39 protein-coding genes and 1 pseudogene (1 of these 40 cut by a window edge) are annotated in these 42097 nt (G+C 72.6%); 17 read left to right on the top strand and 23 right to left on the bottom strand.

Going from position 1 to position 42097, the window contains the following annotated elements; genetic code table 11:
• Positions 1–51: 51 nt before the first annotated feature.
• Positions 52–1317 (bottom strand): aminotransferase class V-fold PLP-dependent enzyme, encoded by a 1266-nt coding sequence (locus FDA94_RS29720; protein ID WP_246060220.1) that lies wholly within the window; start codon positions 1315–1317, stop codon positions 52–54.
• Positions 1318–1429: 112 nt separating this feature from the next.
• Here FDA94_RS29720 and FDA94_RS29715 point away from each other — a divergent pair, with 112 nt between their 5' ends.
• From FDA94_RS29715 to FDA94_RS29700, 4 genes are read left to right on the top strand one after another with little or no spacing between them, the layout of a single operon-like run.
• Positions 1430–2443, top strand: coding sequence for a PLP-dependent cysteine synthase family protein (locus FDA94_RS29715; protein WP_137250374.1), 1014 nt, complete (start codon positions 1430–1432; stop codon positions 2441–2443).
• The gene (locus FDA94_RS29710; RefSeq protein ID WP_246060219.1) at positions 2440–3612 is read left to right on the top strand and encodes an MFS transporter; all 1173 of its coding nucleotides are present in this window, start codon (positions 2440–2442) and stop codon (positions 3610–3612) included. Before FDA94_RS29715 ends, FDA94_RS29710 begins: the two co-directional genes overlap by 4 nt.
• Entirely contained in the window at positions 3605–4447 is an 843-nt protein-coding gene (locus tag FDA94_RS29705) for a class I SAM-dependent methyltransferase (RefSeq protein WP_137250373.1), read from the top strand. Before FDA94_RS29710 ends, FDA94_RS29705 begins: the two co-directional genes overlap by 8 nt.
• Positions 4437–4985, top strand: coding sequence for an EXLDI protein (locus tag FDA94_RS29700; protein ID WP_137250372.1), 549 nt, complete (start codon positions 4437–4439; stop codon positions 4983–4985). The genes FDA94_RS29705 and FDA94_RS29700 overlap by 11 nt, the downstream gene beginning before the upstream one ends.
• A gap of 4 nt (positions 4986–4989) precedes the next feature.
• On the opposite strand, the gene FDA94_RS29695 is transcribed toward FDA94_RS29700, so the two are convergent.
• The 3 genes from FDA94_RS29695 to FDA94_RS29685 form a co-directional block, all read right to left on the bottom strand.
• Entirely contained in the window at positions 4990–7245 is a 2256-nt protein-coding gene (locus FDA94_RS29695; RefSeq protein WP_281286649.1) for a catalase, read from the bottom strand.
• Between the two features lie 116 nt (positions 7246–7361).
• Positions 7362–8687: a PEP/pyruvate-binding domain-containing protein gene (locus tag FDA94_RS29690; protein WP_137250371.1), complete on the bottom strand. Its 1326-nt coding sequence runs from the start codon at positions 8685–8687 to the stop codon at positions 7362–7364.
• Positions 8684–9229: a transcriptional regulator gene (locus FDA94_RS29685; RefSeq protein ID WP_137250370.1), complete on the bottom strand. Its 546-nt coding sequence runs from the start codon at positions 9227–9229 to the stop codon at positions 8684–8686. Before FDA94_RS29685 ends, FDA94_RS29690 begins: the two co-directional genes overlap by 4 nt.
• Before the next feature lie 68 nt (positions 9230–9297).
• On the opposite strand from FDA94_RS29685, the gene FDA94_RS29680 reads away from it, so the two are divergent.
• From FDA94_RS29680 to FDA94_RS29660, 5 genes are all read left to right on the top strand, one after another.
• On the top strand, positions 9298–10158 hold the full coding sequence (locus FDA94_RS29680) for a hypothetical protein (RefSeq protein ID WP_137250369.1): 861 nt from the start codon (positions 9298–9300) through the stop codon (positions 10156–10158).
• Between the two features lie 3 nt (positions 10159–10161).
• Complete coding sequence (locus FDA94_RS29675; RefSeq protein ID WP_137250368.1) at positions 10162–10740, top strand: HD domain-containing protein; 579 nt, start codon at positions 10162–10164, stop codon at positions 10738–10740.
• Positions 10741–10801: 61 nt separating this feature from the next.
• Positions 10802–11533, top strand: a complete 732-nt coding sequence (locus tag FDA94_RS29670; protein ID WP_137250367.1) for an ABC transporter ATP-binding protein — start codon at positions 10802–10804, stop codon at positions 11531–11533.
• Positions 11530–12351, top strand: coding sequence for an ABC transporter permease (locus FDA94_RS29665; RefSeq protein ID WP_137250366.1), 822 nt, complete (start codon positions 11530–11532; stop codon positions 12349–12351). Before FDA94_RS29670 ends, FDA94_RS29665 begins: the two co-directional genes overlap by 4 nt.
• A 24-nt stretch (positions 12352–12375) precedes the next feature.
• Entirely contained in the window at positions 12376–13962 is a 1587-nt protein-coding gene (locus FDA94_RS29660; protein ID WP_137250365.1) for a serine/threonine-protein kinase, read from the top strand.
• On the opposite strand, the gene FDA94_RS29655 is transcribed toward FDA94_RS29660, so the two are convergent.
• Positions 13956–14366, bottom strand: a complete 411-nt coding sequence (locus FDA94_RS29655) for a hypothetical protein (RefSeq protein ID WP_137250364.1) — start codon at positions 14364–14366, stop codon at positions 13956–13958. The genes FDA94_RS29660 and FDA94_RS29655 overlap by 7 nt on opposite strands.
• Before the next feature lie 75 nt (positions 14367–14441).
• On the opposite strand from FDA94_RS29655, the gene FDA94_RS29650 reads away from it, so the two are divergent.
• Complete coding sequence (locus FDA94_RS29650) at positions 14442–17519, top strand: AfsR/SARP family transcriptional regulator (RefSeq protein ID WP_137250363.1); 3078 nt, start codon at positions 14442–14444, stop codon at positions 17517–17519.
• On the opposite strand, the gene FDA94_RS29645 is transcribed toward FDA94_RS29650, so the two are convergent.
• The 6 genes from FDA94_RS29645 to FDA94_RS29620 all read right to left on the bottom strand — a co-directional run bounded on the left by FDA94_RS29645 (position 17503) and on the right by FDA94_RS29620 (position 25416).
• On the bottom strand, positions 17503–18252 hold the full coding sequence (locus FDA94_RS29645; protein WP_137250362.1) for an ABC transporter permease: 750 nt from the start codon (positions 18250–18252) through the stop codon (positions 17503–17505). The genes FDA94_RS29650 and FDA94_RS29645 overlap by 17 nt on opposite strands.
• Positions 18249–19175: an ATP-binding cassette domain-containing protein gene (locus FDA94_RS29640; protein WP_137250361.1), complete on the bottom strand. Its 927-nt coding sequence runs from the start codon at positions 19173–19175 to the stop codon at positions 18249–18251. Before FDA94_RS29640 ends, FDA94_RS29645 begins: the two co-directional genes overlap by 4 nt.
• A gap of 62 nt (positions 19176–19237) precedes the next feature.
• On the bottom strand, positions 19238–20650 hold the full coding sequence (locus FDA94_RS29635) for a WS/DGAT/MGAT family O-acyltransferase (RefSeq protein WP_137250360.1): 1413 nt from the start codon (positions 20648–20650) through the stop codon (positions 19238–19240).
• A 50-nt stretch (positions 20651–20700) separates the two neighbouring features.
• Positions 20701–21228 carry a DUF7158 domain-containing protein gene (locus tag FDA94_RS29630; RefSeq protein WP_137250359.1) on the bottom strand — a complete coding sequence of 176 codons (528 nt, stop codon included), beginning with the start codon at positions 21226–21228 and terminating at the stop codon, positions 20701–20703.
• On the bottom strand, positions 21225–24977 hold the full coding sequence (locus tag FDA94_RS29625) for a glycoside hydrolase family 38 N-terminal domain-containing protein (RefSeq protein ID WP_137250358.1): 3753 nt from the start codon (positions 24975–24977) through the stop codon (positions 21225–21227). The genes FDA94_RS29630 and FDA94_RS29625 overlap by 4 nt, the downstream gene beginning before the upstream one ends.
• Before the next feature lie 31 nt (positions 24978–25008).
• Positions 25009–25416 (bottom strand): PH domain-containing protein, encoded by a 408-nt coding sequence (locus FDA94_RS29620; protein WP_137250357.1) that lies wholly within the window; start codon positions 25414–25416, stop codon positions 25009–25011.
• A gap of 127 nt (positions 25417–25543) precedes the next feature.
• On the opposite strand from FDA94_RS29620, the gene FDA94_RS41220 reads away from it, so the two are divergent.
• Both FDA94_RS41220 and FDA94_RS29615 read left to right on the top strand, forming a co-directional pair.
• The gene (locus FDA94_RS41220) at positions 25544–25675 is read left to right on the top strand and encodes a hypothetical protein (protein WP_281286648.1); all 132 of its coding nucleotides are present in this window, start codon (positions 25544–25546) and stop codon (positions 25673–25675) included.
• A gap of 220 nt (positions 25676–25895) precedes the next feature.
• The gene (locus FDA94_RS29615) at positions 25896–26780 is read left to right on the top strand and encodes a helix-turn-helix domain-containing protein (RefSeq protein WP_137250356.1); all 885 of its coding nucleotides are present in this window, start codon (positions 25896–25898) and stop codon (positions 26778–26780) included.
• A gap of 106 nt (positions 26781–26886) precedes the next feature.
• On the opposite strand, the gene FDA94_RS29610 is transcribed toward FDA94_RS29615, so the two are convergent.
• Complete coding sequence (locus tag FDA94_RS29610) at positions 26887–27291, bottom strand: hypothetical protein (RefSeq protein ID WP_137250355.1); 405 nt, start codon at positions 27289–27291, stop codon at positions 26887–26889.
• Between the two features lie 5 nt (positions 27292–27296).
• On the opposite strand from FDA94_RS29610, the pseudogene FDA94_RS41605 reads away from it, so the two are divergent.
• Positions 27297–27517 (top strand): annotated as a pseudogene (locus tag FDA94_RS41605) (hypothetical protein); the annotation flags it as partial.
• Positions 27518–27925: 408 nt separating this feature from the next.
• Here the strand turns inward: FDA94_RS41605 and FDA94_RS29605 are convergent.
• The 4 genes from FDA94_RS29605 to FDA94_RS29590 all read right to left on the bottom strand — a co-directional run bounded on the left by FDA94_RS29605 (position 27926) and on the right by FDA94_RS29590 (position 31170).
• Positions 27926–28237 carry a hypothetical protein gene (locus tag FDA94_RS29605; protein ID WP_137250354.1) on the bottom strand — a complete coding sequence of 104 codons (312 nt, stop codon included), beginning with the start codon at positions 28235–28237 and terminating at the stop codon, positions 27926–27928.
• Positions 28238–28605: 368 nt separating this feature from the next.
• The gene (locus FDA94_RS29600) at positions 28606–29397 is read right to left on the bottom strand and encodes an SAM-dependent methyltransferase (protein WP_281286647.1); all 792 of its coding nucleotides are present in this window, start codon (positions 29395–29397) and stop codon (positions 28606–28608) included.
• 255 nt (positions 29398–29652) lie between these two features.
• A complete protein-coding gene (locus FDA94_RS29595; RefSeq protein WP_137250353.1) occupies positions 29653–30597 on the bottom strand; it encodes a Ppx/GppA family phosphatase in 945 nt (314 codons plus the stop codon).
• 66 nt (positions 30598–30663) lie between these two features.
• Positions 30664–31170 (bottom strand): CGNR zinc finger domain-containing protein, encoded by a 507-nt coding sequence (locus FDA94_RS29590; protein ID WP_246060218.1) that lies wholly within the window; start codon positions 31168–31170, stop codon positions 30664–30666.
• Between the two features lie 107 nt (positions 31171–31277).
• Here FDA94_RS29590 and FDA94_RS29585 point away from each other — a divergent pair, with 107 nt between their 5' ends.
• Entirely contained in the window at positions 31278–32042 is a 765-nt protein-coding gene (locus FDA94_RS29585; protein ID WP_137250351.1) for a class I SAM-dependent methyltransferase, read from the top strand.
• Between the two features lie 27 nt (positions 32043–32069).
• Here the strand turns inward: FDA94_RS29585 and FDA94_RS29580 are convergent, their stop codons facing one another.
• The 7 genes from FDA94_RS29580 to FDA94_RS29550 are packed head-to-tail and all read right to left on the bottom strand — an operon-like array spanning position 32070 to position 38424.
• The gene (locus FDA94_RS29580; RefSeq protein ID WP_137250350.1) at positions 32070–33221 is read right to left on the bottom strand and encodes a 4-hydroxybenzoate 3-monooxygenase; all 1152 of its coding nucleotides are present in this window, start codon (positions 33219–33221) and stop codon (positions 32070–32072) included.
• A complete protein-coding gene (gene pcaDC, locus FDA94_RS29575) occupies positions 33218–34318 on the bottom strand; it encodes a bifunctional 3-oxoadipate enol-lactonase/4-carboxymuconolactone decarboxylase PcaDC (protein ID WP_137250349.1) in 1101 nt (366 codons plus the stop codon). The genes FDA94_RS29580 and pcaDC overlap by 4 nt, the downstream gene beginning before the upstream one ends.
• Positions 34299–35564 (bottom strand): lyase family protein, encoded by a 1266-nt coding sequence (locus tag FDA94_RS29570; RefSeq protein ID WP_137250348.1) that lies wholly within the window; start codon positions 35562–35564, stop codon positions 34299–34301. The genes pcaDC and FDA94_RS29570 overlap by 20 nt, the downstream gene beginning before the upstream one ends.
• Before the next feature lie 14 nt (positions 35565–35578).
• Complete coding sequence (gene pcaG, locus FDA94_RS29565) at positions 35579–36124, bottom strand: protocatechuate 3,4-dioxygenase subunit alpha (RefSeq protein WP_212735563.1); 546 nt, start codon at positions 36122–36124, stop codon at positions 35579–35581.
• On the bottom strand, positions 36121–36864 hold the full coding sequence (gene pcaH / locus FDA94_RS29560) for a protocatechuate 3,4-dioxygenase subunit beta (RefSeq protein ID WP_137250346.1): 744 nt from the start codon (positions 36862–36864) through the stop codon (positions 36121–36123). The genes pcaG and pcaH overlap by 4 nt, the downstream gene beginning before the upstream one ends.
• On the bottom strand, positions 36857–37615 hold the full coding sequence (locus FDA94_RS29555) for a CoA-transferase subunit beta (protein ID WP_137250345.1): 759 nt from the start codon (positions 37613–37615) through the stop codon (positions 36857–36859). Before FDA94_RS29555 ends, pcaH begins: the two co-directional genes overlap by 8 nt.
• Positions 37612–38424: a CoA transferase subunit A gene (locus FDA94_RS29550; protein ID WP_137250344.1), complete on the bottom strand. Its 813-nt coding sequence runs from the start codon at positions 38422–38424 to the stop codon at positions 37612–37614. Before FDA94_RS29550 ends, FDA94_RS29555 begins: the two co-directional genes overlap by 4 nt.
• A 95-nt stretch (positions 38425–38519) precedes the next feature.
• On the opposite strand from FDA94_RS29550, the gene FDA94_RS29545 reads away from it, so the two are divergent.
• The 3 genes in view from FDA94_RS29545 to FDA94_RS29535 are tightly spaced (at most 40 nt apart) and all read left to right on the top strand, a layout consistent with a single transcriptional unit that may run on beyond the window.
• On the top strand, positions 38520–40025 hold the full coding sequence (locus FDA94_RS29545; RefSeq protein ID WP_137250343.1) for an IclR family transcriptional regulator domain-containing protein: 1506 nt from the start codon (positions 38520–38522) through the stop codon (positions 40023–40025).
• Between the two features lie 30 nt (positions 40026–40055).
• Positions 40056–41657: a RecQ family ATP-dependent DNA helicase gene (locus FDA94_RS29540; RefSeq protein WP_137250342.1), complete on the top strand. Its 1602-nt coding sequence runs from the start codon at positions 40056–40058 to the stop codon at positions 41655–41657.
• Between the two features lie 40 nt (positions 41658–41697).
• On the top strand, positions 41698–42097 hold the 5' portion of the coding sequence (locus FDA94_RS29535) for an SDR family NAD(P)-dependent oxidoreductase (protein ID WP_137250341.1). The gene runs 377 nt beyond the window's last position; the window shows 400 of its 777 coding nt (coding positions 1–400); its start codon is at positions 41698–41700; its stop codon lies beyond the right edge, outside the window.

Raw genomic sequence — 42097 nt, 5'->3', positions numbered from 1 at the left:
CGGCCCCGCCGCCGGCCGCACCCCCGGCCGCGCCCGCGGCGGCCTGACCCGTCAGCGCCCGGCGAGCTCCCGCAGGGCGGCGGCGAGGCGGTCGACGTCGTCGGCCGAGGTGAACAGGGCCGGCGTCACGCGGACGCAGTCCCCCTTCGTGACGCCGTCGCGGTGGACGGTGAAGATCCGGTGCCGGGTGTAGAGGTGGTCGACGACGGCGGTGTTGTCGGCCTTGGAGGTGCGGCCCGCGAGGCGGAAGGCGGTCATGCCGCCGTACATGGCCGGGTCGTCGGGGGTGAGGATCTCGACGGGCAGGTCGCGGACCTGGTGGACCCAGCGGTCGCGCAGGTAGCGCAGGCGGGCCTCCTTCACCGGAGCGCCGAGGGTCTCGTGGAAGTCGAGGGCGGCGCCGACGCTGAGGATGGGGGCGACGTCCATGGTGCCCGAGTGGACCCTCGACCGGATGTCGGCCACCTGCGACTCGTCGCCGAAGACGGGGGCGACGTCGGCCAGGCGCTCCTTGCGGATGTAGAGGAAGCCGCTGCCCAGGGGCGCGCCCATCCACTTGTGCAGCGAGAAGACGCCGAAGTCGGCCTTCAGCCGCGGCAGGGTGAAATCGAGGTGGCCCCACGAGTGGGCGGCGTCGACGATCACGTCGACGCCCTTCTCACGGGCCAGGTCGACGATCTCGGCCACCGGCACGACCAGGCCGGTGCGGTTGTTCATGTGGCTGAGCAGCAGCAGCCGCAGGCGCGGGGTCGTCTCCAGGGCGGCGGCGTAGGCGTCCAGGACGGCCCGGCGGGTGGCCGGTTCGGGGATCACCAGGCGTTCGACGCGGGCGCCGTGCCGGTCGGCCAGCCACTTCAGGGCCGACTGGCCGGTGTGGAAGTCGAGGTCGGCGTACATGACGGCGTCGCCGGGGGCGAGCCGCCGGTAGCCGGTGATCAGGTTCTGCAGGGCCTCGGTGCCGCCCCGGGTGAAGGCGATCTCCTCCTTCGTCACGCCGAGCAGGCCCGCGACGCGCGCGGCGGCCTCCTCGGCCTTCTCCCTGTACGCCATCCGCAGCAGCCGGCTGTTCTCCGCGTTCAGCCGGTCGGAGTGCGCGTGGTAGGCCAGCCTGACGGGTTCGGGCATGCTGCCGAAGTAGCCGTTCTCCAGGTTCACGAAGCCCGGGTCGACCCGGAACGCCGCCCCCACCGACCGCCAGTACGGCTCGTTCCGCGCGATCTCCCCGGGGGCGCCCGAGGGCCTCGCCACCGCGGTCGCGGGTCGGGCCACGAACGACAGCGGCAGGCCGGTGAGCATCGCGCGGCGTGACAGGGTCACGTCTCCCCCTTCGGTACGGCAGGGGGGCTGATCGATTATCCGCCGCCCCACCGGCCGGGACCGGCGGGGCACCACCAAACGCGCGGAAAGTTCGGTTACTTTGCGTGACGACATGTCTTCTCATCTGGTGGGTGGCACCCCGGTACGCCTGATCACCGAGCCCTTCGCCCCCGCCGGGCGTGGCTTCTGGGCCAAGCTGGAGGCGGTCAACCCCGGCGGCCTCAAAGACCGGGCCGCCCTGCACATCGTCGAGCGGGCCAGGGAGCGCGGCGAGCTCGCCCCCGGCGCGATGATCGTGGAGTCGACGTCGGGCACGTTCGGCCTGGGGCTGGCCCTCGCCGGGATCGTGTACGGCCATCCGGTCACCGTCGTCACCGACCCCGGCATGGAGACCCTGGTCCACCGGCTGCTCACCGCCTACGGCGTGCGGGTCGTGACGGTGGACCGGCCGCATCCGGCCGGGGGGTGGCAGCGGGCCCGGCTCGACCGGGTGGCCGAGCTGCTGGCGGAGCATCCCGGGGCCTACTGCCCCGACCAGTACGCCAACCCCGACAACGTCGGCGCGTACGCCGGCCTGGCGGGCGAGCTGGCCGAGCAGCTCGGGCGGGTCGACGTGCTGGTGTGCAGCGTCGGGACCGGCGGCCACTCGGCCGGGGTGACGAAGGCGCTGCGGCGGCGCCACCGGCGGGTCAGCCTCGTGGGCGTCGACGCGGTCGGATCGACGATCTTCGGACAGCCGGCGCGGCCCCGGCTGATGCGCGGCCTGGGCAGCAGCATCCACCCGCGCAACGTCGCGCACGAGGAGTTCGACGAGGTCCACTGGGTCGCCGCCCACGAGGCGGTCTGGGCCTGCCGGACCCTCGCCGCGACCCACTACACGACCGGCGGGTGGAGCGTCGGCGCGGTCACCGTCGTCGCGTCGTGGCTGGCCCGGACCCTGCCGCCGGACACCCGGATCGCCGCCGTCTTCCCCGACGGCCCGGCCCGCTACGGCTCGACGATTTACGACGACGCCTACTGCGCCGCCCACGGCCTGCTGCACCGGCCGCCAGCCGCCGAACCCGACGAGATCAAGACGGCCGACGAGGCCGAGGTGACCCGCTGGACGCGGATGGTGATCCGGTGAGGGCCTGGCGCTCGTTCGACGCGACGGCCCGGCTGCTGATGGTCAACCAGTTCACCATCAACGTGGCGTTCTACCTGCTGATGCCGTTCCTGGCCGGGCACCTGTCCGGCGGGCTGGGGCTGGCGGGCTGGACGGTCGGGCTGGTGCTCGGGGTGCGCAACCTCAGCCAGCAGGGCCTGTTCCTGCTCGGCGGCACCCTCGCCGACCGGCTCGGCTACCGGCCGGTCATCATCGCCGGGTGCCTGCTGCGGACCCTCGGGTTCGCGCTGCTCGGGTTCGCGACCACGCTGCCGGTGCTGCTCGCCGCCTCGGCGATGACCGGCTTCGCGGGGGCGCTGTTCAATCCGGCCGTACGGGCCTATCTCGCGCATACGGCCGGTGAGCGGCGGGTCGAGGCGTTCGCCCTGTTCAACGTCTTCTACCAGGCCGGGATCCTGGTCGGGCCGGGGATCGGGCTGGCCCTGATGGCGGCCGACTTCCGGCTGGTGTGCGCGGTGGCGGCCGGGCTGTTCGCGGCGCTGACGGCCGTGCAGGTGCTCGCGCTGCCGCCCGGCCCCGGGTCGCGGGCCGCGCCGGAGGGGGTGCTGGCCGACTGGCGGACCGTGCTGGCCAACCGGCCCTTCGTGCTGTTCGCGGGGGTGATGACGGGGTCGTACGTGCTGTCGTTCCAGGTCTACCTGGCGCTGCCGCTGGCCCTCGGCGACCCGGGCGCGGTGACGCTGCTGTTCGTGGTGTCGGGCGGGATCGCGGTGCTCGGGCAGCTGCGGATCACCGCGTGGGCCCGCGCGCGGTGGACGCCGGCGCAGGCCATGACGTGGGGTCTCGCGTCGATGGGCGCGGCGTTCGCGCCGCTGACGCTGACGACGTGGCCGGGCGCGGTGCTGCTGTGCGCGGCGCTGCTGGGGGTGGGCACGGCGCTGACGTACCCGTTCGAGATGGACACCGTCGTGGCCCTGTCGGGCGGGCGGCTCGTCGCCACGCACTACGGCCTGTACAACTCGATCGCCGGGATCGGGATCACCGCGGGCAACCTGGCCGTGGGGGCGCTGCTCGACCGGGCGGTCCTGCTGTGGGTGGTGCTGGCCTGCCTGGGGGCGGGGTGCGCGGCGGGCGTCCACCTCCTCGGCCGCTCGGGCCTCACCCGGCCGCTACCGTGGTCGCATGGCTGACGGATGGCGCTGGGACGAGACCCTGTTCGAGGGCGCCGCGGCCCACTACGCGCGCGGCCGGCTCCCCTACGCCCCCGGCTACGCCGAGACGCTGGCCACCGCCCTCGGCCTCGACCAACGGAGCCGGCTGCTCGACGTCGGCTGCGGCCCGGGGACCGTCACCCTCCCGATGGCCCCCTTCGTCGGCGAGGCGATCGGCCTGGACCCCGACCCCGGCATGCTGGCCGAGGCCCGGCGGCAGGCCGGCCTCCGGGGGGTGACCAACGTCCGCTGGGTGGCCGGGAGGGCCGAAGACCTGCCCGGCGGCCTGGGCGCGTTCCAGGCCGTGGTGTTCGCCCAGTCGTTCCACTGGACCGACCGCGACCGCGTCGCCGCGACCGTCTTTCGGATGCTGGCGCCCGGTGGGGCGTTCGTGCAGATCGGCGATGTGCGGGGCCCGGCCGCTCCTCCGTACGCGAAGATCGGCGACCTGGTCCGCCGGTATCTCGGCCCGGTGCGCCGCGCGGGGCAAGGCGTGCTCGTGAACGGGACGCCGGGGCGGGAGGACCTCGTCCTGGCGCGGGCCGGGTTCGGCGCGGCCGAACGCGTCGTCGTCCCGGCGGGTGAGATGATCACCCGCACGGCCGACGACCTCGTGGCATGGACGTTCTCCCGGTCCGACTCCGCGCCGCACCTGTTCGGCGACCGGCTCGCCGACTTCGAACGCGACCTGCGGGCGCTGCTCGGCGAGGGCCCGTTCCCCGAGCGCCTCCCGGCGACGGAGATCAGGCTCTGGCGCCCCGCGCAACATACGTATACTTATGCGCATACGGAGGAGGCCGACGATGCCCAATAAGACGATCTACGTCTCGGATGACGACCTGCCGCTCTTCCAGCGGGCCACCGAGCTCGCCGGCGGCAAGCTCTCGGCCGCGATCAGCACCGCCCTGCGGCGCTACGTCGAGGTGGAGGAGGGCCGGGAGGAAGGCTACGAAGAGGTCATCGTGAAGGTCGGGCAGGGCGCGGCGGTGCGCAAGCAGCGCTTCTCCGGGGTGCTGCTCGGCGAGTGGAGCCGCATGGTGGGCCAGCGGACCGAGACGTTCCGGGTCTACCGTTCGCGCAAGGGCAAGTACGTCCTGCACCTCGAACGGTCGCCCGAGTGGACCGACAGCATGACCCGCGACTCCGACAACTGGCTGTCGGGGCTGTTCTCCCGTGAGGCGTTGCGCACCTACCTCGGCCTGGCCGACTCCGACTGGGGGTTCATCCAGGGCGAGGCCACCATCGAGGTCCTCGACACGTTCGAGGACCTCCGGGGCAGGGTCCCCGACGAGTTCTACGCCATGATCACCGATCTCGGCCGGCGGCCCGTCGTCGAGGACCTCGACATCTAGCCCTTCAGGCGTTCGGGCCCAGAGAGGCCGGGAAACGCGCCCAGACGCGGTGGCCGCCCAGCAGGGTGACGACCTCGCCCAGCACCGCCGGGCCCGCCTCGCCGACGACCACGCCGGGCGCGCCGGGCGGGATGCCCGCCGAGGCGAACGCCTCGGCCGCGCCGTCCCAGCCGCCCAGCGGCTTGCCGTGCCGGTAGGCCTCGTTCAGCATCAGCGAGACGCGCGGGTCGACGGGCCCGCTCAGGCCGGCCTTGGCGTCACGGGCCCCGATGGCGTCGGTGCCGGGTGCGGGGGCGCCCGCGACGACGATGGCGTCGAACTCCACCGACCGGGCGGCGGCGAAGGTCCGCTGGACCGAGACCGGGTCACCCGGGCCGGGCAGCACGCCGCCGGTGGGGGCGATGACCAGCGGCACCATGCCGCCGTCGAGGACCGTCTGGCGGACCGTCCGCAGGGCCTCCAGGTCGCCGCCCGCCACGATGCCGATGATCCGGCCCTTGGTCGGCCACGTCTTGCCGACCTGTGACAGGGCGGGGCTGGGCTCGACGTACACCTCGGGCTTGCCCTCCGGGACCGGCAGGCCGAGGCCGAGGGCGACCTGCTCGCACAGGTAGGGGTCGATCCGCGCCAGGACCTGGAGCTGCCGCTCTCTGATGGTCTGCTCGAACACCTTGCTCAGCTCGAAGGTGTAGGCGGCGATGATGTGGGCCTGCTCCACCGGCGACATGCTCAGCCAGAACAGGCGCGGCTGGCTGAAGTGGTCGTCGAAGGAGGCCGGCGCCACCCGTCCGCGGGCCGCCGCCTCGACCGGGTACGGCACCTCGACGTAGCCGCCCGGCGCCTGGAAGGGGCACCCGCCGTCGAGGGAGTTGGGCCGGTAGGGCGCGACCCCGGTGTGCACGGCGGTCTGGTGCATGCCGTCGCGCAGCATGTCGTTGACCGGGGCGTGGGTGCGGTTGATCGGCAGCTGGTCGAAGTTCGGGCCGCCCAGGCGGCTGATCTGCGTGTCGAGATAGGAGAACAGCCGGCCCGCCATCAGCGGGTCGTCGGTCACGTCGATGCCGGGCACCACGTGACCCACGTGGAAGGCGACCTGCTCGGTCTCGGCGAAGAAGTTGGCCGGGTTGGCGTTCAGCGTGAGCAGGCCGATCGGCTGGACCGGCGCGAGCTCCTCGGGCACGATCTTCGTCGGGTCGAGCAGGTCGATGCCCTCGAACGTCTGCTCGCCGGTGTCGGGGAGGATCTGGATGCCGAACTCCCACTCGGGGTAGGCCCCCGCCTCGATGGCGTCGGCCAGGTCGCGGCGGTGGAAGTCGGGGTCGACCCCGTTGACGATCTGGGCCTCCTCCCACACCAGGGAGTGGACGCCCGCCTTCGGCTTCCAGTGGAACTTCACCAGCGTCGTCGCACCGTCCTCGGCGACCAGCCGGAAGGTGTGGACCCCGAAGCCCTCCATCATCCGGTACGACCGGGGGATCCCCCGGTCGGACATGTTCCACAGCGTGTGGTGGGTCGCCTCGGTGTGCAGCGAGACGAAGTCCCAGAAGGTGTCGTGGGCGCTCTGCGCCTGCGGGATCTCGCGGTCGGGGTGGGGCTTGCCGGCGTGGATGATGTCCGGGAACTTGATCGCGTCCTGGATGAAGAAGACCGGGATGTTGTTGCCGACCAGGTCGAAGATGCCCTCGGAGGTGTAGAACTTCGTCGCGAATCCCCGGGTGTCGCGGACGGCGTCGGCCGAGCCGCGCGAGCCGAGCACGGTGGAGAAGCGCACGAAGACGGGGGTCTCCACGTCCTTGGCCAGGAAGGCCGCCTTGGTCACGTTGGCGGCGGTGCCGTAGGCGCGGAAGACGCCGTGGGCGGCGGCGCCGCGGGCGTGCACGACCCGCTCGGGGATGCGCTCGTGGTCGAAGTGGGTGATCTTCTCGCGCAGGTGGTGGTCGCGCAGCAGCACCGGGCCGCGCGGGCCCGCCTTGAGCGAGTGGTCGGTGTCCGGCAGTCGCGTGCCGGTCGCGGTCGTCAGGTAGGCGCCGCCCTGCGCCCGTGTCTCGGTGGTGTCTCCCGACGGCTGACCGGTCGGCGTGAACGGGTCGGGGCCGCGCTGGTCGGGCTTGGGCTTCAGCGGTCCGCGCGGCTCGACCGGTTCGGCCAGGCTCGGCGGCATGCTGCCCGGCCGTCCCGGGATCTCCTCCCCGCCGTGGTCGGAGATCGCGTCGATGACCTTGTCGACGGCCTTGGCGACCGGGTTTTCCTTCTTGTTCACGGTGTCCCCTCAGAGGCGGCGCCTGTTTCTCCGGGCACCGTCGAGGGGTCGGACCCTCCGGAGATCTGCCCGTCCACCGGAGCGGGCACGCGACACAAGGGACGAAAATGACCGATTCACTGTCTCAGGACGGCATGCGCCGCCCGGAGACGTTCGGGCTCGGGCCGGTCGGAGGTGTCGCCCGACACGTCGTCGGCCCAGCCGAGAAGGCGGTGGACGTGGGCGTCGGCGAGCGACGCCGTGACCGGAGGCTCCCCCAGCGCCACGTCTCCGCTGGTCCCGTCGATCGTGACGACCGCGCCCTCGGGGATCACGCGGTCACCGGCCCGGACCGACCCCGCCGACACGACCAGCCCGGACGCGCCGACCACGGCCGGTCTGCCCATCGCGCGGGCCACGACGGCCGCGTGGCTGGCGGGGCCGCCCCGGGCCGTCACGATCCCGGCGGCGGCCGCCATGCCGCGCAGGTCGAGGGGGGAGGTCTCCGGGCGCACCAGGACGACCGGCCCCGCGGCGGCCATCCGGACCGCCGCGCCGGCGCTGGTGGCGACCCGTCCGGTGGCCACTCCCGGGCAGGCGCCCAGCCCCCGGGCGAGGACGTCGGCGGGCCCGGTGATGCGGGCGACCCGCCGGAGGTCCTCCGGGGCGACCCGCAGCAGCGCATCGGACCGTGCGACAACGCCCTCGTCGGCCAGGTCGGCCGCCACCACGACGGCGGCGGCCCCGGTGAACCGGCCGGGACGCACCTGGAGGAACCACAGGTCGCCGCTCTCGTAGGTGAACTCCAGGTAGCACGCGTCGCGGTAGTGCCCTTCGACGAGCGCCATCGCGCGCGTCAGTCCGGCCCACACGCGCGGTTCCCGCACGGCCAGGTCGCCCAGCGGGACGGTCGGCTCCCGGCCGGAGACCACCGCGTCGCCCCGCCGCCCGTAGAGGACGTCGCCGAACGGGACGGGCGCGCCGGTGGTCGGGTCGCGGGTGAAGGCGACGCCGGTTCCGCTGCGGGGGTCGCGGTCGCCGTACACCATGGCCTGGATCGTCACGGCGGTGCCGAGGTCGTGGGGGATGTCGTGGAGTTCCCGGTACGTCCTGGCGCGCGGCGTGTGCCACGAGGCGAAGACCTCGGCGACCGCGTCGAGAATCGGCCCGACCGGGTGGGCCGGCAGGCCGAGGACGGTCGTCATCATGCCGGGCATCGAGACGCTCGCGCCCGACCGTACCGACACCTCGCCGGCGGGCAGCGCCGCGACGGCGGCCGCCACCTCCTCGGCCAGCCCGCCCGGCAGGCGGCCGTCGCGCAGGTAGGCGCGGCAGGCGTCGGCGCCGACGACGAACGCGGGGGGCACGGCCAGCCCGAGCCGCCGCAGCACGGCCAGCCCGTGGGCCTTCCCCCCGAGCACCTCCACCGGCTGCCCCGACGCCAGGGAGTGGATCCACCTCACCGGGGGATGCCGAGCGTGAGCAGCAGATCCTCATGGAGCTGGAACCAGATGACGTGGTAGGACGCCATGTCGTCGGTCACGTAGCGCGTCTCCCCCGCGCGGACCCGCGCCAGCGCCTCGGCGAGCCGCACGCGGTAGCGCCCGAACCGGGGCAGCGCCCCGGTCAGGTCGGCGCAGACGGGCTCGGCCCGCCGGTCGAGTGCGCCGAGCAGCGTGAGCACCCGCGCCTCGGGCCGCAGCTGCCACGCCTCGCACAGGTCGAGCAGTTCGGCGTTCAACGGCAGGAAGCGGTCGAGCGCCTCCGCCACGGCGGCCTCGGTCCCGGCGGCGGCGAGCTCCTCGGCGATCCAGGTCGCGTGGACGGCGCGGCCCGCCGTCGTGATGCCCCACCCGCCGAAGGGCCCCGGCTCGAACGTCACCAGCCCGGCCACGGCCAGGTCGATCAGCTCGGACTCGACGTCGGGCTCGGGACGCCCGGCGACCTCGGCCAGCCGCGCGAGGGTGGTGGAGCCGACGCAGCGAAGTGTGTGGAGGAGCAGCACCCGAGAATCATACTCAGACCATCCAGATGTTCAGAACATCCGAATCAATGCGGATTAGGCTGCCGCCCATGCCGAGCCGGGCCCTGATCACTCGTCTTCCGCTGGTTCTCCTGCTGGTGTCCTGCAGCGTCTTCGGCGGCTTCGAAGGCCGCGCCCACAACGTCGCGGCGAGCTGGCAGGGGTCGGCGGCCGACCGGGCCTGGCGGACGGGGTTCGTGCCGCTGGAGGTGCTGAACCCGCAGGGCTGGGCGCGGGTCGGGCGGGTCCCCCGCTGGGCCGCGCGCAGCGCCCACAACAGGATCTGGCGGCTGGCCACCACACTGCCGGCGCAGACCCCGCCCCCGGCGGCCGTGCGCTGGCCCGACGGGTCGGTCTCGCACGTCCCGCTCGTTCCGGCGGCGGCCGAGTTCGCCGCGTTCAGCTCCGCCTCCCACCTCATCGAGGACCCGTGCCCGCCCGGAGAGTGCCGACCGCTCGTGATCACCGGGGTGACGCTGGGCGAGGTGCCGCTGGAGACCAGCCGGGGCGTGGTCCAGGTGCCCGCCTGGCGGTTCGCCGTGGAGGGGGTCGACCAGCCGTTCGTCCGGGTGGCCGTCGACCCGTCGGCCGTCACCGAACGGCCGCGGCGCGCGAAGGGCGACGTCCGGGAGGTCCACGCGTTCGACCTCGTGGCGGGGAAGCCGAAGGCGCTGTCGGTCCGCTACGGCTTCGGCGCCTGCGAGGACGTGACCGGGGTGCCCGTCTACGAGACCGGCCAGGTGGTGGTGGTCGGCGTGGAGTCGACGCCGACCGGTGACGGAGCGTGCCCGGCGATCCTCAAGCTCGGCACGGCCGAGGTGACGCTCGCCCGGCCGCTCGGCGACCGGGTCGTCCTCGACGCGGGCAGCGGCCTGCCGCTGCCGCCCGGGCTCGATCGCCCCTGGGACTAGGGTCTGAGGGTGATTCCCACCGATCCGGAGATCCGCGCGCTGCACCGCGCGCACGCCCCCTCACCGGAGTCGTTCGAGGTCGTCTTCACCCACTGCGAGATCGTGTGGGCCATCGCGGAGCAACTCCTCGCCCGCTGCCCGGAGGAGCTTGACGCCGACCTCGTCAGGGCCGGCTGCCTGCTGCACGACATCGGCGTCTACCGGCTGCACGGCGCCCCCTACGTGCGCCACGGCGTGCTGGGCCACGAACTGCTCGCCGAGGCCGGGCTGCCCGAGCCGATCCGCCGCTTCGCCTCCTGTCACACCGGGGTGGGGCTGCGCCGCGCCGACATCGTGGCGCAGGACCTGCCGATCCCCCTGGGCGACTACGTGGCCGAGACGGGCGAGGAGGCACTCGTCATGTACGCCGACAAGTTCCACACCAAGAGCGACCCGCCGAGGTTCCTGTCCGCCGCCACCTTCGCGGCCCGGATCGCGCGGTTCGGCGCGGACAAGGTCGACCTCTTCGACGCGATGCGCCTGCGCTTCGGCGAACCGGACCTCACTCCGCTCAGCGACCGCTACGGCCATCCGGTGGTGTGATCCCCCGGTCGACGACGAAAATGCGTTGCGGCGGCGGTGGCCGCCAACGGATCGTGGCCCGGTGGCCATCCTTGAAGCCCAATCCCTGACCAAACGCTTCGGGCCGGTGCAGGCCGTCGACGGGGTCAGCCTCACCGTCGGCCAGGGCGAGATCACCGGACTCCTCGGGCCCAACGGCGCCGGCAAATCGACCACCCTGCACATGCTGCTCGGGCTCGTCACCCCCGATTCCGGCGGGGTCACGATGTTCGGGCTCGACCTGCAGAAGCACCGGACCGAGGTGCTGAGCCGGGTCAACTTCTCGGCCAGCTACCTCGGGCTGCCGGGGGTGCTGCACGTCCGGGAGGTGCTGAACTCCTTCGCCCGGCTCTACGGGCTCCGCGATCCCCGCGCCAGGGTCGCCGAGGTCGCCGAACTGCTGGAGATCGGCCCGCTGCTGAAGCGGCGGACCTCCGACCTGTCGTCGGGGCAGCACACCCGCGTCCAGCTCGGGAAGGCGCTGCTCAACGACCCCGAGCTGCTCATCCTCGACGAGCCCACGGCCGCGCTCGACCCCGACGCCGGGGAGCGGATCCGGAACCTGCTCGTCTCGGTCGCCCGGGAGACCGGGACGGCGCTGCTCATCACCTCGCACAACATGCGGGAGGTGGAGCGGATGTGCGACACCATCCACTTCCTGGCCGCCGGGCGGATCGTGGCCAGCGGCTCGGCCGCCGAGCTCGCCGCCCACTTCGGGGTCGTCGACCTCGAAGAGGTGTTCCTCAAGGTCGCGCGAGAGGGGGTGCCGGCGTGACGGCGATCGCGTTCGCACCGCACAGCACGCAGGCCCGGCGGCGGCGCATCGCGGGGGTGGTCTACCGCGACCTGGCCGCGATGCGGCGCAGCCCGATCCGGGTGTTCGAGATCCTGTTCTGGCCGGTGATCGAACTGGTCGTGTGGGGCTACGTCACCCTGTTCCTCCAGGCCAACAAGGTGCCCTTCATCGTGTCGATGCTGCTCGGCGCGGTGCTGCTCTGGCAGGTGCTCCACCGGGCCTCGAACGAGGTGTCGATCGGGTTCCTGGAGGACGTCTGGAGCCGCAACCTCATCAACCTGCACGTCACCCCGGTGACGCCGGGCGAGTACGTCACCGGGCTGATCCTCTTCTCGCTCATCAAGATCGCGGGCGGGCTGGCGGTGATGGTGACGCTGGCGTACGTGCTCTACGGGTTCGGGCTGTTCAGCGTCGGCATCGGGCTGATCCCGTTCATGGCGGTGCTGCTCGTGCTCGGATGGGCGCTGGCGCTGGTGGCGATCTCGGCGGTGCTGCGGTTCGGCGAGGGCGCGCAGGTCATCGCGTGGAGCCTGGTGTTCGTTCTCCAGCCGATCGCGGGCGTCTTCTATCCGGTCTCCGTGCTCCCCGAGCCGCTCCAGTGGCTGGCGGACGCCGTTCCGGCCAGCCACGTGTTCGAGGGGATGCGGGCGGTGCTGGGCGGCGCGCCCGTCCCGTGGGACACGCTCGCGCTGGCCGCCGGGCTCGACGTCGGCTACGTCGCGGTGGCCCTGTGGCTCTACACCGCGACGCTGCGGCACGCCCGGTCCAAAGGGCGGTTGTCCCGCTTCGGAGAGTGAACTTCTACGGTAATGTCCCGGTTCATGAGTGAGGCGAGCGCCCCGCTCGTCCAGGGGTACGAGGTGCTCGGCATCCTCGGCCAGGGCGGGTTCGGCATCGTGTACCGGGCCCGGCAGCTCGCCGTCGGCCGCGAGGTCGCGTTAAAGATCGACAACAGGGTCCTGGTCAACGACCGTGACCGGCGGCGCTTCATGCGCGAGGTCACCTCGGCCGGGGCCCTGTCGGGGCACCCCAACGTCGCCGACGTCTACGACGCTGGGGTGCTCGGCGACGGGCGTCCGTTCATGGTGCTGGAGCTGTGCCCCGGCGGCAGCCTCGCCGACCGGCTCAAGGAGCGGGGGCCCTTCCCGGTCCGCGAGGTGCGCGACATCGGGATCAAGATCTCCGACGCCGTGGCCGCCGCGCACGCCAACGGGGTGCTCCACCGGGACATCAAGCCGGCGAACATCCTGATGAACGGCTACGGCCAGGTGGCGCTGTCGGACTTCGGGCTGGCCACCATGCCGTCCAAGGGCGAGGGCGCCGAGCTGTCGGTCACGCGCGAGTCGCTGACCCCGGCCTACGCGCCGCCGGAGGCGTTCGAGCTGGTCGAGCCGACCGCGCAGGGCGACGTCTACTCGCTCGCCGCGACGTTCTACGCGCTGCTGAACGGGCGGCCGCCCCGGTTCCCCGCCACCGGCGTGGCCAACATCGCGGTCATCATGGCGCTGCACCGCCAGCCCGTCCCCGACGTGCCGGGGGTGCCGCAGGGGCTGCTGAACGTGCTCCGGCACGCCCTCGTCACCGACCCCGCGCAGCGCACCCAGACCGCCGCCGAACTGCGCGACGCCCTGGCGGCGCTCGACCCCGACGGCAACGCGACCGCCGCCCGGCCGGTCGCGCCGGTGCCCGCTCCCCCGCCCTACCAGCCGCCGCCGCTCCGGCCGCCGTTCCAGGACGTCCGGGTCGGCGGGCCCGGCACCGTCAGCCCGAAGCACGGGCCGGTGCAGCACTACGCCTCCACCCGGCCGCCCGGCTACCGCCCGCCGCCGCCCCCGCCGGCCAGGCGGTCGTCGCCGGTCGGGTTCATCATCGCGGCGGTGTTCTTCGCCTTACTCCTCGGCGGCGGCATCGCCTACTGGGTGATCGAGGGGCAGCGCGCCGACCCGCCGGCGACCTACGACGGGGCGCCCGCGCCGCAGGGCATTCCGGCGAACGTGGCGACGTACACGGAGAACTGCGCGGCGGCCAAGGCCGTCGCGGGCGCCGCCTGCGTGAAGGAGCCCGAGTGCTGGGAGAGCATCCTCAGCCTGGCCGGGGCGGTCACCGCCCCGCGCGTGGGGTGCGAGGCGCAGCACGCGTGGGAGACCTACGCCATCGCGCCGATGCCCTCCGACGCCGTCACCTGGAACGGCACCACCCTGGAGAAACACCCCACGGTCGCCAAGCTCTGCTCGATGGCGACGCTGCTGGCCTCCCGGCAGGGGGCGGCCCGGAGTGTGACGGCCGACCGGTGGTCACCCAGCGTGCTGCCGCCGACCAAAGAGGCGTTCGCGGCGGGTGACCACTCCTACCGGTGTGTGGGCGCGGTCCCGGGGAAATCGGGCGACGGGTCCTACTTCGCCTACTGAGGCCAGTTGGCGATGATCTCCGGCGTGATCTTCTCGTGGTAGCAGCGGGAGGTCTTCTTGTTCGCGTACAGGCAGACCTTCACGTCGACCCGCTTGATCCGGCCGTCGGAGCCCAGCCGGAACGACGTCGCCGAGCAGGTCGTCCTGGCCCGGCTCCAGCCGGTGCCGCCGCCCGCGTAGTGGAACCGCGCCCGGATGTAGGCGCAGTGCGAGGGCGAGCGGTCGCGCAGTTTGCCGTACACGACGAAGGTCTCGCTGGTGAACGGGGTGATCCAGACATCGGCGTCGGCGCGGCCGTTCGTGGATTTCACCGGGCCCCAGTGGATGCCGGCGGCGGCCTCGGCGGGGCTGCCCGCAGCGAGCGCGAGAGCGGTCAGCCCGGCGGCGATCAGTGTCTTCTTCATGGACCCGACGGTAGAGATCGCGACTTGGAGCACCCTTGCGGGTGGCTTGGTCACCGGATTGGGCGATACTGCCCTGTGCGCGTTGATCTGCTCGGACCGTTCGAGGTCCGGAACGAGACCGGTTCCGTGGTGGAGGTTCCCGGGGCCCGGCTGCGGGCCCTGCTGGCCGCGCTCGCCCTGGAGCCCGGCCGGATCGTGACGCGCTCGCGGCTGGTCGACTGGATCTGGGGCGAGCACCCGCCCGCCGACGAGGTGAACGCCGTCCAGGCCTTGGTGTCCCGGCTGCGCCGGGTGCTCCCGGACGGGGTGGTCGAGGCCGACTCCGGCGGCTACCGGCTGGCCGTGGCCCCCGACGCCGTCGACGTCGCCCGGTTCGAGCGCCTGGTCGCCCAGGCCCGGTCGGCCGAGCCTCCGGCGCGGGCCGAGCTGCTGCGGTCGGCCCTGGCGCTGTGGCGCGGCCCGGCCCTGGCCGACGTCGCCCTGCGCGGCAGCGAGACCTTCGAGGCAGCCGTCGCCCGCCTCGACGAGCTCCACCTCGCCGCGCTCGGCGACCGGATCGACGCCGACCTGCGCCTCGGCCACGGCGCCGAGCTCGTCACCGAGCTGACCGGCCTGGTCGCCGCCCATCCACTGCGGGAGGGGTTCGTCGCGGCGCTGATGCGGGCCTTCGCCGAGGCGGGGCGCGGCGCCGAGGCGCTCACCCTCTACCAGCGGACCCGCGAGCGGCTCGCCGAGGACCTGGGCGTCGACCCGTCGGCCGAGCTGACCGCCCTGCACACCGCCGTCCTGCGGGGCGAGGCGGGGGGCGAGCGGCGGGCCACCAACCTGCGCGCCGAGCTGACCAGCTTCGTCGGCAAGGACGACGAGGTCGCCGCCGTGGCCGCCCTGGCCGCCGGCCACCGGCTGGTCACCCTGACGGGGATGGGCGGCACCGGCAAGACCCGGCTCGCCACCGAGACCGCGCGGAGCATGCTGCCCGGCCTGCCCGACGGGGTGTGGCTGGTCGAGCTGGCCCCGCTGCGGCCGGGCGGCGACCTGGCGCAGGCCGCGCTCACCGCGATCGGCCTGCGCGACCAGGCCCTGCTCGGCGGGGTGCGGGCCGGGGAGCCCATCGACCGGCTCGTCACCGCGCTGCGCGACCGCGAGATCCTGCTGGTCCTGGACAACTGCGAGCACGTGATCGAGGCCGCCGCCGCGTTCGCCGACCGGCTGCTGGGCGAGTGCCGGCGGCTGCGGATCCTGACCACCAGCCGCGAGCCGCTCGGCATCACCGGCGAGGTGCTGTGGCAGGTCGAGCCGCTCGCGTCCGAACCCGCCCTGCGGCTGCTGCGCGACCGCGCCGCCCTGGTCCGCCAGGACGTCGGCGCCGACGAGCCCACCCTGGCGGCGATGGCGCGGATCTGCCGGGCCCTCGACGGGATGCCGCTGGCGATCGAGCTGGCCGCGGCCCGGCTGCGCACCATGTCGGTCGACCAGCTGGCACATCGGCTCGACGACCGGTTCCGGCTGCTGACGGGCGGCAGCCGGACCGCGCTGGCCCGGCACCGGACGCTGCGAGCGGTCGTCGACTGGAGCTGGGACCTGCTGTCCGACGACGAGCGCGGCGTGCTGCGGCGGCTGTCGGTGTTCGCGGGCGGGGCGAGCCTGGAGGCGGCCGTCCGGGTCTGCGGCGAGGAGGACCTGCTGACCGCGCTGGTGGAGAAGTCGCTGGTGCTCGCCGACGGCGCGGGCACGCCCCGCTACCGGATGCTCGGCGTCATCAGGGAGTACGCGGCCGACCGGCTCGCCGAGGCCGGGGAGACCGAGGCGGCCCGCCGGGCGCACCTCGCCTACTTCACCGAGCTGGCCGAGACGGCCGACCCCCACCTGCGGCGGGCCGAGCAGCTCGACTGGCTGGCCGCGCTGGAGGCCGAGCACGACAACATCTCCGCCGCCCTGCGCGGGGCCATCGCCGACGGCCTGCCCGAGGAGGCGATGCGGCTGGCCGCGGCGGCGGGCTGGTACTGGTATCTCAGCGGCCACCGGGCCGAGGGCACCGAGCTGAGCCTCGCGGCGGCCTCGCTGCCGGGCGAGGCGTCCGACGAGGTGCGGGCGCTGGCGTACACGATCGTCACGGTGTTCGTCACCTCGGGGCTCGGCGGCGACCACTTCCAGGCCGAGAAGTGGATCCTGGAGGCCCACCGGCTGGCCCGGCACGGCGGCTACCGGCACCCCATGCTCGGGTTCATCGAGCCGCTGGAGCGGATGCTGCGGGAGCCGTCGGAGTTCCTGTCCGCGTTCGACCCGCTCGTTCTCGACGATGACCCGTGGGTGCGCGCGCAGGCGCGGCTCAGCCGGGCCCGGCTGCGGCTCACGATCGGCGGCGACGCGACCGGCGTCGACACCGACGGCGAGATCGCCCTCGCCGGGTTCCGCGGCGTGGGCGACCGGTGGGGCGTCTCGTCGGCGCTGGCGTTCGTGGCCGACCGGCTCGCCATGCAGGGCGCGTTCGAGCGGGCGTGCGGGCACTACGAGGAGGCGGTCACCGCGCTGACCGAGGTCGGCGCGATGGAGGACGTGGTCGGCATCCGGGCCCGGCAGGCCCAGCTCTACTGGCTGCTCGGCGACGAGGGGCGCAGCGCGGCCGCGATGGCCGAGGCGCAGCGGTGCGCGGGCGGCATCGCCTGGCCGAACGTGCTGGCCGAACTCGCGGTCGCGAAGGGTCAGCTGGCCCGCTGGCGCGGCGACTCCGGGGAGGCCCTGCGGCAGCTGGACTCGGCCGGGACGCTGCTGGGCGACGACGAGCCGATCGGCTGGATCCGCGCGCTGGCCATGGACGCGCACGGCGCCCTCGCCGACGACCTCGCCGAGGCGATCGGCTACCGGGCCGAGGCCTTCCGCGTGGCCGTGACCAGCGGATATCCGCCGATGATCGCCACCGTGCTGATCGGGATCGCCGATCTCGCGCTGCGCCGGGGCGAGCCCGGGCAGGCCGCGCGGCTGCTCGGCGCGGCCGAGGCCGTGCGCGGCACCCCCGACCACTCGCTGCCGGACGTCGCCCGGATCGCCGCCGAGACGCGCGACCGCCTCGGCGACCGGGGGTTCACCGAGGCGGTTCACGAGGGAGGGCGGCGCGACTGGCGGGAGCTGGCGGAGGTCACACTCGCTTGGTGAACGTGGCCCGCGCCCACGCGTAGCTGACCACCGAGATCCCCAGGCACCAGGCGACCGCCGCGACGAACGCGCCGGTCGACGGGGTCCCGGCCAGGAACCCGCGCAGGGCCTCGATGACCGAGCTGAACGGCTGGTAGGCGGCGAACTGCGCCACGCCCGGACCCATCCGCTCGGCGGGCACGAACGCGCTGCTCAGGAACGGCAGCAGCATCAGCGGGGCGGCGATGATCCCGGCGCTCTCGGGGGTCTTCGCGGCGAGCCCGAACGCGATGGCCAGCCACGCGACGGCCACCACCGTCAGCACCACCACGCCGACCGCGCCGAGCCACTCCACGGGCCCGGCCGCCGGCGCGAACCCCATCAGGAACGCGATGCCGACGACCACCGCGATGGCCAGCAGGCTGCGCAGCGTGGTCACGATCATGTGGGCGTTCAGGACGGCGGCGCGGGAGACGTCCATCACGCGGAGCCGGTTGATGAACCCGGTCGTCATGTCGGTGTTGACCGCGATCGTGGTCGAGGTGACGCCGTAGCAGATGGTCATGATGATCAGGCCGGGGGTCGCGTAGTCGATGTAGTTCACCCCGACGTCGAAGCCGTCGCCCAGGACGTACACCATCAGGAAGATCAGGAAGACCGGCAGCAGCAGGGCGTTGATGACCGAGACGGGGTTCCGCACGGCGTGCCGGAAGTTGCGCCGCAGCATGATCGTGGAGTCGTGGAGGGTTTTCATCGCGCACCGCCGGTGAGGGAGAGGAAGACGTCGTCGAGGTCGGGGGTGTGGACGGACAGTTCGTCGACCTCGACGGCGTGGGCGTCGAGGCGGTCGAGCAGGGCGCGGAGCGCGCGCACGCCGCCGTCGCCGGGCACGCGCAGGGTCAGGTCGTCGGCGTCCGGGGCGGAGCCGGGCAGGATCCGCGCCGCGGCGTCGAGGTCGCGCCGGTCGGTGAACCGGAGCAGGATGTGGCTGCCGGGCACCCGCCGCTTGAGCTCGCCGGGGGTGCCCTCGGCCACCAGGCGTCCGTGGTCGAGCACGGCCACGCGGCCGGCCAGCTGGTCGGCCTCTTCGAGGTACTGGGTGGTGAGGAAGATGGTGGTGCCGTCGGCCACCAGTTCGCGGATGATCTCCCACATGGTGCGGCGGCTGCGGGGGTCGAGGCCGGTCGTGGGCTCGTCCAGGAAGATGATCTCCGGACGCCCGACCAGCGTCATGGCGAGGTCGAGCTTGCGGCGCATGCCGCCCGAGTAGGACGCCGCGGGCCGGCCCGCCGCCTCCGTCAGGTCGAACCGGTCGAGCAGCCCGGCGACCAGACGACGGCCCTCCGCCCGGGGCAGCCGCAGCAGGTCGGCCATCATCTGGAGGTTCTCCTCGCCGGTGAGGAGGTCGTCGACCGAGGCGAACTGACCGGTGACCCCGATCGCGGCGCGGACAGCCCGCGTCTGGGTGGTGACGTCGTGCCCGGCGACGAGCACCGTGCCGGCGTCGGGGGCCAGCAGCGTGGTCAGCACGTTGACCGTGGTGGTCTTGCCCGCGCCGTTGGGCCCGAGCAGTGCGAAGACCGTGCCGGCCCGGACGTCGAGGTCGATGCCGTCGAGCACGACCTTGTCTCTGTATGCCTTGCGCAGCCCCTTGGCCGCGATCGCGGAACCGTTCATGGGTGGTACGTTCGCGGGCCGCGCTGACACGGGACCGTCGCCGTGCTGACACGGCGCGACGGTCAGAGTTCGGCGAGGGCGTCCTGCATGTAGTCGATGAAGTCCCACACGTCCGGGACCATCTCGCGGTCGACCACGATCCCCACGTCGAGGAACCCGTCGTAGGAGAACACCGTGATGTTCATGCCGCCGCTCACGTCGGTGATCACCGACAGCGGGTAGTGGGCGACGATCTTCGAGCCGAGGATGTAGAGCGGCAGCTGCGGACCCGGCACGTTCGAGACCATCAGGTTCATCGCCGAGACCGTCCCCGACGCCAGGCGGAAGGCCGCGCGGTCGGCCAGGCCGCTCAGGGCCGCGGGCATCGCCTGGCTGAAGTCGAGCAGCCAGCGGGCCGGAGCGACGGAGAAGCGCTCCTTCACCGTGGCCATGTTGGCGCTGATCATCCGCAGCCGGGTCTGCGGGTCGGAGACGTTGGTCGGCAGGGTCGTGGTGGCCAGCAGGACCTGGTTGCCGAGTTCGGGCCGGACGTTGGAGGAGAACGGGATGCCGACGACCAGCGGCTCGACCGGGAGTTCGTCGCGCTGGGAGAGCCAGCGGCGCAGCGCGGTGGCGGCCACGGCCATGACGACGTCGTTGACGGTCACGCCGTGCTCGTTCTTGACCTTCTTGACCTCGTCGAGCGGCAGGCGGCCGAAGGCGAAGCGGCGGTGGGGGGAGATCGGGCCGGAGAACGGGGTCGCGGGGACGGTCAGCCTCGGCAGGTCGGGCAGCACCGAGCCGGTGTCGCCCGGCCAGCCGGCGCCCCGGATGAAGCGCGACAGCATGCCGGTGCCGGGGATCTGGGAGACCACCGGGATCTCGTCGAGCCTCGGGATCGCGCCGCCCAGGAACCGGAGCAGCGCCTGCGGGCTGTCGAGGAAGCGTTCGACGCCCCGGCTCAGCATGATCGCCGGTTCGGGCGCCCGGACGGCGAGCTCCTCGGAGGGCGGCACCTCGCGGGGCTCGGGGGTGATGTCCATGAGGGTGGCCAGCACCTCCGCGCCGGCTATGCCGTCGATGGCCGCGTGGTGGACCTTGGTGTAGACGGCCGACCGGCCGCCTTCGAGGCCGTGGATCAGGTACATCTCCCACAGCGGCCGGTGGCGGTCGAGCCGGCGGGCGTGCAGGCGGGCCACCTGTTCGGCCAGCTGGTGGTCGTCGCCGGGGGCCGGGAGCGCCAGTTCGCGCACGTGGTAGTCGAAGTCGACGTCCTTCGACTCGTCCCAGTAGGGGTGGTCGAGGCCGAAGGGGACGCGGACCAGCCTGCGCTTGAGCGGGGGCGCCAGGTGGAGGCGGGAGGAGAGCAGGCCGATGATCCCGGCGCGCGTGACCGACGCGTCCTCCAAAACGGCCAGGCTGGCGATGTGCGCCACGTTCGTGGCCGTTTCGAAGTTCAAGAACTGTGCGTCGAGCGCGCTGAGTTGCCGTCCCATGCAGGGATCATTGCCCATCCGGGGGCCCGGCGAGTCATGAAATGCACGAGTCAGTGACGGTGTGTCGCATCGGGCTGGCGCGGGTCGCCGGGGTGCTCGAATCCGGGCATCAGCGTGACCTTCTCGCGGTGCCGTCCCTCCAGCCACCGGGCGAACAGGGTCTCTCTGCGGGCCTGGACGAGCTGCGCCTCGATCCGGGGCGACTCCTCCTCGAACCGGCCGGGGTGGCGGTCGCGGTTGCGGTCGTAGTAGCCGCGGACCTCCTCCGGCGGGACGTCGGCCTCGACGCGGGCGAACAGCGCCCGTCCGGCGGGGGTGGCCAGCACGGCGGCGACCACTCCACCGGTCCGCAGCGCGACCGGCAGCGTCACCGGAACCGGGTCACCGTCGAGGTCGCATTCCTGGGCGACCACGCGTTCCATGGTCATCAGCTGGACCAGCCAGCGGCGCAGGTTGCGGCCCTCCGGGGAGCCGGGGTGCGGGAGCCGGGGGGCCAGCGGGCCTTCGTACAGCGTCGTGAGCCGCCGGTCGACGTCGGCGACCGTGATCGCCTCGTCTCCCACGGTCGCGGCGATCACGGGAGCACCTCGATGGTCACCGGCTCGGTGTAGTGGACCTTCCCGGCGTAGCCGAGCTTGACCAGGGCCCACCACGTGCCCGGCTGGTGCCCGCCGACGACCGGGAAGCGGAGTTCGTGGGTTCCGGGCCCCACGCCGGTGTTCCAGACGGGGAGCAGGTCGTAGGTGTGCCACGGGCTGATCAGCTGGGCCTGGACCGGCGCGTCGCAGGTCAGCCGGATCACGATCGCCGACCGCTCGCCCGCGCGCACTGCGACGTGGGGGCTGTCGGTGGTCGCTTCGAGGGTCGCCGGGCCGAGGCGGTCTTCGAAGGTCTGGCCGTCGAACTCCAGGCGGGCCGTGGTCCAGCCCTCGTTGGGCCAGGCCTGGAAGGCGCCCGGTTCCAGGGTGAACGCGCGGGTCTCGGCGCCGTCGAGCGTGACCACGCCGTCGACGACGCCTTCGACGAGCGAGGACGCCACGGTGACCGTCTCGTCGGTGAGGTGGACGGCGACCGGCAGGTTGCCGATCGGCGCGGGGCCGGTGTTGTGCAGCCAGTAGCGGGTGAAGACCGGCTGGAACGGCTCGGCGCCCGGGGCCGAGCCGCCGCCGTCGGCGTCGCGGGTGTAGGTGACGACGTCCATGCCGGTCACCGGGCTGTCGGGCACCTCGCGGGTCTCCAGAAGGTCGGTTCGCCGCCATCCGGGCAGGTCGATTCGTTCGGTACGCCCATGCGGTTCGTACAGCCGCATCGTCATCCCGGAGACCGGGCCCGGCAGCCGGCCCGTCGCGATCGGGTTGCCCGCGGGCTTCAGCGCGGTCAGCACCAGGTTCGCGGGGACCTCCAGCAGCGAGTCGGCGGCGGGTTCGCCCTCGACGCCCTGGTCGCGCGCGATCAGCGGGTGGTTCACGTCGTGGCCCTCGTGGACCAGCCCGGTCGCGCGCCAGTCGCCGGGGCCGGCCACGAGGGCGTACTCGAAGGCGTGGGTCCAGTGCTGGAGCTGGAAGCCGCTGCCGTCGGGGACGGTCCGGCGGGGCGGGTCGATCCAGATGCCGGACGGCCAGCCCGTACAGGACCGGAGCAGCGACAGGTTGAGGGCCCCGTTGGGTTCGACCGCGAAGCCCGGGACGCCCCGGTTGATCAGCCCGACCGTGTAGGGCTCGTAGGTCTCACCCTCGACGTCGACGACCGCGTCGGCCAGGTCGTCGATCAGCGCGTCGACGTCTCCGGCGCCGATCGACAGGACCGGGAGCGCGTCCGCCGCCCTGAGGTCGGCGCTCGGGACCCAGACCTCGGTGAGCGGCCTGGCGGCCGGATGCCAGCCTTTCGGCCAGGGCGTCTCGCCGACGGCGATCCGGACGTCGGGCAGGTTGGAGTCGACCGCGAGGTCACCGTAGCGGGGGCCGTCGGCGCGCGAGACCGTGGCCGTGACGCCCTGCTTGACCAGCGCGGCGGCGAGCGCCCGCAGGGCCGGCACCGGCACGTCGGGCCCGGCGACGATCTCGGCCACGCCGATGGGCCGGCCGCCGATCCGGCAGGTCGTGGACAGGGCGAACCAGTTGTGGGCGGGGTTGTCGAGGGTCCACGGGTGGTCGGCGGTGTCGGCGTCGATGAGCGCGAACCCCCGTCCGACCACGGCGTTCCCGACCTCGCTGACCGGCAGCGCCCGGTCGGCCGCGACCGGCCACCGGAGCCTGACCAGCTGGTCGGCGCCGTCGAAGTCGACCCGGGTGACCAGGTCGACGCGCCGCACTCCGTGCCAGAGGGTGATCTCCTGCACGTACCGGACCGGCCCGAACTCCCCCCGCACGACGAGCCGCTCCCCGGCGGCAGACCGCTCGGCCACGACCTCGGCGGCGCTTGCGGAGGAGCCGGTCCGGGTCCCCTTGGGCACCAGGTGCCAGGGGCCTTCGTGGAATCTCGGATGGGCCGGATATTCGTCGTGGACGACCAGCTCGTTGCCCACCTGGCCGGGTTGGAGCAGCTCACGGCCGCCGGTCACCCAGCTCGACACGCCCCCGCCCCGCGCGGGGTCGGCGGTGATCGCGTGGGTGTCGTTGGCGATCGACGTGCCCCCGGCGGGCAGCCACCCGGCGTTCACGCCGGGCGTGAACGAGAAGGTCCGGTAGCCGAGCGGCGGCACGTCCTCCGCCAGGAACACCACGTCGGCCTCGGTGACGAACCCCTCGTCGTCGACGACCGCGTTCTCGACCACCACGGGTTCGGCGATCCCCCGCCAGCCCGGCGGGAGCGTCAGGCGTACCCGGACGACGTCGGTGCGCGGCCACGACGATGGGTTCCAGACCACCACCCCGCTCAGCCCCGCGCCGAGCACCCGCAGCGCGCCGTCGAGGGTCTCCGAACCGATCGTGTACGCCTCCCGCCACCCCGTCAGCAGGTCGAGATAGACCTGGTCGGACTCCGAACCGGTGATCGCGTCGTGGTGGGCGCCGTAGACGAGCTGCCGCCAGGCCTTGTCCATCAGCGCGAACGGGTAGTCCGCCCCGTCACGCACGGCGGCGAGGGTGGCGAACTTCTCCGCGTCGGCGACGACCACCTCGGCCCGGCGCTGCGCCTGCTTGGTGTCGACGTAGGAGACGTCCTTGCCGGTGTAGACCGGGTTCATGTCGCGCGTCTGCGGCAGGAAGTCGGCGCGCTCGGCCCGGACGGCGGCGAAGAACTCCTTCGGCAGCCCGCAGACGAACCGGGGCCAGGCGTAGCGGGCGTTCCACTCGCGCTGGACGTCCATGATCCACTTGTTCGGCGGCGTGTAGTCGGTGCCGACCGGCAGCAGCACGTTGCGCGTCGCCGCGACCTGCTTCAGCGCGAGGAACCAGCGGTAGACCTCCGCCGCCGCCTCGTCGACGGTCGTCGAGGAGTCCATCCACCATCCGGCGCTGTAGTGGCCCGGCATGTAGTGGGTCAGCACCCCCTCACCCGACGGGGCGACCCAGTCGAACTCGGCCGGGAACTGCATCCGGCGCGGATCGCCGCCGCCCAGCATCGGCCCCCACTGGTGGAACGGCCCCCGGGCCCAGGAACTCGACGTCAGCCCCGCCGCGGCGGCCAGGCCGGGGAACTGCGGGTCGTGCCCGAAGGCGTCGAGCTGCCAGGCCGTGTGCGGGTCGCCGCCGAGGACGTCCCGCTGGAACCCGGTGCCGTGGACGAGGTTGCGGATCGTCGACTCGGCGCTCGTCAGGTTGGTGTTGGGCTCGTTGTACGCGCCGCCCATGATCTCCACGCGGCCTTCCCCGATGAGCCTCCGCAGGTAGGCGCGGTGCTCGGGGTGGGCGTCCCAGAAGGGCTTGAGGTAGTCGACCTCGGCCAGCACGAACTTGTAGCCGGGCTCCCTGCGGGCGGTCTCCAGGTGGAGCTGGACGAGTTCGAACCCGGCGTGCTGGAAGGCCTGGCGGCTGGACTGGGCGGCGTCGCCCGCCGTGTTCCACGTGGTGGTGTAGGCGGCCTGGGTGTTCCACCAGACGGGGTCGTAGTGGAAGTGGGAGACCATCCAGACGGTCCAGCCGGGCTCGGCCACAGGGAACTCGGCGGTCGTCTCGTCGGCGCCGGCCCGGACCGTGACGGCTGCGGTCTCGCCCGGCGCCTTCTCCGTCGTGACCGGGACCTCGACCGTCCCCTGACCCGTCGCGGAGCCCGTCGCGTCGCCGGTGATCACCACCTCGGCCGGAGCGCCCTCTTCGAGGGTGACCCGGACGATCTGGCGCGGGCCATCGGCGAACAGTTCCGTTCCGGCGATCTCGGCGATCCGCATGCGCCAATGATCACACAAGGGGAGGTTTCGGTCACGGACGCATTCTGATCAGGGTCTCGGCCACCGGCACGACGGGCTCGCCCAGGTCGTACTGGCTGAACAGGTGGATGTCGTCGCCGGTGTCGATCTCCAGGATGGTGGTGCGGAGACCGTAGCGGGCGCGTTCGTCCACCTTGATGCGCTCGATCTCGTGCCAGGCGATGCGGCGGCGGCCGGCGAAACCCTCGACCACGGTGATGCCGCCCGCGTCGGCCGACAGGCGGACCCGGGCGATGACGTCGCGGGCCGTGAAGGCGGCCAGCACGATCGCGGCGACGCCGACGAGGATGAGGGCGCGGAGGTCGCCGGCGAGCCAGCCGTAGACGACCAGGAGCAAGCAGATCAGGGTCCCGGCGGCCTTCGCGGCCACGACTTTGGTGGGGACCTGCCAGACGTTCATCTCCGCAGGTTACTGCGACGGGAGACTTTACCTGCCCTAGGTGCGAAGCGGGATATACAGGGAAGTGATGGATGAATGTGCGCGCCACCCGGCGTGCGAGTCGATATTGCGCCCCGCCGGAGGCACCATGAGCAGGCAGATCGCCAGCGCGTACCAGCAGGTGACACTCGCGGAGCTCGAAGCCCGGGTCAGGGGGCTGGAGACACAGGTGGCCCATCTCACCGAGATGCTGGAAGCCCTCACCGAGGAGCGCGACTGACCTGGCTTGCGCATAGACCGGATGTCCCGCGCGAGTTTCCCGGATAGGCCAGCAGAAACCACACATTCTTCCGGCAACTTTCAAACATTCATCGGGTATCTCGTGACAGATTTACCGACATGGCGAGAAAAAGCCGTGAAATGTCATACTGGGTGGCGTCTGGCATGGCACTATCGCCGGGTCCGTCCGTGTCGGCAAGCATCTGGGGGATGACAAAGCGATGCCGCCCGTCCAAGGGGCCGGCGAGGATGTCCGCATCCCCGGCCCGACCGCGCTGCGCATGCTCGTCGGCGCGCAGTTGCGGGAGCTGCGAGAGACGCGGCAGATCACCCGGGAGGACGCCGGCTTCGCCATCCGCGCCTCCGCGTCGAAGATCAGCCGCCTGGAGACGGGCCAGGCCACCTTCAAGCCCCGCGACGTGGCCGATCTGCTCACCCTCTACGGCGTCATCGACGACAAGGAACGGTCGGCGATCATGATTCTGACCGGGCGGGCCAACGAGCCCAGCTGGTGGCATCCGCTGCGCGAGGTCGTGCCCGACTGGTTCGAGGCCTGCCTCGGCCTGGAGCAGGACGCGGCCCTGATCCGCACGTACGAGATCCAGTTCGTCCCCGGCCTCCTGCAGACCCCGGGCTACGCCCGCGCGGTCGTCTCCCACGCCCACCGCGTCTACGACGAGGATCAGGTCGGCAAGCGCGTCGAACTGCGGATGCGGCGGCAGCGGATCCTGGTCGGCGCCTCCCCGGTGAAACTGTGGGCGGTCGTCGACGAGGCGGCCCTGCGGCGCACGATCGGCGGCCCGGCCGTGATGCGCGAACAGCTGCGCCACCTCGACGAGATGAACCGGCTGCCGAACGTGACCGTCCAGGTCGTCCCGCTCGACTCCGGCTACGTCTCCCGGGGGATCGGGCCGGTCACCCTGCTGCGGCTGGCGCAGGGCGCCCTGCCCGACGTGATCTACCTGGAACGGCTCGGCGACGCGCAGTACCTGACCAAGGACCACGAGGTGCAGCCCTATCTGCACCTGCTCAACGAGGCCGGCACCGAGGCCGAACCGGCCACCGCGACGAGCGAGATCCTGCGGCGCTGCATCGACGACCTCTGATCTGCGACTCCGGCGGACGTGGTCGCAAGCGGCCGTCCTGACCGGCCATCTCTTCACCCGCCTGCCGTTCGGCACTGCCCGAACGGGTCTTCGGAGGCGCCAGGGGTCAAAGACCGAGAAGGGCGAGCACGGCGTATCCGAAGGGCCCCAGCCAGGCGGCGATCCTGGCCGCCGCATCGAGCAGGGTGGTGCCGGCCCCGGCGAGCGCTCCGGCCCGCTCAAGCCCCGACACGAATGCCTCCAGATGCCGACCGGCCTCCTGCCTGTCCGGCTCCTCGCTCCGAATCGCCTGCTCCACCGCGGCCAGTTCCCGGTCCGCGCTCCGGCGTTCGGCCGAGGTCAGTTTCAGCTCCCCCAGAGCCTGCCGGAGACGGTCGAGGTCCGCGTGCAGTTCCTGGTTCACCACCTGGTGACCCGTTCCGGCATAGATGTCTCGTCCGGCCCGCTGGTGGATCCCGCCCACGTTCTGCGCTGAATCGTGTGCGGAGGTCCGTCGCGGCCCGGGCAGCATGGGACAGCGGCTACGAAGCGTGCCGGATCGTCGGGATCAACACCCGGACCGGGAAGCGGTGGCGGAACGGCTGGAAACCGAACAAGTCAGATAAGAAGGGGGCACCGCCGGTCAAACGACCGGCGGTGCCCCCTTCTGGCGCGTCCCGCTACCCCAGGACCACCTGCACCAGCGCTGGAGTCCTGAGCAGATACGCCAAAGCCTGCGCAGAACCTTTCCCGAGCGGAACCTCGACTGGGAAACCTCAGCTGAGCGTCTCGCCATGCTTCTCGGCTGCAGCAGCAAGGCCGCTGAGGGACAACTACAGGCTGCGGGCTTGGATAGATAGTTGCTTTCGGGTAAACCGGTCGAGGTCCAACCGAACGCCTGTCATCGCCTCTACGGTTGCCAGGGCGGTCTGGAAGTCCGGATATCTGGGATAGGGGGGAGCGTCGAATGCCCCTGCCCGGTCATCAGCCTCCTTTTGTGCCACGAGCGCCCGAATCGCACCGAGGTGATCGTCCAGTGCCCGTGGATTCCTGCCCGTACACTCCACAGGGCTGGGACGAAAAACGTTCATCTCGGTGATGAGGGTGCCGTCGGCGGCGTAGAACAAGCTGTTGGCGTTGTTGACCAGCCACCAGAAACCCCACGCCTACGCATTCTCGGTCAGGCTGGCCCAGATGCCGGGATCGCTGATGTAGGCGTTGGACGCCAGCACGACCACACCGTGGTCGCTCTGTTCCAGAACGACGACCTTTTCCCGCCCTGGCTCCAGCACCGTGCGGGGAATTGCCGTGTCGAGGTCGACATCCAGCCGACGCGCGATGTCAGTGACCGTGAGGGGCTCTGCCCGCCCTCGCACCACCATCCAGAACATCGCGTTGTTGATATAGGGATCCAGCTGATCCAGGTCCCTGAGGAGCTGTACGTAATAGTTGATCATGTCGGGCGTGACCGGACTCATATTCTTCCCCCTTGATGAGCGGAGACGACAGGGTAGCGACCGATCACGACAATTCCGATCAGGAGAAGCGCCAGCGCACGGCTCTGATCACCACAGAGGTTGCACTTATCCCGCGGCGCCACCGCCGGCCGGCACACCCGAAGCAGACATAACCCGTTCTGCGAATAAGACCCTTGGTCACTGAATGGTGCAAACGCGAAGACGCTCGGCTGGGGCAGTCCGGCCGAGCGTCTCGCTATGCTTCTCGACGCCAGAGATCGATCACCGTGTTGCGACAACCCCTGGAATTCGCCATATGGGCAGCGGGGCATTTCTCTTACGAGTCGAGATGCGGGATCTCAGCGCGGATGGCGGGCCGGAGTAGGGCTCTAGGGCTTGCGGGCCACGCCCACCAGCGCGTCGACCGGCGACGGCGGGCCGAACGGGTCGGGATCGGGCCGCCACTGGGTGATCGGCACGACCCCCGGCTCGACCAGTTCCAGCCCCTCGAAGAAGCGGCTGAACTCCTCGTGGTCGCGCAGCGTGTACGGCGCCCCCGGCCCCTCGTTGAGGTCGTCCTGGGCCTTGTCGAGGGCCTCGCCGGTCACCACGTTGGAGCCGTCCCAGACGGCCAGGTAGCTGCCGGAGGGCAGCGGCTCCATCAGGGTGCGGACGATCTCGTAGGGTCCGTCGGCCTCGCCGACGTAGCCCAGGATGCCCATCAGCATCAGGGCCACCGGGCGGTCGAAGTCGAGTGACTTGGCCGCGCCGGCCAGGATGCGGGCGGGGTCGCGCAGGTCGGCGTCCATGTAGTCGGTCACGCCCTCCCGCGTGCCGACCAGCAGCGCGCGGGCGTGCGACAGCACGAGGGGGTCGTTGTCGACGTACACGACCCGGGCCGAGGGGTTGATCCGCTGGGCCAGGTCGTGGGTGTTGTCGACCGTCGGCAGGCCCGTGCCGACATCGAGGAACTGGGTCACCCCCGCCTCCACGCTCAGGTGGCGGACGATGCGGGCCAGCAGATAGCGCGAGAGACGGGCGATGGCCACGATGTCGGGGAAGGCGGCGGCGAACTGGTCGCCGGCCACCCGGTCAACTTCGTAGTGGTCTTTGCCGCCCAGCCAGTAGTTCCACATCCGGGCCGAATGGGGGACGGTCGTGTCGATCTTGGGGTCGCTCACCGGGGCTCCTGTCAGGTCGGCTCCCCCAGAACCTACTGTTTCCGGACGGTTCCAAGTGGTGTCCGGATATTTCCCGATGAGCGCGTCGGACGGGCAGCTTCGTACTCAGGGCCATCAGCGCCAGACCCACCAGCATCAGGACGGAGATGACCAACAGTGCCGCGATCGCCATCGCGAAGATCGATGCGAGCATGGCGGCGATACCCAGTAGCTCGATCATGCGGCCGTTTTGCCCGGTATGACCATTCTCATTCCTTACTCAGGGGCGAGGTCGGAACCCCCCAGGACGTCCAGCCGCCGGAAGATCACACCCTCGCGCAGTGCCCAGGGGCAGATCTCCAGCGCCGGCACCTGGAACAGGTCCATCGTCGCATCCGCCACGAGTGCGCCCGCCAGCAGCTGCCCGGCCCGGCCCGCCGACACCCCCGGCAGGGCGGCCCGGCGGTCGGCGGACATCTCGCCCATCCGCGCCGCCCACGTCGAGACCGCCTCGTGCGACAGGTTGCGGCGGATGTAGGGGCCCTCGCTCGACGGCGCGGCCCCTGCCATCCTGGCCAGCTGCTTGAAGGTCTTCGAGGTCGCCACGGCGTGGTCGGGGGGACCGTAGCGGGTCACCTCGCCGACCCGGCGGCCGATCTCGGTCCGGATGTGGCGGCGCAGGGCGCGGATCTCCTCGGGGGTGGGCGGGTCTTCGGTGAACCAGTCGCGGGTCAGCCGCCCGGCCCCCAGGGGCAGCGAGACGGCCGCGTCGGGGGCCTCGTCGATGCCGGAGGCGATCTCCAGGGAGCCTCCGCCGATGTCCAGGACCAGCAGGCGGCCGGACGACCAGCCGTACCAGCGCCGGACGGCCAGGAAGGTCAGCCGGGCCTCCTCCGCGCCCGACAGCACCTGGATGTCGACCTGGGTCTGGCCCTTGATCTCGGCCAGCACCTCCTCGCCGTTGCGGGCCTCTCGGACGGCGGAGGTGGCGAAGGCCACCAGCTCCTCACAGCCCTTGTCCTCGGCGAAGCGCAGCGCCTCCTCGACGAAGTCGCGGAGCTTGCCGGCGCCCTGCTCCGAGAGGTGGTGGTCGTCGATGTGCTCGGCGAGTCTCATGTCGACCTTGTGGGAGAACGCCGGCTGGGGGCGGGCCCCACGGTGCGCGTCCATCACGAGGAGATGCACCGTGTTGGAACCCACGTCGAGGACACCTAGTCGCATGCCCATGACGGTATCGCCCTTTACGGAACGTTCCTGTCGTCGTTACCCCGTCGGAATGACGAAAAGTCACACTCTGGCCCGGAAAGCAGCGGTTTTCGTACGATTTTGGCACGCCGTGGAGCAGAAGCGGCGGGTGCCGTTGCGGGAGACGTCCACGAAGACGCGGTCGCAGCGGTCGGCCGTGCAGACCCCCAGACGGTCATGGAACTCCCCGCCCAGCACGATCGCGAGCGCGGTGGCCCCGGACGCGACCCAGTTGGCCGCCCAGGTGCCGGTGGTGCCGTGGAAGTGGAGATGCCAGGGCTCGCCGTCGTGGCCGCTGAGGTGGGGGCGGGCGTCGGTGGCGTCGAGCACCTGGTTGATCACGGTGCAGGCGAGGTCGTGGTCGCCGGAGAAGGCGGCGCGCAGGTCGGCGGCGTAGCCGGCCAGCTCGGCCACGTCGGCCTCGGCGATCTCGCCCCGCTCGCGCAGCGCCGCCGCCACCTCGGCGGCGAGCTCCGGCCCGGAGGGCACCGCATAGGGCCGCCCCCGCCGCTCCCCCGGGGTCAGCACGTTCACCAGGGTCACGAACATGGCCACAACGGCATCGGTGTGACTGTTGAAGTTCACTTGACCAGTTACATCCTTCATGATTACGGTAACTGCCATAAGCCTAGACGACAGTTACAAGGGAGAAGACCGTGACACTCACCCGTGACCACGCCCGGCAGTGGCTCGACCGATGGGACGTCCAGCAGGAGGGCTACCACCCCGCCCGCGAGGAGCGCTTCGCGGTCCTGATCGACGCGGTCGTGGAGTCGGCCGGGCGGCCCGACCCGCTCATCCTGGACCTCGGCTGCGGGCCCGGGTCGCTCGGCGTCCGGCTGAAGGAGCGATTGCCGGAGGCGACCGTGATCGGCTTCGACACCGACCCGCTGCTCACCGGGCTCGGGCAGGCCGCCTACGACGGGCTCCGGTTCGTGGACGCCGACCTGCGCGTCCGGGGGTGGAGCGCGGCGGCGGGCCTGCCCCGCCTCGCTGACGCCGCGGTCAGCACGACCGCGCTCCACTGGCTCCCGGAAGGGCCCCTGACCGACCTCTACCGGGAGCTGGCCACGGTGCTGCGGCCAGGCGGGGTGTTCCTCAACGGCGACCAGATGGCCTCCCCTGCCCACACCCGCCTGGCCGTACTCGAGCGAGCCCTGGCCGGCCGTGCCACCGACCGGCGGTTTCCCGGGGGACGCCCGGAGAACTGGGCCGACTGGTGGGCGGCGGTGGAGCGGGACCCCGTGCTCACCGCCCTCCACGCCGACCGAGAGAAGCGCCGCGAGATGGCCGCGCACCACGGCTCGGAGTCGCTGCACCTGGAGACCCACGTGACCGCGCTGACCAAGGCGGGCTTCGCCGAGATCGGCACGCTGTGGCAGGAGGGCGACGACCGGCTGCTCTGCGCGTTCCTACCGTAGTGAGGGGCCGTATATCGGGCGTATTTCTCACACCGTCCCGGTGTAGTTGAGCGCCAGCTCCGCCGCCGCGGCCTCGGAGGTCGCGATGCGGTGGAGCTGGGCCAGCTGGAGCCGGGTCTCGTAGTCGGACTGGCCGGGCGCCAGGTGCAGCATCGTGGTCATGAACCAGGAGAAGTGCTCGGCCCGCCAGACCCGCCGCAGGCAGATGTCGCCGTAGTCGTCGAGCAGGTCGTCCTTGCCGGTACGCCGCCAGTGCTCCAGCGCCCGCGCGAGCACCACCACGTCGGCGACGGCAAGGTTGAGGCCCTTGGCGCCCGTCGGCGGCACGATGTGGGCGGCGTCGCCGGCCAGGAACAGACGGCCGTGGCGCATCGGCTCGGTGACGAAGCTGCGCATCGGGGTGACGGCCTTGGCCGTGATCGGGCCCCGGGCGAGCTTCCAGTCGCCGTCGATCGCGAACCGCAGGTCGAGCTCGTCCCAGATCTGCTCGTCATCCCAGTCCGCGGGGTCGGTGTCGTTGGGAACCTGCAGGTAGAGGCGGCTGACCGTCGGGGAGCGCATGCTGTGCAGCGCGAAGCCGCGCGGCGAGTGGGCGTAGATGAGCTCGTCGGTCGAGGGGGCGACGTCGGCCAGCACGCCGAGCCACGAGTAGGGGTAGTCGGCCTCGTAAACCCGGCCCGACGGCACGGCGGCCCGCGAGATGCCGTGGAAGCCGTCGGCGCCCACGATGACGTCGCAGGTCAGGGTCTTCTCCTGGCCTTCGTGGCGGTAGGTGACGTAGCCGTCGCCGAGGCCGGTCGCCTGGGCCTCGAACAAAAGCGGGCCGCCCTCGTCGAGCTGGAGGGCGACCAGGTCCTTCACGATCTCGGTCTGGGCGTAGATCATGACGGAGCTGCCGCCGGTCAGGGCAGGGAAGTCGAGGCGGTGGGCCCGCCGGTCGAACCGCAGCTCGATGCCGTTGTGCGGGAGCCCCTCGCGCTCCATGCGCGCGGCGGCGCCGCACTCGCGCAGCGCGTCGACCGTGCCCTGTTCGAGCATGCCGGCGCGCTGGCGCTGCTCGACGTAGGCGCGGTCGCGGCTCTCCAGCACGACGGAGTCGATCCCGGCGTTGTGCAGCATCCGGGCCAGCAGCAGGCCCGCCGGGCCGCCGCCGATGATCGCGACCGTGGTGTGGGTCATTCCAGGCTCCCTAGCGTGCGTTGGGCGACGGCGAAGGCGGCGTTGGCGGCCGGGACGCCGCAGTAGATCGCGGTCTGGAGGAGGACTTCCTTGATCTCGTCTGGCGTGAGACCGTTGCGGATCGCGGCTCTGACGTGCATGGCCAGCTCGTCGAGGTGGCCGCCCGCGACCAGTGCGGTGAGCGTGACGCAGCTGCGGGTCCTGCGGTCGAGACCCGGGCGGGTCCAGATCTCGCCCCAGGCGTACCGGGTGATGAGGTCCTGGAAGTCGGCGGTGAAGCCGGTGGTGTTCGCGACCGCCCGGTCGACGTGCTCGTCGCCCAGCACCGCCCGGCGGACCGTCATCCCGTCGGCCTGGGGCAGGTGGGCGCGCATCGCCGCCAGGACGGCGTCGGGCCGCTCCACCGGGGCCAGGTGGGCGGCGCCGGGGAGCTCGTGGAGGGTCGCGCCCGGGATGCCGTCGGCCAGTTCCCGCGCCACGGCCGGGGGGACGGCGGGGTCGTCGCGGCCGGCGATGACGAGGGTCGGGGCGGTGACGGCCGGGAGCTCGGCGCGGATGTCGTAGCCCGACAGGGCCTCGCAGCACTCGGCGTAGCCCTCGTCTTCGGCGGCCAGCAGGTCGTCGATCATGGCCTGGGCGGCGTCCTTGTCGGCGTCCGGGGTGAACCAGCGGCCCCACGCCAGGTCGGCGAGGGCGCGGGTGCCCTCGCCGCGCACCAGGGCGGAGCGCTCGTGCCAGCTCTCCTCGGTGCCGAACTTGGCGGCCGAGCAGACCATCGTCAGGGACAGCACCCGGTCGGGGTGGCGCAGCGCCAGCCACGCGCCGATCGCGCCGCCCAGGGAGATCCCGGCGTAGTGGAAGGCGTCCGCCCCCGCCGCGTCGGCGACGCCGATCACGAGCGCGGCCAGCGACTCCATCGAGGTCGCTCCCTGGACGACCGGGGACGCGCCGTGGCCGGGGAGGTCGTACCGGATGATTTTGAAGTGCCGCGACAGGGCGGCGGCCTGGGCGTCCCAGACCCGGAGCGAGGTGCCCAGTGACGGGCCGAGGATCAGCGCGGGCGCGTGCGCGGGCCCGTCAACGCGGAAGTTCAACATCGGCGATCTCCTTGAGGGGACGGTCGAGAGCTCGATCGACGAGTTCCCCTGCGGCACCGGAATAGCCGGTGGGATCGAAAAGCCCGGCGTCGACGGATGTCTCGGTGTTCGCGAGGGCGGTCTCCACGGCCTGGCGCAGGGGCATCCGGAGGCGGGCCGCGTCGCGGGAGGCGGTTTCGAGGAGTTCCCGGGCCGCCTTCTTGCCGAGCTGCCGTGACAGCTCGCCCATGACGCGTTCGGCGACGATCAGGCCGCCGGTCAGCGACAGGTTCTCCCGCATCCGGGCCGGATGGACCCGCAGGCCCCCCGTCAGCGCGGCGGCGTGCCACGCCGCTCCCCCGGCCAGGCGCAGCAGGGTCCGCAACGGTTCCCATTCGGCGTGCCAGGCGCCGGCCGGGCGTTCGTCCTCGGCGGCCATCGCGCCGTAGAGGATCGCGGCCAGGGACGGAGCCTGGCGGGCGCAGGCGGCGATCAGGGTGGCGTGAACGGGGTTGCTCTTGTGCGGCATCGCCGACGAGCCGCCGCCCGATCCCTCGGTGACCTCGCCGATCTCCGTACGCGACAGCACCAGGACGTCGGCCGCGATCTTGCCGAGCGCCCCGCAGCAGAACGCCAGCGCCCCGGCGAGGTCGGCGACCGGGGTGCGCAGCACGTGCCAGGGCAGGAGCGGCGCCGCCAGCCCGACCTCCCGGGCGAACCGCTCCATGAGCGGGACCGAGAGCGTGGCCAGGGTGCCCCCGGCGCCGCCGAGCTGCGCGGGCAGGGTCACCGCGCCGAGCCGCTCGTAGGCGTCGAGCACCAGCGACCGCCACCCGGCCGCCTTGAGGCCGAACGTCGTCGGCACGGCGTGCTGGGTGAGGGTGCGGCCGGGCATCGGGGTGTCCCGGTACTCCCGCGCCAGCTCCGCCAGCGCCCCGGCGGCCGAGGCGAGGTCGAGCAGGACCAGCCGCCGGGCCCGCGCCGCGACCAGCATCAGCGCGGTGTCCAGGACGTCCTGGCTGGTCGCGCCGTCGTGGGCGCCTTCGGGCAGCGCCTTGACCAGCGGGATCACGGGATTCCCGCCGCCGTGCCCGAGGTCTCCGACCTCCGCCGACGCGATGGCGTCGGCCAGGTCGGGGCGGTTCTGGGCGCGGGCCAGTGCCGCCTCCGCGTCGAGCAGGGCGCGGAGGACGGCCGGGTCGGCGGTCGCCCCGTCGGCCGGGGTGCCGGACCAGGCCGGGCCGAGGAGCCCGTCACCGGTGATCACGAGAGCCTCCGGGTTCAGCCCAGGTCGAGGAAGACCGTCTCGCCCTCGCCCTGGAGGCGGATGTCGAAGCGGTACACCCCGTCCCGCTCGGGAGCGGCGACCAGGGTCGCGCGCCGGTCGGCGGGGAGCGAGGCCAGCAGGGCGTCGTCGCCGTCGTCGAGGTAGAGGCGGGTGTACAGGTGGTGCAGCAGGCCCCGGGCGAACACGCACACCGCGATGTAGGGCGCCCCGCCGGGCCGGACCGTGCGCAGCGTCCAGTGTCCGTCGAGGTCGGTGGCCACGCGGGCGAACCCGGTGAAGGTCACCCCGTCGCGGCCGGCGAACGAGCCGTCGACCTCGTCGCGGCGCATCGAGCCCGGCTTGCCGTCGAGGTTCCCGGCGGCGTCGGCCTGCCAGAACTCCAGCAGCGCGTCGGGGATCGGGTCGCCCGCGCCGTCGTAGACGTACCCGTGGACGGAGATCGCCCCCGGATGGCCCGAGGGGACCAGGTCGCCGCCGCCGCGGAAGGGCAGAGCGTAGCCGTAGAAGGGGCCCACGGTCTGCGAAGGGGTGGGTCTCATCGGCCTTCCTCCATCCAGGTCGCCGACGGGCCGTCGAGGACGATGTCCCATCTGTACCCCAGGCTCCACTCCGGCTGGGAGAGCTCGTGGTCGTAGGCCGCGACGAGCCGCTCGCGGGCCTTGTCGTCGGTCACCGACTGGAGGATCGGGTCGTACGGGAACAGCGGGTCGCCCGGGAAGTACATCTGGGTGACCAGGCGCTGGGCGAAGGCGGTGCCGAAGACCGAGAAGTGGATGTGGGCCGGCCGCCACGCGTTGACGTGGTTCTTCCACGGGTAGGCGCCGGGCTTGATCGTGGTGAAGGCGTAGCGGCCGTCGGCGTCGGTCAGGCAGCGGCCGGTGCCGGTGAAGTTGGGGTCGAGCGGCGCGGGGTGCTGGTCGCGCTGGTGCGGGTAGCGGCCGGAGGCGTTGGCCTGCCAGACCTCCACCAGCTGCCCGCGCACCGGGCGGCCGTCGCGGTCGGTGACCCGGCCGGTGACGGTGATGCGCTCCCCGAGCGGCTCCCCGGCGTGCTGCCGGGTGAGGTCGGCGTCGAGCGGGGTGACGTCGCTCGCCCCGAAGACGGGCCCGCGCAGCTCGGCGTAGGCCTCGGGCGGGGCGACGAGCGGCCGGTGCGGGTGCCGCAGGCCGCTGGAGCGGTAGGGCGGGTAGTCGCGCGCGGGGTGGTCGGCCCCGTCTGACCTCGCGGCCAGCTCGGCGATCTCCCGGGAGATCGTCTCCTGGGACAGCGGTTCAGGCATCGGGTGCTCCTTGGGCGAGGCGGCGCAGGGCGGTCAGCTCCGCCTCAGTGGGGGGTTCGGTGACGCGCAGGTCGGCGGCGACGGCGAGGGGCCAGCCGGTGGCGGCGACGGCCTGGTCGGGGGTGGTGCCGGGGTGCACGTCGGTGAGCGTGAGCTCGGCGGTCTCCGGGTCGGGGCGCAGGATCCCGAGGTCGGTGATCACGGCGACCGGACCGGCGCCGGGCAGGCCGAGCCGGGCGCGCGACCCGGGCCCGTCGCCGTGCCCGACGGTGGTGACGAAGTCGAGCTTGCCGACCAGGTTCCGGGTCGAGTGGCGCAGCACCAGCAGCACCTTCCCGCAGCTCGCGGCGATCTCCGGCGCGCCGCCCGCGCCCGGCAGGCGCCCCTCGGGACGGCCCGGCCCCCGGTCGATGACGGTCGTGTTGACGTTGGCGAACCGGTCGACCTGGGCCGCGCCGAGGAAGCCGACGTCGATCCGCCCGGCCTGGAGCCAGTAGTTGAAGATCTCCGGCACCGACACCACGGCGTCGGCCGTGTCGGCGAGTTCGCCGTCGCCGATCGACAGCGGCAGCCGCGACGGCTTGGAGCCGAGGGTGCCCGACTCGTAGATGAGCACCAGCCTCGGTTCGATGGTCCGCCGGGCCAGGTTGGCGGCGGCGCTGGGCAGGCCGATGCCGACGAAGCAGGTGCGGGCCCCGGCCAGGGCGCGGGCGGCGTTGACGGTCATCAGCTCGTCGGAGGTCCAGGTCATCGGGCCTCCTCCAGGACGTGCTCGTCCATCCAGCGCAGGAAGGTGTCGCGGTCGCGGGAGACGGCGTCCCACGACTGGTAGAAGCCGTTGTCGCGGACGGTGTAGCCGGCCGCGTAGGAGGGGTGGGCCCCGTTGGGGGCCACGGCGACCGCGTCGACCGTCCACGACGGCAGTACCACCGCGCCGGGGGCGGGCGTCAGGTCGTCCACGATCTCCTCGACCGTCACGAGCACCCGGGAGGCGGCCAGCGCGGCCTCCTTCTGGACGCCGACCAGCCCCCACAGCTGCACGTTCCCGTCGCGGTCGGCGCGCTGGGCGTGGATGACGGTCACGTCGGGGTTGATCGCGGCGACGGCCGCGAGTTCCTCGCCGGTGAAGGGGCACACCACGGTCGAGATCGTCTCCGACCGCGACGGCAGGTCGCTCCCCCGGTAGCCGCGCAGCACCGCGAACGGCAGCCGGGACGCCCCGGCGACGTAGCGGTTGGCCATGCCGGCGTGGCTGTGCTCGTCGAGTTCGAGCGGGCGCGGCCAGCCGTTCTCGACGGCGTCGCGGAAGCGGTGCAGCGAGCCCACGCCGGGGTTGCCGCCCCACGAGAAGACCAGCTTGCGGGCCGCGCCCATGCCGATGAGCTGGTCGTAGATGACGTCGGGGGTCATCCGGACGAGGGTGAGATCGGTCACCCGCTGCCGGATCATCTCGTGCGCGGCGGCGAACGGGATGAGGTGGGTGAACCCCTCCATCGCCACGGTGTCGCCGGAGTGGACGAGCCCGGCCACCGCGTCCCGCAGGCTACGGATCTCCGCCATGTTCTCCCTGTTCGGAGTGGACTTGTTCGCCTGATGAACTATTGTTCACATTTGACGTAGTTCAGGAGTCTGCTACCCCCTTTGGACGTGTGTCAATGACCGAGGCAGTCGTGGGGCCGCTGGAGCGCGGGCTGGTCGTGCTGCGGGCGATGGCCGACGGCGGGCCGTGCCGTCCGAGCGAGCTGACCCGCGCCACCGGGCTGGCCCGCTCGACCGTCGACCGGGTGCTGGCGACCCTCGTCGCGATGGGGCTGGCCCGTCCGGCCGGGCCCGATCGTTCGGTACGGCTGACGCCCCGCGTCCTGGCCGTCGGGAACACCTACCTGTCGGGCAGCGGCGTCCCCGACGCGCTGGGACCCGAGGCGGCCCGACTGGCGGAGGACCTCGACGAGTCGGTGTCGCTGGCGGTGGCCGACGGCACGGCCGTCCGGTTCGTCACCCAGCTCCCCCGGCGGCGCAGCCGCTCGCTGACCTTCCGGGTGGGCGACCTGGTCCCGGCCGAACGCTGCGCGGCGGGGGCGCTGCTGGCCGCCGAGTGGACCGAGGCCGGCTGGGCCCGCTGGCGGGCGGCCCGGCCGGAGACGGTGGTCGCCGCCGACCCGGCGGGCGAGCCGGAGTTCCGCGACCGGGCCAAGGCCGCGCTCGACGCGGGCTGGGCCCGCGACGACCAGCTCATCGAGCCGGGCCTGATCGCGGTCGCCGTCCCCGTGCGCTCGCGCGGCCGGGTGGTGTGCGCGGTCAGCGTGGTCTCCCACCGCAGCAGGCACACCGTCGAGTCGCTGGCCGCGCTGGCCCTCCCCCGGCTCGACACCGCCCGCATGGAACGCCTGCTGGCCGCCCGCGCGCCCGCGCCGCCGACCCCGATCGAGATCCCCGATGACACCCCGGTCCAGTCGCTGGCCCGGGGGCTGGCGGTGCTGACCGCGCTCGGCGGGACCCTGTCAGAGGTCGCCGAGGCCACCGGGCTGGCGCGGGCGACCGCCCGGCGGGCGCTGCTGACTTTGGTCGAGCTCGGCTACGCGGTGAAGGCGGGCAACCGGTTCGTCGCGCTGCCGAAGGTCCTGGAGCTGGGGTACGCCCGCCTGTCGGCGCTGACGCTGGGCGAGCTCGCCACGCCCCACCTGACCGCGCTGGCCGAGGCGGTGGGCGAGTCGGCGTCGGTGGCCGTGCTCGACGGGACCGACATCCGCTATGTGGCGCGGGCGCCGGCGTACAAGATCATGAGTGTGGACATCACGGTCGGCACCCGGTTCCCGGCCTACGCCACGTCGATGGGCCGGGTCCTGCTGGCCGACGACGCCGACCTGGGCCGGCCGGTGGCGCTGACGCCCCGCACCGTGACCGACCCCGAACGGCTGCGGGCGCTGATCCGGCGGGCCCGCGCCGACGGCTACGCGATCGTCGAGGACGAGCTCGAAGAGGGACTGCGGGCGCTGGCCGTGCCGATCCACGACCGCGACGGCAAGGTGGTCGCCGCGGTGAACGTCGCCACGACCGGCCAGGTCAGGCCCGGTCTGCTGGCCCATCTCCAGGCCACCGCGCACGCCGTCGAGACCGATCTGGCGCTGGTCACCGCACGAACCCCGGCCCGACCGGCCTGAAGTCCCCCGGGCCGGGCATAGAGGGCGGCCATGAGGAGAGCGTTCGCGAGGTTCCGGCTCGGGTCGACGGCCCGGCGCGTGTTCGGCTGGCAGGGGCTGCGGCCCGGTCAGAAGGAGGCCATGCGGCATCTGGTCGCCGGGCGCGACGTGCTGCTGGTGATGCCGACCGGGGGCGGCAAGTCGGCCGTCTACCAGGTGCCCGCCCTGCTGCTCGACGGCCCGACGATCGTGGTGTCGCCGCTGATCGCGTTGCAGCGCGACCAGGTGATGAGCCTGCTGAAGGCGGGCACCGGCGCGGTGGCGGTCAACTCCACGCAGTCGGTCGACAAGGGCCTCGACCAGGTCACCGCCGGGACGGCCGAGTTCGTGTTCCTGTCACCGGAGCAGCTGGCCAAGCCCGAGGTGGTGGAGCGCCTGGCGGCGGCCCGGCCGTCGCTGATCGCGATCGACGAGGCCCACTGCGTGTCGTCGTGGGGACACGACTTCCGGCCCGACTACCTGCGGCTCGGCCAGGTCATCGAGAAGCTGGGCCATCCGCCGGTGGTGGCGCTGACCGCGACGGCGGCGCCTAACGTGCGGGCCGAGATCGTCCGGTCGCTGGGCCTGCGGAACCCGGTGGAGATCGTGCGCGGCTTCGACCGGCCGAACCTGACCCTGTCGGCCCGGCGGTTCACCTCCGAGGACGACCGCCGCCGGGCCCTGGTCGAGCACGCCCTCGCCGCAGAGGGCCTGACGCTGATCTACGTGCCGACCCGGCGGGACGCCGAGGAGTACTGCGCCCTGCTGGAGGGCAAGCGGGCCGAGCCGTACCACGCCGGGCTGAAGACGGCCGACCGCAACCGCACCCACGCGCGGTTCGCCGCCGGCGAGCTGGACGTGGTCGTGGCGACCTCCGCCTTCGGCATGGGCATCGACCGCCCCGACGTGCGCCGGGTGCTGCACGCGGGCCCGCCGGAGTCGCCCGACTCCTACTACCAGGAGATCGGCCGCGCCGGACGGGACGGCCGCCCCGCCGAGGCGATCCTGTTCTACCGCCCCGAGGACCTGGGCCTGCGGCGCTTCCAGACCGGCGGCCGGGCCGACCCCGAACTCCTGCTGCGCATCGCGGTATTGGTCCGCGAGCACGGCGGCTTGGTGCCGGCCGGCGAACTGCGCGACCTGCTCGGCGTCGGCACCACCCGGCTGACCGCCCTGGCCAACCTGCTGGAGCGCGCGGGCGCGCTGGTCCCCGGCGAACTGCGCTGGGCCAGGAAGCGCCTCACCGCCGAACGGGCCGTCGAGAAGGCCGTCGAACTCGACGAGGTACGCCACCGCGTCGACGAGTCGCGCCTCGACATGATGCGCTCCTACGCCGAGACGACCGGCTGCCGCCGCCGCTTCCTCCTGGAGTACTTCGGCGAACCCTACGGCCGCTCCTGCGGCACCTGCGACACCTGCCGCGGAGTCGTCCAGGAAGCGGTCCCCGACGTGGACGACGGCCCCTTCCCGCTCCAGTCGAAGGTCGAGCACACCGCGTGGGGCGCGGGAACGGTGATGAGCGCCGACCCCGACCGGGTGACCGTCCTGTTCGACTCCGTCGGCTACAAGACGCTGGCCCTGGCCGCCGTCGACGGCCTCCTCCGCCGAATCTAGAGATTTGCTCTAAAGATTTGCTCTAATTTATGCTCCGGCCATGAACGTGGTGGTCACCGGGGGAAACCGGGGAATCGGGTACGCCGTCAGCGCCGAACTCGCGCGCCGAGGACACCGGGTGGTCGTCGTCGCCCGCGACGCCGCCCGGGGAGAGCAGGCCCTCCGGTCGCTGCCCGGCGAGGCCGAGCTCGTCGTCGGCGACCTGTCGACGGTCGCGGGCATGCGGGGCGTGGCCGAGCGGCTGGCCGAGGTCTGCCCGCGCATCGACGTGCTGGTCCACAACGCGGGCCTGTGGCCCTCGCGGCTGACCCTCACGCCCGACGGCCTGGAGGAGTCGTTCGCGGTCAACCACCTCGCGCCGTTCACCCTGAACCGCCTCCTCGAAGACCGCCTCGCGCGGGTCGTGCAGGTCAGCGCGGGCCTCTACGTGAAGGGGAAGG

Origin of the sequence: Herbidospora galbida (assembly GCF_005233835.1) — a bacterium.
GTDB lineage: Bacteria > Actinomycetota > Actinomycetes > Streptosporangiales > Streptosporangiaceae > Herbidospora > Herbidospora galbida.
This window is presented reverse-complemented; position numbering and strand designations above follow the sequence as displayed.

Excerpts from the sequence above, each read along its gene's own strand:
- FDA94_RS29620 (WP_137250357.1), bottom strand. The coding sequence starts at position 25,416 with ATGAACGTCTGGCAGGTCCCCACCAAAGTCGTGGCCGCGAAGGCCGCC.
- FDA94_RS29700 (WP_137250372.1), top strand. The coding sequence starts at position 4,437 with ATGCCCAATAAGACGATCTACGTCTCGGATGACGACCTGCCGCTCTTC.
- FDA94_RS29660 (WP_137250365.1), top strand. The coding sequence starts at position 12,376 with ATGAGTGAGGCGAGCGCCCCGCTCGTCCAGGGGTACGAGGTGCTCGGC.
- FDA94_RS41220 (WP_281286648.1), top strand. The coding sequence starts at position 25,544 with ATGAGCAGGCAGATCGCCAGCGCGTACCAGCAGGTGACACTCGCGGAG.
- FDA94_RS29635 (WP_137250360.1), bottom strand. The coding sequence starts at position 20,650 with ATGGGACGGCAACTCAGCGCGCTCGACGCACAGTTCTTGAACTTCGAA.
- FDA94_RS29640 (WP_137250361.1), bottom strand. The coding sequence starts at position 19,175 with ATGAACGGTTCCGCGATCGCGGCCAAGGGGCTGCGCAAGGCATACAGA.
- FDA94_RS29605 (WP_137250354.1), bottom strand. The coding sequence starts at position 28,237 with ATGAGTCCGGTCACGCCCGACATGATCAACTATTACGTACAGCTCCTC.
- FDA94_RS29595 (WP_137250353.1), bottom strand. The coding sequence starts at position 30,597 with ATGCGACTAGGTGTCCTCGACGTGGGTTCCAACACGGTGCATCTCCTC.
- FDA94_RS29705 (WP_137250373.1), top strand. The coding sequence starts at position 3,605 with ATGGCTGACGGATGGCGCTGGGACGAGACCCTGTTCGAGGGCGCCGCG.
- FDA94_RS29550 (WP_137250344.1), bottom strand. The coding sequence starts at position 38,424 with ATGGCGGAGATCCGTAGCCTGCGGGACGCGGTGGCCGGGCTCGTCCAC.
- FDA94_RS29580 (WP_137250350.1), bottom strand. The coding sequence starts at position 33,221 with ATGACCCACACCACGGTCGCGATCATCGGCGGCGGCCCGGCGGGCCTG.
- FDA94_RS29625 (WP_137250358.1), bottom strand. The coding sequence starts at position 24,977 with ATGCGGATCGCCGAGATCGCCGGAACGGAACTGTTCGCCGATGGCCCG.
- pcaDC (WP_137250349.1), bottom strand. The coding sequence starts at position 34,318 with ATGTTGAACTTCCGCGTTGACGGGCCCGCGCACGCGCCCGCGCTGATC.
- FDA94_RS29590 (WP_246060218.1), bottom strand. The coding sequence starts at position 31,170 with ATGTTCGTGACCCTGGTGAACGTGCTGACCCCGGGGGAGCGGCGGGGG.
- FDA94_RS29545 (WP_137250343.1), top strand. The coding sequence starts at position 38,520 with ATGACCGAGGCAGTCGTGGGGCCGCTGGAGCGCGGGCTGGTCGTGCTG.
- FDA94_RS29645 (WP_137250362.1), bottom strand. The coding sequence starts at position 18,252 with ATGAAAACCCTCCACGACTCCACGATCATGCTGCGGCGCAACTTCCGG.
- FDA94_RS29615 (WP_137250356.1), top strand. The coding sequence starts at position 25,896 with ATGCCGCCCGTCCAAGGGGCCGGCGAGGATGTCCGCATCCCCGGCCCG.
- FDA94_RS29610 (WP_137250355.1), bottom strand. The coding sequence starts at position 27,291 with ATGCTGCCCGGGCCGCGACGGACCTCCGCACACGATTCAGCGCAGAAC.
- pcaG (WP_212735563.1), bottom strand. The coding sequence starts at position 36,124 with ATGAGACCCACCCCTTCGCAGACCGTGGGCCCCTTCTACGGCTACGCT.
- pcaH (WP_137250346.1), bottom strand. The coding sequence starts at position 36,864 with ATGCCTGAACCGCTGTCCCAGGAGACGATCTCCCGGGAGATCGCCGAG.
- FDA94_RS29655 (WP_137250364.1), bottom strand. The coding sequence starts at position 14,366 with ATGAAGAAGACACTGATCGCCGCCGGGCTGACCGCTCTCGCGCTCGCT.
- FDA94_RS29715 (WP_137250374.1), top strand. The coding sequence starts at position 1,430 with ATGTCTTCTCATCTGGTGGGTGGCACCCCGGTACGCCTGATCACCGAG.
- FDA94_RS29540 (WP_137250342.1), top strand. The coding sequence starts at position 40,056 with ATGAGGAGAGCGTTCGCGAGGTTCCGGCTCGGGTCGACGGCCCGGCGC.
- FDA94_RS29555 (WP_137250345.1), bottom strand. The coding sequence starts at position 37,615 with ATGACCTGGACCTCCGACGAGCTGATGACCGTCAACGCCGCCCGCGCC.
- FDA94_RS29680 (WP_137250369.1), top strand. The coding sequence starts at position 9,298 with ATGCCGAGCCGGGCCCTGATCACTCGTCTTCCGCTGGTTCTCCTGCTG.